General features: G+C 43.4%; 39 protein-coding genes and 1 riboswitch (1 of these 40 running past the window's edge). Of the genes, 14 read left to right on the top strand and 25 right to left on the bottom strand.

Translation table 11 applies throughout. The features are described from left to right. Window positions 1-1,054 carry the 5' portion of a glycosyltransferase family 2 protein gene (locus tag NST58_RS11980; RefSeq protein ID WP_339247920.1) on the bottom strand. Its footprint begins 41 nt before the window's first position, so the window shows 1,054 of its 1,095 coding nt (coding positions 1-1,054); its start codon is at window positions 1,052-1,054; its stop codon lies off the left edge, out of view. 181 nt (window positions 1,055-1,235) lie between these two features. Here NST58_RS11980 and NST58_RS11975 point away from each other — a divergent pair, with 181 nt between their 5' ends. Continuing rightward, entirely contained in the window at window positions 1,236-2,117 is an 882-nt protein-coding gene (locus NST58_RS11975; protein ID WP_339247917.1) for a DUF4850 domain-containing protein, read from the top strand. Between the two features lie 131 nt (window positions 2,118-2,248). Next, window positions 2,249-3,061, top strand: coding sequence for a bifunctional hydroxymethylpyrimidine kinase/phosphomethylpyrimidine kinase (gene thiD, locus NST58_RS11970; RefSeq protein ID WP_038570000.1), 813 nt, complete (start codon window positions 2,249-2,251; stop codon window positions 3,059-3,061). A gap of 199 nt (window positions 3,062-3,260) precedes the next feature. On the opposite strand, the gene NST58_RS11965 is transcribed toward thiD, so the two are convergent. The 6 genes from NST58_RS11965 to NST58_RS11940 form a co-directional block, all read right to left on the bottom strand. Further along, window positions 3,261-4,604, bottom strand: a complete 1,344-nt coding sequence (locus NST58_RS11965) for a glycoside hydrolase family 30 beta sandwich domain-containing protein (RefSeq protein WP_076193812.1) — start codon at window positions 4,602-4,604, stop codon at window positions 3,261-3,263. A 63-nt stretch (window positions 4,605-4,667) separates the two neighbouring features. Then, on the bottom strand, window positions 4,668-6,305 hold the full coding sequence (locus NST58_RS11960; RefSeq protein WP_038569996.1) for a sugar ABC transporter substrate-binding protein: 1,638 nt from the start codon (window positions 6,303-6,305) through the stop codon (window positions 4,668-4,670). Window positions 6,306-6,360: 55 nt separating this feature from the next. Continuing rightward, window positions 6,361-7,248, bottom strand: coding sequence for a carbohydrate ABC transporter permease (locus NST58_RS11955; RefSeq protein WP_036689738.1), 888 nt, complete (start codon window positions 7,246-7,248; stop codon window positions 6,361-6,363). 14 nt (window positions 7,249-7,262) lie between these two features. Further along, a complete protein-coding gene (locus tag NST58_RS11950; protein ID WP_036689816.1) occupies window positions 7,263-8,204 on the bottom strand; it encodes an ABC transporter permease subunit in 942 nt (313 codons plus the stop codon). Window positions 8,205-8,383: 179 nt separating this feature from the next. Continuing rightward, window positions 8,384-9,391, bottom strand: coding sequence for a LacI family DNA-binding transcriptional regulator (locus NST58_RS11945; RefSeq protein WP_036689737.1), 1,008 nt, complete (start codon window positions 9,389-9,391; stop codon window positions 8,384-8,386). Between the two features lie 171 nt (window positions 9,392-9,562). Next, on the bottom strand, window positions 9,563-10,465 hold the full coding sequence (locus tag NST58_RS11940; RefSeq protein WP_076130581.1) for an ArsR family transcriptional regulator: 903 nt from the start codon (window positions 10,463-10,465) through the stop codon (window positions 9,563-9,565). 150 nt (window positions 10,466-10,615) lie between these two features. On the opposite strand from NST58_RS11940, the gene NST58_RS11935 reads away from it, so the two are divergent. Next, window positions 10,616-12,121: an alpha-N-arabinofuranosidase gene (locus NST58_RS11935; RefSeq protein ID WP_076187265.1), complete on the top strand. Its 1,506-nt coding sequence runs from the start codon at window positions 10,616-10,618 to the stop codon at window positions 12,119-12,121. 72 nt (window positions 12,122-12,193) lie between these two features. On the opposite strand, the gene NST58_RS11930 is transcribed toward NST58_RS11935, so the two are convergent. Further along, a complete protein-coding gene (locus NST58_RS11930; protein ID WP_076193808.1) occupies window positions 12,194-14,575 on the bottom strand; it encodes an alpha-L-arabinofuranosidase C-terminal domain-containing protein in 2,382 nt (793 codons plus the stop codon). A gap of 172 nt (window positions 14,576-14,747) precedes the next feature. Further along, window positions 14,748-17,414 (bottom strand): family 78 glycoside hydrolase catalytic domain, encoded by a 2,667-nt coding sequence (locus tag NST58_RS11925; protein WP_339247915.1) that lies wholly within the window; start codon window positions 17,412-17,414, stop codon window positions 14,748-14,750. 137 nt (window positions 17,415-17,551) lie between these two features. On the opposite strand from NST58_RS11925, the gene NST58_RS11920 reads away from it, so the two are divergent. Then, entirely contained in the window at window positions 17,552-18,421 is an 870-nt protein-coding gene (locus NST58_RS11920) for an AraC family transcriptional regulator (protein ID WP_076130584.1), read from the top strand. 47 nt (window positions 18,422-18,468) lie between these two features. On the opposite strand, the gene NST58_RS11915 is transcribed toward NST58_RS11920, so the two are convergent. Both NST58_RS11915 and NST58_RS11910 read right to left on the bottom strand, forming a co-directional pair. Next, window positions 18,469-19,374: a hypothetical protein gene (locus NST58_RS11915; RefSeq protein WP_076130585.1), complete on the bottom strand. Its 906-nt coding sequence runs from the start codon at window positions 19,372-19,374 to the stop codon at window positions 18,469-18,471. 167 nt (window positions 19,375-19,541) lie between these two features. Next, window positions 19,542-20,366, bottom strand: a complete 825-nt coding sequence (locus NST58_RS11910; protein ID WP_076143215.1) for an AraC family transcriptional regulator — start codon at window positions 20,364-20,366, stop codon at window positions 19,542-19,544. 120 nt (window positions 20,367-20,486) lie between these two features. On the opposite strand from NST58_RS11910, the gene NST58_RS11905 reads away from it, so the two are divergent. After that, window positions 20,487-23,597, top strand: coding sequence for a glycoside hydrolase family 2 TIM barrel-domain containing protein (locus NST58_RS11905; protein WP_076193804.1), 3,111 nt, complete (start codon window positions 20,487-20,489; stop codon window positions 23,595-23,597). A gap of 66 nt (window positions 23,598-23,663) precedes the next feature. Here the strand turns inward: NST58_RS11905 and NST58_RS11900 are convergent, their stop codons facing one another. Continuing rightward, on the bottom strand, window positions 23,664-24,494 hold the full coding sequence (locus NST58_RS11900) for an AraC family transcriptional regulator (protein WP_076193801.1): 831 nt from the start codon (window positions 24,492-24,494) through the stop codon (window positions 23,664-23,666). A 120-nt stretch (window positions 24,495-24,614) separates the two neighbouring features. Between NST58_RS11900 and NST58_RS11895 the strand changes: the two genes are divergently transcribed. Next, on the top strand, window positions 24,615-26,075 hold the full coding sequence (locus tag NST58_RS11895) for an alpha-L-fucosidase (protein ID WP_339247910.1): 1,461 nt from the start codon (window positions 24,615-24,617) through the stop codon (window positions 26,073-26,075). A gap of 93 nt (window positions 26,076-26,168) precedes the next feature. Here the strand turns inward: NST58_RS11895 and NST58_RS11890 are convergent, their stop codons facing one another. Together NST58_RS11890 and NST58_RS11885 are read right to left on the bottom strand one after the other, a co-directional pair. Next, window positions 26,169-27,374, bottom strand: a complete 1,206-nt coding sequence (locus NST58_RS11890) for a mannitol-1-phosphate 5-dehydrogenase (RefSeq protein WP_076193797.1) — start codon at window positions 27,372-27,374, stop codon at window positions 26,169-26,171. 42 nt (window positions 27,375-27,416) lie between these two features. Next, entirely contained in the window at window positions 27,417-28,079 is a 663-nt protein-coding gene (locus NST58_RS11885) for an HAD family hydrolase (protein ID WP_076130591.1), read from the bottom strand. 526 nt (window positions 28,080-28,605) lie between these two features. Between NST58_RS11885 and NST58_RS11880 the strand changes: the two genes are divergently transcribed. The 6 genes from NST58_RS11880 (at window position 28,606) to NST58_RS11855 (ending at window position 35,217) form a co-directional block, all read left to right on the top strand. Next, window positions 28,606-29,631: an ABC transporter substrate-binding protein gene (locus NST58_RS11880; RefSeq protein WP_076193795.1), complete on the top strand. Its 1,026-nt coding sequence runs from the start codon at window positions 28,606-28,608 to the stop codon at window positions 29,629-29,631. Between the two features lie 139 nt (window positions 29,632-29,770). Further along, window positions 29,771-31,438 carry an AraC family transcriptional regulator gene (locus tag NST58_RS11875; protein ID WP_076193792.1) on the top strand — a complete coding sequence of 556 codons (1,668 nt, stop codon included), beginning with the start codon at window positions 29,771-29,773 and terminating at the stop codon, window positions 31,436-31,438. 48 nt (window positions 31,439-31,486) lie between these two features. Continuing rightward, a riboswitch (cyclic di-AMP (ydaO/yuaA leader) is annotated at window positions 31,487-31,628 on the top strand. 139 nt (window positions 31,629-31,767) lie between these two features. After that, a complete protein-coding gene (locus NST58_RS11870) occupies window positions 31,768-32,937 on the top strand; it encodes a KamA family radical SAM protein (RefSeq protein WP_076130594.1) in 1,170 nt (389 codons plus the stop codon). Between the two features lie 142 nt (window positions 32,938-33,079). Continuing rightward, complete coding sequence (locus NST58_RS11865; RefSeq protein WP_076187290.1) at window positions 33,080-33,991, top strand: YafY family protein; 912 nt, start codon at window positions 33,080-33,082, stop codon at window positions 33,989-33,991. Window positions 33,992-34,075: 84 nt separating this feature from the next. After that, the gene (locus tag NST58_RS11860; protein ID WP_339247904.1) at window positions 34,076-34,591 is read left to right on the top strand and encodes a DinB family protein; all 516 of its coding nucleotides are present in this window, start codon (window positions 34,076-34,078) and stop codon (window positions 34,589-34,591) included. Window positions 34,592-34,647: 56 nt separating this feature from the next. Then, window positions 34,648-35,217 carry a YdeI/OmpD-associated family protein gene (locus NST58_RS11855; protein ID WP_339247902.1) on the top strand — a complete coding sequence of 190 codons (570 nt, stop codon included), beginning with the start codon at window positions 34,648-34,650 and terminating at the stop codon, window positions 35,215-35,217. Between the two features lie 150 nt (window positions 35,218-35,367). Here the strand turns inward: NST58_RS11855 and NST58_RS11850 are convergent, their stop codons facing one another. The 3 genes from NST58_RS11850 to uvrA form a co-directional block, all read right to left on the bottom strand. Beyond that, a complete protein-coding gene (locus NST58_RS11850) occupies window positions 35,368-35,598 on the bottom strand; it encodes a hypothetical protein (protein WP_339247900.1) in 231 nt (76 codons plus the stop codon). 105 nt (window positions 35,599-35,703) lie between these two features. Beyond that, the gene (locus NST58_RS11845; RefSeq protein ID WP_339247896.1) at window positions 35,704-35,895 is read right to left on the bottom strand and encodes a hypothetical protein; all 192 of its coding nucleotides are present in this window, start codon (window positions 35,893-35,895) and stop codon (window positions 35,704-35,706) included. A 553-nt stretch (window positions 35,896-36,448) separates the two neighbouring features. Beyond that, the gene (uvrA, locus tag NST58_RS11840; RefSeq protein ID WP_339247893.1) at window positions 36,449-38,953 is read right to left on the bottom strand and encodes an excinuclease ABC subunit UvrA; all 2,505 of its coding nucleotides are present in this window, start codon (window positions 38,951-38,953) and stop codon (window positions 36,449-36,451) included. 257 nt (window positions 38,954-39,210) lie between these two features. Between uvrA and NST58_RS11835 the strand changes: the two genes are divergently transcribed. Next, entirely contained in the window at window positions 39,211-39,648 is a 438-nt protein-coding gene (locus NST58_RS11835; RefSeq protein ID WP_076130010.1) for a MarR family transcriptional regulator, read from the top strand. A gap of 70 nt (window positions 39,649-39,718) precedes the next feature. Here the strand turns inward: NST58_RS11835 and NST58_RS11830 are convergent, their stop codons facing one another. The 8 genes from NST58_RS11830 to NST58_RS11795 all read right to left on the bottom strand — a co-directional run bounded on the left by NST58_RS11830 (window position 39,719) and on the right by NST58_RS11795 (window position 54,251). Next, the gene (locus NST58_RS11830; RefSeq protein WP_339247890.1) at window positions 39,719-42,472 is read right to left on the bottom strand and encodes an alpha-mannosidase; all 2,754 of its coding nucleotides are present in this window, start codon (window positions 42,470-42,472) and stop codon (window positions 39,719-39,721) included. Between the two features lie 45 nt (window positions 42,473-42,517). After that, on the bottom strand, window positions 42,518-45,670 hold the full coding sequence (locus tag NST58_RS11825; protein WP_076130001.1) for a beta-galactosidase: 3,153 nt from the start codon (window positions 45,668-45,670) through the stop codon (window positions 42,518-42,520). Beyond that, window positions 45,667-46,986: a glycoside hydrolase family 125 protein gene (locus NST58_RS11820; RefSeq protein WP_076130000.1), complete on the bottom strand. Its 1,320-nt coding sequence runs from the start codon at window positions 46,984-46,986 to the stop codon at window positions 45,667-45,669. Before NST58_RS11820 ends, NST58_RS11825 begins: the two co-directional genes overlap by 4 nt. 122 nt (window positions 46,987-47,108) lie before the next feature. Continuing rightward, the gene (locus NST58_RS11815) at window positions 47,109-48,626 is read right to left on the bottom strand and encodes an ABC transporter substrate-binding protein (RefSeq protein ID WP_076129999.1); all 1,518 of its coding nucleotides are present in this window, start codon (window positions 48,624-48,626) and stop codon (window positions 47,109-47,111) included. A gap of 85 nt (window positions 48,627-48,711) precedes the next feature. Beyond that, window positions 48,712-49,635 (bottom strand): carbohydrate ABC transporter permease, encoded by a 924-nt coding sequence (locus NST58_RS11810; protein ID WP_038569957.1) that lies wholly within the window; start codon window positions 49,633-49,635, stop codon window positions 48,712-48,714. An 18-nt stretch (window positions 49,636-49,653) separates the two neighbouring features. After that, on the bottom strand, window positions 49,654-50,583 hold the full coding sequence (locus NST58_RS11805; RefSeq protein WP_076129998.1) for an ABC transporter permease subunit: 930 nt from the start codon (window positions 50,581-50,583) through the stop codon (window positions 49,654-49,656). A gap of 280 nt (window positions 50,584-50,863) precedes the next feature. After that, the gene (locus NST58_RS11800; RefSeq protein ID WP_076195203.1) at window positions 50,864-52,438 is read right to left on the bottom strand and encodes a response regulator transcription factor; all 1,575 of its coding nucleotides are present in this window, start codon (window positions 52,436-52,438) and stop codon (window positions 50,864-50,866) included. After that, complete coding sequence (locus NST58_RS11795) at window positions 52,413-54,251, bottom strand: sensor histidine kinase (RefSeq protein ID WP_175617386.1); 1,839 nt, start codon at window positions 54,249-54,251, stop codon at window positions 52,413-52,415. Before NST58_RS11795 ends, NST58_RS11800 begins: the two co-directional genes overlap by 26 nt. Window positions 54,252-54,500: 249 nt before the next feature. On the opposite strand from NST58_RS11795, the gene NST58_RS11790 reads away from it, so the two are divergent. Continuing rightward, window positions 54,501-57,647, top strand: a complete 3,147-nt coding sequence (locus tag NST58_RS11790) for an alpha-mannosidase (protein ID WP_339247886.1) — start codon at window positions 54,501-54,503, stop codon at window positions 57,645-57,647. Window positions 57,648-57,671 lie beyond the last annotated feature (24 nt).

Raw genomic sequence — 57,671 nt, 5'->3', positions numbered from 1 at the left:
TAAAATAGGTGCGATTGTATAACATACTAGGATGGGATGGATAAAAACTCAACGCCATTTCATTGTGATGATTCGCCTTCTCGTGTTGGCCGAGACGATCATAACAAAGTGCCAATTGAAGATGCGGCAGCCAGGTATAAAAGATCCCATTCTTCATCCCCATCGAATCGTTATCCCGCGGTAGCTGAATCGCTAGCTCATACCAGTATGCGGCTGGATGCAACTGGCCTTTTTCCAGCAGAAGTGCCCCCAGTCGGCAACAGAACTCTGAACGTGGTTTATCATACTGCAAGGTTTTACATAACGCTTCAAATGCACCTTCTTTATCCCCCAACCGTTCCCGGCATTCGGCAAGCTTTAGGCAAGCCTGGAAATTATCTTCAATCCAGCCCTGCCCACCCGCTAAGAAAATCTCATAGTATTTGCAAGCCTCTTCATTTATAGCATGATCCCTTAATTCATTCGCATAATAATACTGGTCTCTCGGCGAAAATACTTCACCCTGTGCAACTCGTTTTTGATAAATCCGCAAATTACGATCTGTGTATTCCTTATCTTTCTCATGTGTGATGCAGACATCACTACTAAAAGAAGGACCACTTACCTCTAAATACTCATGAACAGGCCCAATCCATTGAAAGTTGCAGCTGCGCCGAACCAGCCTGTTGCGGCGTAAACTAGCTGTGACATTTCCCGCTTCGTCAAAAGCCAGATTATATTGCATGTTCACACTGTGAATATGTCCGGGCAGGATTTCTTTTAGTTTTTTAAAAAGAATCTGATCCTCTTCCTTTATATAATCATCCGCATCAAGCCACAAAATGTACTCCTGAGTAGCTTTGCTAAAGGCAAAATTACGTGCGGCACTAAAATTATCAATCCATTCAAAATCATAAATTACAGCTCCGAAGGACAACGCAATCTCTTTTGTTTTATCCGTCGAGCCTGTATCCACGATAACAATTTCATCTACGAGACTTGTAATGGTAGACAAACATCGGTGCAAGCTTTTTTCTTCATTTCGCACTATCATACATAAACTAATCGTAACCATACTCGCCCTCCTACACGCTTTGTTTGAAATTCTTTCTATATTGATATGCAGGGTTTAAGAAACGGACTCCCTCTCTATCCCGCCCGATCATGAAGAACTTCAGAAATATAAAGGTTATGTAAGAAACTTTCCACTCCATTCTTAGGTCTATATAAGTAAGATCAAAGGAGGTACAACATATATGAAATCCAAACGAAGAGGTGTTAGAAACGGCTGGATCTTAACTTCAATATTATGCGTCGTAATTGTACTAGTGCTGCTGGTTGGATATAAAGGGCTCGACTGGGGTACACCTACCACACCACCTACATCCACCAACGCACAAACTAATAATGAAGCAGATAACAAACCCAGCTCCACTCAAGAAATAATCGAATTTCCTAGCAGTGATCCCGATAATGGGCAGGTCATCATTCCACTGCACACTACGCTCGCGCAGCTAAATATTGATAGTGGCAGCGAATATGTAAATACAGAAATCCCCCCCATACCTGAAATGACCTTTGCTTTATCTCAAGACATGAAAAGCCAAGTAGAAGCAACGCTGGTCTACCGCCCTGATATCGGTGGAGGTTATCTTCTACTCGCTCCTGCCGGATGGCAGGCTACCGCGGTTGTCGGCGCTAACGGTTCTTATGGAGTTACCTTTCAGGATCCGAACCATCCGGAACAAAACATGAACTATTCAGATACGGCTTGGACTTGTATAGGCTGTGCCATCACTGCAATCGGAGCTTATTTCCCGGAAAAAGCCGAATGGGCTGACGCGCTGGGATTTACCATTAATAATCCGCTTAAGTTTAGCGAACAGCATATTTTAGGTACTGCTGGGGCTGAAGCAAGGACGGTCAGATATACGCTTCAAGCAGACGCGAATGGTTATCAGGATGAGGGTGCTGCCTATTACGATAAGGGAGAATGGGGTTATTTATTCCGCAGTATCGGAATACATCAAGCTCAAACATCCCCACAGCAGGAAGTAGTGGAGACCCTCATGAAGTTCTTTACAGATAATCATGGACCGCTCTTCATTGCTGACCCAAACGCAGAGAAGCTGGACTAAGGGTGGGAATTTTTAGAGGAAGGTATTTTCAACCTTACTCTTGCTTTTAGAAAGACGTAGGTGCTATTTTTTGTTATAATCAATGCAATGCGTTGTTTATGAATTCAGACATATATAAAGGGGACGTAACCATGACTCAAATTATTAAAACTCTAACTATTGCAGGCAGCGACTCCAGTGGTGGCGCAGGCATCCAAGCGGATCTAAAAACATTTGAAGAGTATGGTACCTACGGCTTTAGTGCCTTGACCACTATCGTTACTATGGACCCGGACAACGGCTGGCACCATAATGTTTATCCAATTGATGCCTCCATTGTTGCTGAGCAGTTAAAAACTATTTTCGCTGGTGGCCCGGTTAATGCCATGAAGACAGGTATGCTTGGAAGTGTTGAAATTGTGCGCGTTGCAGAGCAAGCGATCAAAGAAAATCTTCAGACTAATGTAGTTATTGATCCAGTTATGGTGTGCAAGGGTGAAGATGAAGTCTTGAACCCTGACAGCGCTGAGGCTATTCGTGACTTATTGCTACCACTAGCAACTGTGGTCACCCCAAACTTGTTTGAAGCAGGTGTTCTTTCAGGTCTTGGCAAACTTACTACCCTTGAGGAAATGAAAGAAGCTGCCCGTCTGATTCATAAGCTCGGTGCACGTAATGTCGTGGTTAAAGGCGGCAAAGCACTCGGCGGCGATCAAGCGATTGATATCTTCTTCGACGGTTCTGAGTACACTGTATTCCAAACAGCCAAAATCGAACCCGCTCACAATCATGGAGCTGGATGTACTTTTGCCGCAGCAATTACAGGCGGTCTAGCTAATGGCTTAACGGTTCATGAAGCTGTTGCAAAAGCTAAAGATTTTGTCTCCGCAGCCATTCGTAATGGATTTGCGTTTAATGAATATGTGGGTCCTGTATTTCACGGTGGTTACCGTTTAGAACGTTAGAACTCGCAATCCAATTACACAAAAAATAAATGGCAGTCCAGACGCTGAACTTCAGCTCTGGACTGCCATTTTTATTTACTATTATAGAAAATCCGTAAATTCAAAACTAAGCTTACCGAACATAGATTTTTTATACGATTATTTTCATAAAAAAAGCACCCGAATCAAGATTCGAGTGCTTCTGAGCTACGTCCTCTAATTATTTTATCAGAATGGATAAAGCACTTTTTGATGCCAAACGGAAAGATAATTCATCCGCTCCCGGCAAGTTCAAAGCCACATTCTCAGCCTTTTCACTATCGTTAAACAGAACAACTGCAATAGAGTTATCTGTATTCTTAAAAGCTACGGAACGAATCACTTCTTGATCGGTTGAAGCGTCAATGCGCACAGCCTTCGGACGAATAATTTTACTGAAATGGGCAAGCGCATAATAGTCGAGCGTATACGTAAGCTCCTTGGTCTCTTGGTTAACTGTCACAACACCACGACAAGTACTTTTGCCAAAACCCGGTACGGTTGGGCCGTTCTTTTCATCTAAGGCCATATTCCATAACACAAAGGATTTACTATGATTTCTAAGAATATCAATCCCTGTTCTCATTACATTGGAGAAGGCTTGTTCAAACGGAGGAATCCATTCTCCACCAGAACCTTCTGTAAAATGCACTTCTTTATCAGCAAAAGCTTTCAGAACCTCTGATTGCGCTGACGCATTGCCACCATACCAGTGCCAAGCTACACCATCCACTTCATCTTTTGCATAATCGAGCACGGTTAACGGATAATCTGGACGATCCCAGTTGTGGTCGTAGCAGAGAATTTTTGTAGCGATGTTATGCTTAACAAAGCTCGGCTTCAGGTAGTTTTTAATGAAATCTTTTTGCGCCTCAGGCAACATTAACATACTAGGGTAGTGTTTGGGTTCAAATAAAGGCTCGTTCTGTGGTGTTACAGCATAAGTTGGCAATCCGTGCCCTTCAAAAGCTTGAATATATCGAACAAAATAATCGGCATAAGCCTGATAATATTCTTGTTTAAGTTCTCCAGCAATCATCGATCCGCTAGTCTTCATCCAACCTGGTGCACTCCATGGAGAAGCCATCAGTTTGATCTCAGGGTTAATTTCCAGAGCTTGTTGCAACAAAGGGATAATGTCTGCTTCATCATGTGCGATAGAGAAGTGGGTTAATTCCGTATCCGTTTCCTGTGCAGGTCTATCATCATAGCTATAAATATCTCTAGCATAATCCGATGCCCCCATTGGATTTCTTAATACGGACAAACCAATTCCATCTTGTGCGTCAAAAAGCTTGCTCATGACTTCCTTTTTCTGTTCGTTGTCCAGGACTTGATTAATCAAATAAGCGGATGAATCCGTAAAGGATGCTCCAAAGCCATCCATTTCCTGAAAGGTTTGATTCTCGTCAATAGTTACAGTAGTGGTCGCCTCTGCGTCAGCAATTGGAGTTAATTGTTGCAGACTTTGCTCTACAAACAATGTATTCTCCCCGGTGGATTGATAAATTTTAAGCTCTGGCATGTTGTTTCCCTCCATCTTTCTATGAAGAGGCCCCAGTGAAGGGGCCACATTCTATTATCTAACTTATTTAAGGCCTAATTTTTCTTTGTTGTTTTTCATTTTTTCAGAACGAACTTCTACAATCTTATCCCAGTTGTTATCATTCAAAAATGTTTTGTAAGCAGCCAAGGTGCTGTCGAATGTAGCATCGTCTTTAGCGCGGATCATACTTACAAGCGTAGTGTTCCAAGTAGTATCAATTGCAGTAAGACTGCGAGCTTCAGGCGTTCCTTGAGCCGGGTTAATATTTTCAAGAATAAAGTGTGGTTTTAGCTTTCCTTTGCCCCACTCTTGCATTTGTTTAATGGAATCTGCGAATGCGTCATTACTCAGCGCTTTATCACGGTCATGTCCAAAGAACATAAATTCGCCCATCCGGTAATCTTTTTTGAATTTATCGGCATTATTTAATTGCAGGTCTTTGATTTCAGGCAAGAATTCAATTTTACCGCTGTCATTAACTTTATAGGTCTCTCCTTCAATACCGTAGTTCATGAGCTTTTGTCCTTCGTCGCTGAGCAAATAAGTGTAAATTTGAATCGCTTTTGCAGGATCCTTAGCCTTTTTAGTAACATAGCTAATCATCCAACCTGTAATTCCGGATTGATTCAACGTTGGTTCATGTCCAACAGTACTTTGTGGGCCATCAATAGCGATATATTCCTTGCCTGGATTTTCTGTCATGAAGATTTGCAGGTTACCACTTTGTTGAGGGGTTCCATCCAAAAGTATTGTTGCATATTTACCAGATTTCACTTTTTCTTCAAAGGCAGTACCGTCATCAGCAAAACTGTCATCACTGATATCACCATTTCTGTAGACTTCATTTAACGTTTTCAACCAAGTCAAGTAATCCTCATCCAGGTTACGGTTGTAGAATTCGCCATTTTCAGTTTCCATCGGCACTCCGATGAAGTCCTCCAATACATCTCCCAAAGAACCAGTGCCTGAACCAATGGAGTTAAAACCAAAAGGAATCATGTCCGGGAATTGTTTTTTGATTTGTTGCATAACGCTCTTGAATTCCTCAGGAGTTCCAAAGCTTGGTTTTCCAATGGCTTCGTAAACATCCTTGCGGATGACAAAGGCTGTTTTAGCAGGGATGTTACCGCTATCATAATCGTTTTGCGTATTGGAATAGTTAGGGTATCCATAGGTCTTGCCATCTGCTAACTGGAACCAGTTCATCGTATCTTTTTCTGCAACTTTATTGAAATACGGATCATATTTATCTGCCAGATCATTTAAAGGCAATGCCCATGTAGCAGCTTTTTGTACGACTGGAGAGTTGGAATCAAAAATAGTCAACAGATCTGGCATTTCACCGCCGGCAAAAATCGTATTCAGCTTAGTGTCATCGCCTGTAATGAATTTAATGTTGATGTTTAAATCCTCTTTAATTTTCTTGGTGACAAGGTCTTTTCCGAAATCAGTATTCCACCAGTCTGCATTCACGTACCAAGTCAGATCTGTTGTCTCTTTTTTTGTATCCAGCTTCCATGCCGGTGTTTCCGGATCTATAGTATAACGGCCTTCAATGGAGCTTAACTCTTTACTGGAGCTGTCAGAATTACCTTTCGATCCACAACCTGTAAATACTAATACAACAGCCATAAGTGCCGTACAAAGTTTGAGTCCTTTTTTCCCAAATGCTTTGTTCATCTTTTATTTCCCCCTAAAATGTTTTGTAAGCATTCACTACTTGGAGATTTACTTACTATTCCTTCACCGCCCCCATCATCATGCCTGAGATAAAGTACCTCTGTAATATTGGATACATCACAACAATCGGCAAAGTTGTAATGACAATTGTTGCTAGTTGAACCCCTTTAGTCGTAGTTTCGATAATCGCAGATCCACCAACATTTTGCATGGATTGTGTTTGCGACTGAACAATGATTTCATAGAGCTTCATCTGCAGCGGGTAGAGCGATTGATCGGTAATATATAACTTGGTAGTCATAAAGTCGTTCCACTGCCCAACCCCGTTAAATAACGCAATGGTGGCCATAGCCGGCATGGAAAGAGGGATAAAGATTTTTAGGAAAATGCGCCAGTCACCTGCACCATCAATTTTGGCTGACTCTTCAAGTGAATCCGGTACATTTCTGAAGAAGTTCATTAGAATAACTACATCATAATAACTGAACAAGGCCGGGATAATATAAACCCAGAAGCTGTTTAAGAGGCCTAATGATTTAATCAATAAATACGTAGGGATCATTCCACCAGAGAAAAACATAGTGATTACACCCATGGCAACATACAGCTTACGTCCACGTATGTATTTCTTACTCAAGCCATAACCGATCATGGCACAAAAGAATACGTGGGTAATGACACCAATGAATGTTTTGGCAAGCGATACTACGAATGCTAAACCAATGGTCTCATCTTGAAATACAGCACGATAATTTTCCAAAGAGAACTCTGGAGACCAAAATATGAATCCGCCTTCCGCAAGCGCCTTGCCCGAACTTAAAGAGGATATGACTACATTCCATAAAGGAACGACAATAATGATTGTACAAATACAGAGCAGGATAATATTTAAGGTATTAAAGATTCGACTATCGAGATCTTCTTTAGCCACCGTACGATTCACAGAAATGCCTCCTTCTACAGAACTGATTGATTATCATTTAATTTACTGGATACTTTGTTGGCGCTAATCAGTAGGATGACTGAAACGATGGAGACACCTAAACCAACAGCAGTAGCATAAGAGAAGTCACCTTGCGTCATACCCATACGATACACATAAGAATTAATGACCTCCGCCTTAACGCGGTTCTGAGAATTCATCAATACCAGGGTTTGGTCCAGATTTGATCCTAATAAACCGCTTACAGTGAGAATCAGATTTAAACTGATAATCGGTTTCATGTTAGGAAGCGTGATATTCCAAATTTGTCTCATACGGCTTGCGCCATCTATTTTGGCAGCCTCATAATAAGTAGGATCAATTTTCGACATAATGGCTAAGTAGAGAATCGTTCCCCAACCAGCCTCTTTCCAAATATCGGATAACGTTGCAATCCACCAGTATTTATTCGCATCAAGCAAAATATTTACCGGTTTCGAAATCAGTCCCAAACTGAGCATAATCTCATTAAACATACCGGATGAGGAAAACCAGGCAATCAGCATCCCGCCGAGAACGATCCAGGACAAAAAGTGTGGTAAATAAGAGATGGTTTGCACTATCTTTTTAAAACGTCCACCACTTAATTCGTAAATCATAACGGATAAAATAATAGGAATAACAAACCCTATGGCTAATTTCAGAAAGCTGATCCCTAATGTATTGACTACAGCGTCCCAAAAATATTTATCAGATAAAATAATTCTGAAATTATCGAGCCCTACCCAAGGTGCAGAATCGAGCGTATCAATTACGGTGTAGCTTTTAAAAGCAATCGTCAATCCGTAAATCGGAATAAAACAAAAGATAATCATAAAAATAATTCCCGGGATGACCATGGATTGAATTTCCCATTGTCTCTTATAATCAATTACAAATTCTTTGACCCTCTGCCCCATAGGCTTTTTCCCGCTCATTGGATTCTTTCCGTTTGTTGGCACTACGGCTAATTTATCCACTTTTTCTTCTCCCCTCCGAATCATGATCCCCAAACAATAAAAACGTTTTTATTTTTTCGAAAAAAAAACCCTCCCAAAACAACAAAATTTTAAAAAATGATCGGGTGAAACCTTGAACCCATTACATATATGTGTTCTTACCGACCAATCTTTACTTGACTAGAACCTCTTACAACTAATTCACCCGCCAATTTCATCATCTCGCCCTGTTCCTTCTTCTGAATCATACGAACGAGGTGATTAATGGCCAAAATACCTTGTCTAGCAATTTGATTTCTTACAGTAGTTAAAGGCGGTGAGAAATATTGCGCAATATCAATATCATCAAACCCCATAACACTAACATCTAGCGGAACTTCGTATCCATGCGATTTCAAAGCTTGAATACATCCAATTGCACTCAAGTCGTTCCCTGCTAAGAAGGCATCAGGTATTTTATCAGGACTATAGTGAAGAAAAGATTTTATAGCGTTGTAAGTGCTTTCTTCTTCAAAATATCCTTGTATAATATACTCTTCATGCGTGGGTAGCTGATACTGACGCAAAGCAGCTAAGTATCCTTCTCTCCGCTGAACACTGTCGTACATCTCATCCACACCAGATATGTAAGCAATCTTTTTATGCCCTAGACTGATTAAATATTTGGTCGCTTCAAACCCCGCTTCAAAGGAATCAAATATCACGCTTCCCATCGTGTCGTTCTTAAGCGGCCGATCCAGAAATACAGCCTTGATCTTGTCTTTCACCATTGCAGCAATTTCTTCTTCGTCTATTCTCAGCTCTTCGTAGATAATGACACCATCCACTCGCCGGCCTAGAATATTGCTCATAATCACTTGTTTATCCTTGGTAACAAATACATTCAGCCCGTAACCTAGCCGATCACATTCACGCGACATGGACTCAACCAGCTTATAGAAGTATGGACCCGACACACTTGTTGTGAAAAAACCCAGCATTTTGGTTTTCCCATTCCTAAGGAGCTTACCGTTCAGGTTAGGAACATAATTTAATCGCTTCGCAACCTTAAGAACATGTGATTTCGTCTCCGGGTTCAATACATCTACGTCATTTAGCGCGTTGGAAACCGTAGAAATGGAGACTCCAGCCTCTCTGGCAACATCTTTGATCGTTACCTTTTCCATAATGATTCAATCTTCCTTTACGAATAAAAACGTTTTTATAGATTTAAATTAACATAAAAACGTTTTCATTACAATATATTTTTTATTTTTATTTTATCAGAGGTAATAATTGGTACACAAGCTTAAATTTTCTACAGAATCTTATAAAACACCTCTTCTGCAAACTCGAAATCATTCATAATACACTCTAAACATAATGTCTTGCTCGTAATTCCCAAACCCACGGCCATATATGGTTAGTCCCCCTCTTCTCCGTCCGCTATTCTCTGCCGTTAAACGAAAGGTCCACTGATCCTGCTCTACTCGTACATCCTCCAAGGTAATATCTGAGATTTGCTGGCCATCTACAAAGGTTCCACCTGTATTAATCCGCAGAACCTTCAGCAAACCATATTGGTTAACATCCGAACGCCACCAAATGGGATTTAATCGTCCTCTAGTGAGGCCAAAGTCGCCCGGACTGGTCCATTTTCCTAAATCCTGACCATTCATCATAAAGCCAATATCCGACGGCCACTTCTCATTTACATGTGGAGCTTCGGAACCTATTTCTAGCGAAATCTCAATTTCCTGCACCACTTGATCTTGAAATAGATAATTTGGAATCTTGTACTCGATAGAACCTTTCGCAAACCATACAATGCCGGCATTCACCCGTTCCGGGTCCAGAAAATAACGTGGATCATCATAATAGCCGATCAGCTTCTCAGTAGTAGCAATCCCGCAGGTAGGTAAAGCCTGAATATCGGTATATTGCCCTACAGGGATAGACACCTCAACCACCTTTCTGGCAACTCCACGGGAGCCCGATAATTTAATCTGCAGGTAATTCGCAGACAAAGAACAATATTTATAGGTCCCTCCATTTACTCGTCTCATTTTAGAACTGATCAGGCCTGCTTTTTGCAGCTTTGCTACATGAGTACTGACAATTGCACTACTAAGGTAGAGCTCCGCTGCCAGCTCTTTGATGTGCATCTCTCTGCGGTCCAGAAGTTCAATAATTCGCAGCCTAACTTCACTTGCCAGCGCTTCATACACCTGCAAGGATTCAGAATCTGTGGTTAAGTACATTTCAACGTCTCCAATGCTTATTGAATTAGTATTTTAACGAATCCTAAATTAATTCATTGCTTATTATAAGCTAAAATCAGTATCATGTAATCATAAAACAATTACTTAATTAGTGAAATCATTAATTCAACTAGAGGGAGCTGTACACTCATGCCGATTAAATCGACAATGATTATTGACAAAGATTTCAGACTAGCTGAAGTAGACCCGCGGATTTACGGCTCATTTATCGAACATTTAGGAAGAGCAGTTTACGGTGGCATTTATGACCCGGGTCACCCTACTGCGGATCAGAATGGTTTTCGGAACGATGCCATCGAAGCTATTCGTGCCTTAAACGTTCCTATCATCCGTTATCCTGGAGGCAACTTTGTATCCGGTTACAATTGGGAAGATGGGGTTGGACCCAAGCACGAACGCAAGCAATCTCTTGAATTAGCTTGGTGGACCACGGAAACCAATCAAGTGGGTACCAACGAATTTGCAGATTGGGCTAAGCTCGTAGGCAGCGAAGTCATGATGGCAGTTAACCTTGGAACACGCGGCATCGATGCAGCTAGAAATCTAGTAGAGTACTGCAATCATCCTTCCGGCTCCTACTACAGTGACCTGCGGATCTCTCATGGGTATAAAGAGCCTCACGCTTTTAAGACCTGGTGCCTCGGAAATGAAATGGATGGTCCGTGGCAGATTGGAGCTAAAACCGCGGTCGAATATGGACGGTTAGCGAACGAAACTGCAAAAGCTATGCGCTGGGTCGATCCAACGCTTGAGCTTGTGGCTTGTGGCAGCTCCGGCAGCGGCATGGACACTTTTGCCGAGTGGGAAGCTACCGTGCTTGATCTTTCTTATGATAATGTGGACTATTTATCACTGCATACGTACTACAATAACAACAATGACGACACGCCTAACTTCCTAGCCCGCTCTATGGATTTGGATCATTTCATCAGCAGTGTGGCTGCCACCTGTGATTATGTTCAAGCGAAGAAAAAGAGCAAAAAGAAAATTAATCTGTCGCTCGATGAATGGAATGTATGGAAATCACAAGGCAGCAGCCGTGCCGAACAACATTGGCAGATCGCACCGCCAGAATTCGAAGATGTGTACACTCTTGAAGATGCACTTGTTGTGGGCTGCTGTCTTATTTCATTGTTGAAGCATGCTGATCGTGTGAAAATGGCCTGCTTAGCGCAGCTGATCAATGTAATCGCCCCAATTATGACTGAAAATGGCGGACCGCTTTGGCTGCAGACTACTTATTATCCGTACCTGCATGCTTCCCTTTATGGTCGTGGAACCGTACTTCACCCGCTGATTTCCAGCCCTAAATACGATTCCAAAGATTTCACTGATGTGCCTTACTTGGAAGCCATTAGTGTATACAACGAAGAGCTGAATGAAGTAACCGTCTTCGCTGTAAACCGCCATTTATCCGAAGGACTAGAGCTCGACGTGGATCTGCGCAGCTTCAGTTCCGTAAACATTATTGAACATATTGTACTGGAACATGAAGATATAAAAGCTGTAAATACCAAATCCAATCCTCATAACGTGATGCCTAGCCAAGGCAAAGCCGTTGTTGAGAGTGGACATGTAAAAGCCCTTCTCGCAAAAGCTTCCTGGAATGTGATTCGTCTGCGGGTGAACGGCTAAGCTAACTTGTAATAGTCATAGAAATGCCCCCATGAATCTTTAATAAGCCATCGATTCATGGGGGCGTCTTCGTTATTTTATTCTGAAAATTGTCACGGATTGCTTCGGAAACTCATAACTAAAGCTGCTTCCTTCTGTCTTAAAGCTGGTTTGTTTCGGAGAGACCTGCTGCTTATTCTCGAAGTTATTTTCGTCCTCAAGCGGGTATCCCGACATTTCATAGACTTCGATGGTCAGTGCTTCTTTTGCCAAAGATTCCAGTACAACCTCAGCAGAAACGCTGTTCTCTTGTACGTTTACAGTCTTGAGGATAATATCCCCCGTTAAATCTTCCACACTTGCCGTGTAATACAGCGGTTCGATGACCGGAAGTTTATCTTCTGTCTCATTCACCAGTTCTCCGTTAATAAAAGTACGGATCTGTCTGCCCACTACTTCTAGCTTAAGATCGTATTCTACATCTGTTTCAACCGTAAACATAGCATGCGTCAGAACAGAATTTCTTCCGTTGATAATTGAGGCCACAATCGAATCCTGATTCTGCCAGCCACCCAGCTCCCAGTACAAATGATTCTGATCATCCGCTTTACCAAAATAGAAGATAAACCCTTTATTTCCTGCGGTTCGTCTAGCCTTAAAATGCAAAGTATAGTTTTCCCACTCTGTCTCACCAAGCTCTAGTGTCCGATTAGCCGTTTTGTTCTGAGCAGGGTCAGGCAGATTTGAAACTTCCTCTGATAAGTCAGAATACGTCTTCACTTCTCCCGTAAGATTGTTGACTAAGGTGATCTCGGAGAAACGAGCAGCAGAGGCATCCACACCGAAACTGACGGCTCCAGTGATCGCTTCCTTTCTGCTTTCCTTCGGTGCCGTGAAGCCATCTGCTTCCATCTTCAGCAAATGATCTCCCTGATGGTTCATAAATAGCTTTTGCACATAATAGTTTGCCGTTCCGTACACTTCATGATTATTGAACCAGATCATATCCGGCTTCCAGTTAATATAATCCACATTGCAGAGCATTGGAGCATAACAAGCTAAGCCAACGGCATGCGCATTATTTTGCAGACCTGTCATAAATGCTGCTTCCACCAATGCATTGTAATAGGTATTGCCCCATGAAGCATATTCACCGAGGAATACCTTTGGCTCATCGGCTTTGAAGTCATCATAACGATGATGATTAGCCAGGAACCATTCAGGTGTACAGTAATAATGCTCGTCTACGAGGTCAGACTTGTTCTCTTTTGCCGACGTCCAGCCCCGTTCATATTCCTGGCCGGCAGAGAACGGACCGCTAGAGTTAATGACCTTGATTTCCGGATATTTTGCTTTGATGGCTTGATGAAAGTAAGGATATCTCTCGAAAAAGGGTGCACCTACCTCTTCATTCCCAATGCCGACATACTCCAGCCCAAAAGGCTCAGGGTGACCCAGTTCTGCACGAATGCCTCCCCACTTCGTGGAAGAATCCCCCTTGGCGAATTCAATTAAATCCAAAGCATCCTCAATCCAAGGCGTTAATTCATCCAGCGGTACCATCCGTTTATGATGCGGGTCGTAGCCGCCCGGAAGAACGGGGATCGGCTTAGCTCCAATATCCTCACAGAACTGAAAATATTCATAATAACCTAACCCAAGCGTCTGATTATATGACCAGTTATTGCGTCTTGCCGGTCTTTGTGCAACATCCCCAATCGTATTCTTCCATCTGTACATGGAGTCTCTGTCATCTGGATCCAAGGAACCGTCATGCACCAGACATCCTCCTGGGAACCGCATAAATTTAGGTTTTAAATCAGCGAGCAGCAGCGAAATATCTTCACGCATGCCTCCGGGTCTATTCTTAAAGGTCTTCTCAGGAAACAGGGAAACCATATCCAGATATACCTTCCCGTTACCTTTGGTAACGATTACAAGACGACTGCTTGTGTCCGTGCTATTAGCTGTAATAACGGCTTCATATCGGGTCCATTCAGAGCTGCTTACGGCTATTTTCGCTTCACCAAGAATGGTGCCGTCTGTGCTTTCGATGTTTACGGTAAGCGGCACATCAAAGCTTGTCTCCCGGCGGGCATACACTGAGAAGTTATAATTCTCGCCTTCTTTTACCGGAATACCACTGTTAAAGCCTAGATTCATCAGGCCAACGCCGTCACCTTCAGCCACAATATCGATGGCAACATAATGTTGGTTACGATCATTTAAGGGCTTGCTGTCTTCTACAGAGATATTTACCTTTCCATCTCCACGTTCTACAGGCTCCCAAGCCATCAGCGCATGATAATCTGCCCGGTCAATCGGGTCGAATTCAAAAGATCGGTTCTGAACTAGTTCAGCGTAAAGCCCACCATCGGCCGCATGATTCAAATCCTCGAAAAAGATACCGAATAGATCGCCTAACTCCGCCCCCCGCTGCTGCGTATGTATCGTCAATTTTCCTTCTGTCTTCATTCTTTTGTCTTCCTCCTTGTGAATCCAAATTTAATTTATATTTATATTACTTAGTTCATATCAATATAAATCATTATAATAACTCCTCTCTACATTCGTCAATTCGAAAACGAAAAACTGACACCGAATACCCCTCGATGTCAGTTCACACTAGGAAGCCCCCTAGTAAAGGTTATAAAGAATACGTAAATTGATAGCTGCCCGAACCTAATTGAAGTCTCACTCCGTTATCGACCAAGCTGATGCTGTGCACGCCTCTGGACTGCTCCACAGGAACTTCATTTTCTAATAACCCTAGTTGATTGGCTCCAGGCAGAACGACAATACCGTTGGTATTGGCAGGAATCGTAACGTGAATCATCATTCCATCATCCTCTGATCGCCGCCACGCTGACTCTACTTTTCCGTACATGGTTTCAAGACTAGCTTCTGCGTAATCCAGACCGGGGCCAGGCTGTGGCTTGATATGAACGATTTTGAAACCAGGCTCCAACTCATCAGTTCCGATTCCTGCAACGTAACGATACAACCATTCACCTATTGCGCCATAGGCATAATGATTGAAGGAATTCATATCTGCACTCCAGAAGCTGCCGTCCTCCTTGATCCCATCCCAATGCTCCCAAATCGTAGTCGCACCTTTCGTCACCTGATACAGCCAGGATGGATAATCCTTTTGAAAAAGAAGCTTATACGCGAGTTCATTATTTCCAATCTCGCTGAGCACAGGATTCAGATATGGTGTGCCCACGAATCCAGTAGTCAGATGATCCTTAGCTTCAGCAATCAGCTCAGTTAGCTTCTGAATTGCACGTTCTTTGGCGACCCCTTCTATAAGATCGAAACGTAGGGCTAATATCTGTGCAGTCTGGGTAGAGACGGACAACCTTCCCGCAGGTGTTATGAACTCATTACTGAATGCTTTTATAATTTTGGCGTGCAGCTCACTATAATAGTCCACGTCCTCCGATTTTTCTAAGGCTATTGCCGCTTTTAAAGTAAGAGAAACGGAATAGGCATAAAAAGCGGTGGCGACATAATCCCGATCTGTAGCTCCCACATAGCTGTCTGGCTTGGAATCAAGCGCTAGCCAATCGCCGAAATGAAAGCCAGTATTCCACAGATAAGGGTTACTTCCCTGTGCATAGATATATGAAATCCATTGCTTCATGCTCTCGTATTGCTCTGCAAGCAGCCTTTTGTCGCCGTACATTTCATAGATTGTCCATGGACAGATCGTAGCTGCATCCCCCCAGGCTGCAGAAGAATGGTTAGTATCTCCGTCGCCAGGAGGCGCTGCTCTCAGCTCTGGAATAAAAAACGGAATGCCGCCCTCAGGGGTTTGGTCTGCCTTCAAATCCCGTAACCATTTCGTAAAGAAAGGTGCCGTATTCATCAAATAGGAGGCTGTTCGGACAAACATCTGAGCATCCCCCGTCCAGCCGAGCCGCTCATCACGCTGTGGACAATCAGTGGGCACATCGAGGAAATTCCCTTTTTGCCCCCACAGGATATTGTGATGCAGTTGATTCACAAGTGGATCTGAGCACTGAAAATCACCCGTACGTTCCATATTAGAGTGCATCACAATTCCTGTGAAATCCTCTAGTTGAAGATCTGCTGAGAACCCACTAAGCTTCACATACCGAAAGCCTTGGAAGGTGAAATGCGGTTCATACGCCTCTTGCTCTCCACCTTTCAGAGTATAGCGGATGCACTGTTTCGCTTTACGCATATTCTCCGTGTAGAAATTTCCGTCCCGGTCTAATATTTCAGCATGCTGAAGTTCTACCGCCTGACCAGATTGACCTTTTACATTAAATTTTAACCACCCTACCATGTTCTGGCCCATGTCCAGCACTCTATCTCCCTGCGGGGTAGTCAGCAGTGCAATCGGCTTCAAGGTTTCAACTTGTGTCACTGGCACATTTTCCTGGGCAACGATGATCGCTTTGGAATAATTAATAATCTCCACTGGATGCCAACCTTCTGATGAAGGATCGGTGATATCCAGCTCCAGCCGAGCATCATAGGTTTCACCATTATAAATTTCAGACATCATAATTGCGCTTTTTGCAGCCTGCCAATTCTGATCTGAGCTAATAAGCTCATTTGAACCGTCTGCGTACCGGATATGAAGCTCCAGCAGAAGTGAAGTCTTTGATCCATAAATCTCCTTTTGATTATCCCAGCCCAAATACCCTCTGTACCAGCCATTGCCCAACAGTGCGCCTAACGCATTCGCACCTTCATGCAGAAGCTTTGTGACATCATAAGTTTGATATTGCAGCCGCTTACTGTAACTGGTCCAGCCTGGAGTAAAATAATGATCTCCCACCCGACTTCCGTTCAGCTGCAGTTCATACAAGCCCAAAGCAGTAGCATAAATCCTTGCACTTTCCACTGGACCTTTTACATCCACGAATGTACGAAGCTGTGGGCAAATCTCAGAATCTTGTGAAAAAGAGGCTGTAGGAGCGCTGATCCACTCCGCCTGCCAATTCCCTGCATCTAATAGTCCGGTTTCAAAAAATGCAACCTCAGACCAACCCGAGTCTATTGCATTCTGATTCCATGCCCGAACCCGATAATAATAACGCGTGCGAGCTTCCAGCAGCAGACCTTCAAGCTCAACATGGATCGATTGAGAAGACTTTACTTCCTCTGTATCCCATAGCTTGCCTTGAAAAAGCATATTCTCCGCCACTTGAATTTGATAAGCAGACTGCATGCAGTCCCTGTCATCTGAAACTAACTGCCAACTGATTCTGGGTCTGATCACATCAATTCCTAGCGGATTTTCTTTGTACTCACAACGAAGCTTAGTCATTGCGAACATATAGATAAAAACCTCCTTCTATAGCGACAAATTAGTCTTTGCCCTATAATTATAGCTGGGTTACCGCTTTCATCACCCGGTAAAAAGGACATCATATCCCTGCAATCATGCCATGAATCTGGAAGGGGGAATTCAATATGCAACGAACCACCGAGTTGTTCAAAAATGAAATTTTTTTTCAAAACGATCTGCATCTGCTCGTTAACCGCTATTCAGAGAACTTCCATGCCCCTTTTCATGCTCATGAATTTATTGAGTATTGCTATGTAGCTGAAGGAAGAGGTTTTCATCACCTTGAAAATGAGATCTTTCCCGTTAGAAAAGGAATGCTGTTCGTGATTCCTGTAGGTGCCCCCCATGTGTTCCGTCCAGCATCTTCTGATACTTTAGGGAATCGCCTGATCGTCTATAACTGCCTTTTTGATATGCAAATGGTGGAGCAATTAAATATCGTCCTTCAAGAGCCATCTATCCGGGAGCACCTAGCCACTCTTGGGAGTAGCAGCTCATCTTACTTTTCCGTCTCAGATCGAGATGGCTCTATTGAGCGCTTAATGCTGAATTTATATCATGAAATGTCGGTATCCGGTATGGGCTCCAAAACAATGCTTTACACCCTCTTAAGTCAATTAATCATAGCAGTGTACAGGCAAAAATACGGAGAAGATGACAAATCTACGATGGATATGGCAGACTTCACGCAAGTCATTCAATACCTAGAGCATAATCTGTCGGAAAAGATTACACTTGCCGAATTAGCCCGTATTTCACAGTGGAGCAGCAGGCATCTTCAGCGCATGTTCCACAAGCATACTGGCCAGTCCTTTGGGACCTACTTGAAGAATCTGCGAATGCATAAAAGCTGTGAATTGCTGCGTACTTCTGGACATAAAATTAATATGATTGCCGAGCTAGTGGGTTACCGTGACATCGACTCCTTTAACGCTGTATTCAAAAAAATAGTCGGCCAGACACCCATCGCGTACCGCAAGCTCTACAGATCATAAAAAGGCCGATGTCGTATGAACATCCATACAACATCGGCCCTATTAATTTATTGATTAGTGATCTGTTTAAGTAAAAACTCAACAAAATCAGTTGATTTAGTCTTACTGTCATCTTGTCCTAACGTTCCGACGATCATCTGATTTGAATGGATAGGGAGTTCTGTAGCAAAATCCGTATCTGTGATATCTATGCCAGTAATCAGCTCTTGACCACTCTCCGGGTTAGTCATACGTTTCAGACGGTTATCATCAAGAGGAAGTCCTGCGGATTTAATAAACGACTCCAGATTTTGCAGTCCCGACTGCTGGCCAATCCATTCAAAAGTAGCATCATCCATAATCAGGATATCCGGATGATCGGCTGCCAGCATCGCCATAGCCCGCTGCATATAGCTCATATCCAAGGCTCCACCGTCCGTCCCACCTGTTGAGGGTAGATAAACGATTTCTGCCTCCACTCTCTTCCAAGCCGGGTAACGTTTGATGATTTCTTGTTTTAGCTCTTCATTCTTACCTGACGAGTCCTGAGATTCATAGTTGCCTAGGAACATGATTCGAACATCTACCGGTGGGAGCGTAGCTTCATATTTTCTTTCCTGCCATTGATCATAGAGCGCTTTCCCTCCAAAGATAACTACCAGCAGCACGATAATAGAAATAATAGTGTGCGTTTTGTAGAGGCGAAAGAAATTCTCCGATTTACGTGCTACGCCGGACATGGCTCCCCACTTCTCCAGCCGCTTGTCCTCTGCTTCCTGAATCTCCTTCTGATCCAAGCCATCTAGGATGGTTTTGTAAGCGCGGAATTCCTCTTCATAAGCTGCAACCTCATCTTCAGTCGAATTCGATCGACGGCGTTTCAAATGCATATCTAACCTTTTGTTCAATTCCTCCCGGGTAACGTCTTCAGGCAAGTTCAAACGCTCATAGGCTTGCTTTAGCTTCTCATTCAAAATGATGTCTCCTTCCTGATGCTTTTCGTCATTTCAGATCGTTAATTTGGTTCTATGTATTGAATTCTTGTGGCAGTAAAAGTATGGGCTAAGCCGCAAAAAAAACATCGCAGGAACTCAAGTAAACTATATCATGTTGTGCTAGACGGTAACAAGTAAGCGTTTATCTAATCCAAACCATGCAGCTGCTTAAATTGCTCAGGACTCATCCCTGTCAATCTTTTAAACACCAAACAAAAGTAACTAGCATTATCAAAACCCACTAGCTGGGCAATTTCATACATTTTTTTATCGCGTCCATTAAACATAAGCTGTTTACTCAAATTGATACGTTGCTTATTGATATAGGTTACAGGTCGATCATGAATTGTTTTTTGAAAAAGCCTGCATAAATACTGTGGCGATACAGAAATAATCTCCGCCAGCTCCTTTAAAGGAAGCGTCCTATGCAGATTGCTCTCAATATAACGCAGCACCGGCTTAATTCGCTCCAATTCATGTGCCTCATTCAGAGGCGATACTAGCTTTCTTTTTAAATCCAGAAGCAATGCATAAAGATGTTTAGATCGTGCCAAATTAGTCTCCAGCTCATTGCTATCTGGCAGCATAAGGATTTGCTTTAGAGGATTGAGCCATTGATCTTCTTTTAATCTAGCAGGACCAGACTCGCGGATGCCCGCATAGAGCAGCATTTGACCAACCTCTCTGCCATTGAACGAGACCCATGATACCTTCCATTCCTTCCCACTGATAGGGGCATACGAATGAGGAATATCCGGGAACAAAAAGAACACATCCCCTGGACCCACGAGATATCGGTTCTCATGAATGATAAGCTCACCCTTGCCTTCGTGAATCTGATGTATTTGATAGTCTGGAAAGCCTGCAGGACGTATAGTTTCTGGCTGATGCTCCCAAAATCCAAGGGTTGTAGCATAAAGCGGCAGCATGATTACATCTTCTGTTTGGCAAAAAATAATTTTGCTCTCCATAAAAAGTCCTCGTTTCATATTTTGTTATCTGGGACTAAAATTCTTTTATTTATCCTAACATTACTTCAACTTATAATATGAATATAATAACATTACAATGATTATAAAGGAGATCAACTCATGCGAGCAAAGTTTGTCTACCAGCCACCTGCTAACGGTTATCCGGAATGGAATAACAACCCAGAGACTTTTGAATTGAATCGATTGGATGCACATGCCTCCATGATCCCTTACCGTAGCTTATCCCAAGCGCTAACTAACGATAAAGAAACCTCACCTTTCTACCAAACCCTCAATGGGCTTTGGAAATTCGCTTTTTCCGAAACACCGGATCAACGAATTGTGGATTTCTATAAAACCGATTTTGATTGCAGTACTTGGGATACAATTCCTGTACCGTCCCACTGGCAGTTCCAAGATTATGACTACCCACAATATACAAATCTCCGGTATCCTTGGGCGGAATCCGAGCCAGAGCTTAAAGCCCCCTTTGCCCCAACAAAATATAATCCAGTAGGCTCTTATCTACGAACCTTTACTGTACCTGAGTCTTGGAACGGTCAACCGGTGTACCTAAGCTTTCAGGGTGTTGAATCCGCTTTCTACGTATGGGTAAACGGTGAACTTGTCGGGTACTGTGAAGATACATTTACTCCATCAGAATTCGATATCACCCCATATTTAGTGGCAGGGGACAACAAACTAGCTGTCGAGGTTTATCGTTGGTGTGATGCCAGCTGGCTAGAGGATCAGGATTTCTGGCGCCTGAGCGGTATTTTTCGGGAAGTCTATCTTTATTCGGCTCCTTCCGTTCATATTGCTGATTATTTCGTCCACACAGATCTGGATGAAAACTTCGTACATGCGGATTTAAATGTAGATATCAAGGTGGAAAATTACTTTAACGAGCAAAGCCCATATACACTGCAAATGCAGCTTTACAATAAAGAGGGCCAGCCTGTTTGGGAGACTCCTATCTCCGCTACTGGTTCCTTTGAGCAAGAAGGCGTTCAACAACTCAAGCTTGCTGCCCCGGTTGAGCAGCCTTTTAAATGGAGTGCTGAAACCCCTTATCTTTATACCTTAGTTCTGTCTATAAATGACGGCAACGGGCATACACAAGAAACGGTCAGCTGTAAGGTTGGATTCCGCAAGTTTGAGATTAAAGACGGACTTATGAAGATCAATGGCAAAAGAATCGTACTCAAAGGTGTCAATCGCCACGAATTCTCTTGCGACACAGGTCGTGCTTTAGCCAAAGAAGATATGCTGCGCGACATCCAATTAATGAAAACACATAATATTAATGCTGTTCGAACCTCCCATTACCCGAATCAGTCTATCTGGTACGAGTTATGTGATGAATACGGATTATATGTGATTGACGAAACTAATCTGGAAACTCACGGCACCTGGGCATACAGCCAAGAAGGGTTGAATGACGGGAATGTCCCTGGAAGCAAACCGGAATGGCGGGCCAATGTCATTGACCGCTGCAACTCCATGATGCAAAGGGATAAAAACCACCCTTCAGTCATCATATGGTCTCTCGGCAATGAATCTTTCGGAGGCGACAATTTTATCGCTATGCACGACTACCTGAGAGAAATCGATCCTTCGCGGCCGGTTCATTATGAGGGAATCTTTCACTGTAGAGAATCGGAAGCAGCAAGTGACATAGAATCTACTATGTACATTAAACCGCAGGATGTTGAAAAATATGCGCTTAATAATCCTAAGAAGCCTTATATCCTCTGTGAATACAGTCATGCCATGGGCAATTCATGCGGTGGGCTGCACTTATACTGTGACTTGTTCGACAAATATGACATTGTTCAAGGTGCATTCATTTGGGATTGGGTAGATCAAGCCATTCGGACCCACACCTCCGAAGGAATTGAATATCTCGCTTATGGCGGGGACTTTGGTGAATCGCCTCATGACGGCAATTTTAGTGGCAACGGATTACTTTTTGCTGATCGTACGGTTACTCCTAAGCTCTTTGAGGTCAAAAAATGTTATCAGAATATTAAAGTAACGGCTGAAAATATCCTAGAAGGACTCTTCCAGATTCGAAATTCCTTCTTATTTACCAACTTAAAGGAATACGATCTCAAATGGGAAGTTCGTTTAGACGGAGTAACTGCGCAAGAAGGCTTGCTGAAGATCTCATGTGCACCAGGTGAGAGCATTTCATGCAAAGTTCCTTACGAGTTGGATTCACTGCGTGGCAATCATGAAGCAGTTCTGAATCTTTCCTTTATTCAGCCTTCAGCAACTATATGGGCAGAAGCCAATCACGAAATCGCTTGGGAACAGTTCATTCTGTCACCTCGTTTCGTAACCAGTACCTCAAAGACAACCGCAGAAACACTGCGTGTCAGCGAGCTTGAGAATGTTTTGAACGTACAAGGTGATAATTTCGAACTGAGCTTTAGTACCACTATGGGTGCTCTGAACTCTTATCGTTCCTCAGGCAAAGAACGTCTGCTTGAGCCTGTAAGACCTAACTTCTGGAGAGCAGTCACAGATAATGATTGTGGCAATAAATTGCCACAGCGGTGTGCAGTATGGAAGCAGGCATCGCATAAACAACACTTAATCAGCTTTACATTTAGAACCGAAGGCTCTCTCTGTTTCGTCTATGCCAGCTACCTTCTGGCTACAAGTCCGGATTCCACGCTTCGGGTCCAGTATGTGATTCGCGCTGACGGGACTTTAGAGATCACGCAAGAGCTGAGTCCAGGCAGCAGCGAACTGCCGGAAATCCCTGAGTTCGGAATGATGTTCGTTCTAGATGGAAGTCTTGATACCCTGTCTTGGTACGGCCGCGGACCTCATGAGAATTATTGGGATCGGCAAACCGGAGCCCCACTTGGACGTTACACAGGTAAGGTCAGTGATCAATTCACGCCTTATCTCAAACCTCAAGAGTGCGGCAACAAGACTGATGTCAGATTCGCTTCAATTACAGAGGGCAACGATGGATCAGGGTTCTATTTTGAAAGTGCAAACCCTATCGAAATTAATGCCCTGCCTTGGAAGCCTGAGGAACTGGAAGCCCATGACCACGTCTATAAATTGCCAGTCTCAAACAAAAGCGTACTGAGAGTCAACTACAAGCAAATGGGTGTTGGCGGGGACGACAGCTGGGGCGCACCAACCCACGAAGAGTTCACTCTGCCGGCTAATCGCCCGTACATCTTCCGTTTCACTGTCTCACTGCTCTAATCTCTTCCACTTATAAAAAAGGCCGTCTCTGGTTGGTTTCTACCACACAGGACGGCCTTCTTCTATTTATTTCACAGCTACTGTTCCTTGTCTGAATTCCGAAGGGCTTAAACCTACATTTTTTTTGAACTGTTTGGAGAAATAATAGAGATCGCTAAAACCAAGATCATGGGCAATCTCACCGACAGAACTTTGCGTCCCCCTCAATAGCTCCTTGGCCTTAGTTATCTTTTTTCTGGTGATATACTGAATGGGTGGAACTCCGATTTGCTGTTTAAATAGCCGGATAAAATAGTTGGGATGCATGTACGCAATCTCGGCAAGCTCGTGTATGGTGATATTTCGCTCGATATGAGCGTCTATGTACGTTAATACTTTCGTTAATTTTTCGATCGAGCTCAGATTCTTAAAGGTGATTTCGTCTACTTCTATGTTCATAATAAAATAAGAAAATAACTCCATTAACTTACTTTTGGCTAATAAATGAGCATACACCGCATCAGATTTCATATGACTCGTTAGGCTGCTGAAAATCTTTTGGATTACATGAGGATCTACTTCTCTGCATACATGACTTAACTCTAACATTTTGAATAGATTAATGTCTCCGACTTTTGCGCTGAAATGGCACCAATACTTCTCAAAGGGTTGATCACTTATGCAAGAATAAGATTGCTTAACTCCCTCAGGCATCAAAAAAAGCTGACCAGGCTTCGGATAATATTCTCGATCCCCAATCTTTAACCAACCCTCCCCATCGCAAATAAAATAAAATTTACTATAGTCAGGTGTGTAGTCAAGATCTCTCCAGTCACGGCCACAAAGATTGTAATCAGCCATAAATAAATCAACCTTTAAATTGGATAAATAATTTGTAAGCAAAACATGGTTATCCATCCCTTACTCCGCCTTATCAGGTTAGTTTTGTACATCTAAAAGTTAATGTCCTACATTTTGATTTCCACCTCCAATCACTACAATGAAGTAGAAATAAACGTTTGAAAGGATGATTGCAAAATGGTGGATAAAAACAAATATTTAAAAGTAATCGAAGATACGATCGCAACTGGAAGATTCAAAGCCGATTGGGATTCACTAAGTCAATTTCAAGTGCCTATGTGGTATGAGAACGCTAAGTTTGGTATTTTCATTCATTGGGGCCTTTATTCTATTCCGGCTTTCGCCAATGAGTGGTATCCCCGAAATATGTATATCCAGGGTTCACGGGAATATGAACATCATCTTGCTACCTATGGCGAGCATAAAACCTTTGGTTATAAAGATTTCATCCCCTTGTTCAAGGCTGAGCATTTCAATGCTGAGGAATGGGCCAATCTCTTCAAATTATCTGGTGCCAAATACGTGATGCCTGTTGCAGAGCACCATGACGGCTTTCAAATGTATAAGAGCACTTACTCTCACTATAACACATATGAGATGGGTCCTAAGCGGGATTTAGTCGGGGAAATGAAAGACGCTTTTGAGCAGCAGGGATTAGAGTTTTGTGTATCTTCCCATAGGGCTGAGCACTGGTTCTTCCTGTCTCATGGCAAGGAATTTGATTCCGATATCCATGAACCGCTTGTATGTGGAGATTTCTATTGGCCATCTATGCCCGAACCCGATCATCACGATTTATTCGGCTCCCCACCTAATCAAGAATTTCTGGAGGATTGGTTGATTCGCTGCTGCGAGCTGGTAGACAATTATCAGCCGAAAATCTTTTACTTTGACTGGTGGATTCATACAGCTGCCTTCAAACCCTATCTCAAAAAGTTCGCCGCTTACTATTACAATAAGGGAGAGGAATGGGGAACTCCGGTTGCAATCAATTATAAGCATGATGCCTTCATGTTTGGCTCAGCAATCCCAGATATTGAGAGAGGTCATTTCTCCGGGCTTAAACCTTATTTCTGGCAAACGGATACAGCAGTTGCTAAAAATTCATGGTGTTATACTCCGGAAAATGATTATAAATCTGCCGTAGAAATTATCAGAGATCTAATAGATATCGTAAGCAAAAACGGCAACTTGCTGCTGAATATAGGTCCTAAAGCGGACGGCAGCATACCAGCTCAGGATCAGGAAATTCTGCTTGGCATCGGAGAATGGCTAAAGGTGAATGGTGAAGCAATCTATGATACGACCTACTGGCGCACCTTCGGGGAAGGCCCTACAGAGATCGTTGAAGGTCAGTTTACAGATGGGATCACGAAAATTTTCACTAATGAAGATATCCGCTTTACGGTAAAAGGCAGTTATCTTTACGCTACTGTTCTTGTCTATCCAAACAACGGTATAGTGCAAATCAAATCCCTTAAAGAAAACGCTGCGCACTTCCATGGGATGATTAAACAGATCAAAATCTTAGGTTTTGAGGAACAACCTGCATGGGAAAGAACCGATGAAGCCTTGGTTATAAAAACGACCTCGGTTCGCAGTGATACTCCGGTTGTTCTGCGGATTGAATTGGATTAGGGACACTTACAGAACTTCGTAACCTATAAAAAGAGTGTTCTTGCCCATCCAGCAGAGAACACTCTTTTATAGTTTTATAACCATCGTTTTATATTAAAAGTAGGGTACCCTGACGTTTACTGTCTTCATTCTAGTCCTATGAGGATATCTCGCGCGTAATTTGTTGGACTCCAAAATAATGCGACCATGAAGCGGATGCTCCGTGGGGATTTTTAGTTGTGCAGCAATGACTTCACTTAGCCCGTGGTTTCGGATGTCCGCTTGAAGCTGTAAGGCTTCTGGATCTTTTTCATGATCAAAATAAAGTGCAGAAGCAATAGCTGAGACTAAATGTGAGGTCTCAAAACCAAGTTCATGAGCAAGCATTGCCGGTTTTACGAGCCGATCATTAGGTGAAAGCTTGCGAAGCGGCGAGCGGGCGACACGTGTAATTTTATCGTTAAAGTTGGGGTTAGTGAATCTCTCCATCATCTTTTCTATATACCGGTCATGTTCTATGGGCTTGAAGCCATATAAATGCACCAATAAGGCCCCTGTTTCCTTAAGCACCCCGTGAACACGAACTCTGATTTCGGGATCAGACATCGCTTCTTGAATGCTAGTATAACCTTCCAGGTATCCAAAATAGGCTGCACTGCAATGACCTGTATTCACAGTATATAGCTTCCGTTCGAGGTATGGCGCCAGCGAATCCACATAATGGACGCCTTTAATTTCATTGTAATTACCAATCATTCCACTGCGGGGAATAACCCACTCACTGAAGGGTTCAACGAGGATTTCAAGTGAATCTGTATTTTTCTGCATAGGTACAATCCGGTCCACCATCGCATTGGGAAAAGCGACATTGCGGTCGGCAAGTTCCTTGAAGGATTGCTTCATATGCCGATAAACTGATTTTTTCAACTTCTGACTGCTTCCAATCCCATTCTCACAGGCAATGATATGAAGAGGGTTGAGATTTCTGCTATTTTCAAGCCTTCGTTCGATGCCCTGCGCAATGGTCTCAGCAATATCTTTTAAAGCGGATATTCCGACGGCAGTTGTCACAATTTCAGCTTCTGCTATAGCTCTAGTAACGTCCTCAGTATCATTCAGATTGATTGCAGTAACATTATCAACAATAAAGCTGTCCCGGTTCTTGTTAGCTAGGGTGACAGGATATTGCCCACGTTTTTGCAATTGGGCAATTTTACTCTTATTTCTTCCGACGAAACAAACATTGTAACCGGAGTCCGACAACATAGGCCCAATAAAACCTCTGCCAATATTACCTGCTCCAAAATGTACGGCTCTCAATTTGGTATCCCCCTTTAATTTGAACTTAGTTTCTCGGTTTCTCTATACGAAGCAACGTTGAGTAACTACATGATCAAATTCAAGAAGACTTAGATTATCAATTTTATGGTGCTGCTTATCGAATTCAAGAAAATTAGTAATTTCGTTAGGCGTCACAATGCAACGGATGCCAGCTGCTGCCGCTGCCTTAGATCCATTCGGTGAATCCTCGATAGCAACCGCCTCATCAGCTGTGATTCCAAGACAAGCTAACGTTTGGTTATATAGCTCGGGATCTGGTTTCACTTTTGCCACATGGTCGGCAGTCCGAACACATTCGAAATACTCGCGAATACCCAATTGATTCAGATATTTTTCCACCCATTCCAGTGAAGAACTTGAGGCCAGCCCTACGCGCAGTCCAGCTGCTTTGGCGGAATCAAGATAATGCTGAATGCCTGGTCGTATTGTTTCAAGCTCCATAAGTTTGCTGTGTCTCTGTTTAACAGCCTTACTGAACTCTTCTTTGTCAATCGCTAGCTTAAGATCAGTCATTAAATATTCATAAGGATTAAAACTGTTCAAGCTCGTGCCGATGCAGGTGGAATATTGTTCAAGCGTCAGATCCACTCCATATTCTGCATAAGCCTCGTTAAATGCGGTGTACCAAGCAGTCTCCGTGTCGATAATCGTTCCGTCAAAATCAAAAATAATTCCTTTGATCACAATCAACCATCTCCCTCGTATTATGTTTGGTTAGAATATCTTACGCAAAACCTTCTGCATATTCTACAAAAAGCTATTTCGGCTTGCGTTTGACTATAAAAACCATAACAAAGCCCTTCTACTGACGTCAAGCACGGTAGATAACATGCCACGTAATGATAACGATTACAATCAATGTGGACAAACCTGGATTTTTTCATCACCTGAACTTCTTAATACATAACAGTAATCAGATTCAAAAAAACACCACAATCCTATGTGCTTCAAGGGATTCCTTTGCCAAGTTTATTATGAAGACAAGCTCCCTCTCTTTCTCTCGATTGCTGTTATTTAGAGTATTTTTCCAAGCAGCTAAAAATAATTCAAAATAATTTTAAACACATCCTTTTTACTTGATTGTACAAATCAAATTACGGGGTTATTTTTTGTCCATTGAGTAAAAAGAGGCTTTAATTTATGATATATTTTAATCGAGAATGATTATCATTATTGGTGGTCGTTACATATAATAGGGAGGCAATAAGATATGAACAAGGTACGACAGTCCTTCGCTGTGGTATGTGTACTATTTTTGCTGAGTACATTGCTACTGGCGTGCGGAAACTCAAAGGAACAATCCTCTGCCAATAGTACGGTGAACAAAACCGGGAACTCTTCCGCTGCAACCGCGGTACCTTCAGCAGAACCCTCAGATAGCAGTACAGATGAAGCAGCAGCGACTACCCGCTCCTATACAGATTACATAGGGCATACTGTAGAGATTCCGGTGAATCCGCAGCGAATTATCTATTCTGGAGAAACTTATGGCGATTTGCTCGCACTTGGTGTGCAGGCGGTAGGTTATCCTCTTTCTATGGGTGAAGGCCAGGTTTTTGAAGATCAATTACAAGGTGTGGAGGATGTAGGCTTCCCTATCAATCTGGAAAAAACATTGGAGCTTCAGCCTGACCTGATCATCTATGCGGGCACAGATGAAGCTGATTTCGAACAGCTCTCCAAAATTGCACCCACTATAATATTTGATACCTTTGCCCCACTCCAGGAACGTATGCTGGACATTGGTGGAATTGTTGGGAAAACGACTGAAGCAGAAGCATGGCTTGCGCAGTATAAAACCGCTGAAGAGAACATGTGGAAGCAATTGAAATCCGCAGGCATGAAAGAGGGCGAAACGGCTGCGGTCTTCACTTATTATCCAGGAGACAGACTGTTTATAATGGCTGCAACCGGACTTTCCCAGGTACTCTATGGGGAGAATGGCTTCAAGGCAACTCCAGCTATTCAAACGATCCTTGATGAAGGTAAAGGGTTCCAGGAAGTATCCATGGAAGTCCTGAAAGAATATGCCGGAGACCGGATATTCCTCTTGACTCCAGTGGCAGAAGAAGCAAAACAATCCACAGAGAATCTATTAAAGAGCCCTATCTGGAAGAGCCTTCCTGCCGTCAAGAACGGATATGTCTATACACAAGACATCATGAAGACTTCAAGTGATGCGACAACAAGAGAATGGCTGCTTGGCGAAATTCCACAGCTATTGAATATGAATTAACCTTCTGTGATGAAGAGTTTAACACAAGGCTGATAAAAAACTGCAAGAAGCATGTCAACAGCTGTTGATATGCTTCTTTTTTTTATATACAATGAATTCATTGATAATCATTCTCACCAAATGAACGGAGGCTGAACCCATGCTGCATACATCATCGTCCTGCCCCCCACTCCACTCTCTGCTATTTCAGCTAAACGAGGCCGAACTGATGATTCAAGCTGCCGATTCAAGCTCTATAACGCGTACAACCCAGGACTATACCCTTCTCATATTTACTGGAGGGAACGGACAATTGAACCTCGATGATCAAAGCGTGATACTAAGTACGGATAAATGTTATCTACTATCTCCTGGAATCTCCTATAGTACGGACAACCAGGAGCTGACGTTGTATTATTACCTCATCACCTTTACAGCAATTTATACAACCGAGGATCCTAAACGATATTCTGGAGAGCTGCTTTCCGGCAGACGGGAGTTAATTGTGCACCCGTTCACCAAGGTAATCCGACTAGTCGAAGACCTGCTCATGAACAGGAATAACACCGATGATGTACAACAATTCAAGCGACAATTAAAATTCCAAGAATTGCTGCTGCTACTTTTTGAGCATAATTACCCTTCCAAACACCTGCCAAGTCCTACGGAATCCGTAGAAAAGACCATAACATTCATTCAGGAGCATTATACAGAGAGTATCACCGTGAAGCAGTTAGCTGAACTGGCGGGAATATCAATCTGGCAATATACACCGATCTTTCAGCAGCTTACGGGTAAAAAGCCGCTTGAATACCTGACGGATCTGCGCATTAATCATTCCAAACGATTCCTGCAGGAATCGACTGAACCACTGCGGGAAATCGCCAGACTGGTCGGCTTCTCGGACGAATACTATTTTAGCCGCCGCTTTCGGCAAAAAACCGGAGTTACACCCGGACAATATGCACATCAGAAAGGTCGTAAGCTTACCGTCAAGGATTGGACGGGTCATGAGGTGGAGATTCCAGAGCGAGCGAAACGTATTGTCTATCATGGCGAAACACTTGGCGACCTTCTCGCGTTAGGCGTAAAGCCTATCGGTGGAGATGAAGCGTTCGCCCGGAACAGCGTCTATAAACATCGGCTTAAGAAGCTCGCCAACGTCGGGTTTCCACTGGACCCGCAGTTGACCGCTTCCCTAAACCCAGATTTGATCATTTTGGCAAATAGTGATGAAAGAGCCTACAGAGCAGTTTCTGGTATCGCTCCGACACTCACCTTTGATTCATTTGCATCTCTCGACAAACGAATGCGGACACTAGGCAGTTGGCTAGGTAAACAGCGCGAAGCCGAAGCATGGCTGGAGTCATTCACAATCAAAAACGCTGCCATGTGGCAGCAGCTTTACACGACAACCCTCCAAGTTGGAGAAACCGCCTCTGCTTTGGTCTATGATCATGGAGATCATCTGTATGCTATGGGAATGTCCGGATTCTCCACTGCGCTTTATGCCCCATGTGGTTTACAACCGACCGAAGAGATCCAGGCCATATTGGACGAAGAGTTAGGGTTCGCCGAAGTTGATCCAACACGACTGCCTGCCTACGCCGGAGATCATATCTTCATGCTCATTCCGGAACGCAAAGACTCGCGAGCTGCGATGGAACGATTACTAGACAGTTCACTTTGGAACAATCTCCCGGCAGTACGTCAGGGACATGTTTATCTGCTCGACGGAAGCAAATGGAACTCTAGTGATGCGTTAACCCGGGAGAAGCTGCTAACGCTGTTGCCTAAACTACTCGGCGGAAGTAGCGCTAACAATTGAAAGTGAATCTAGGATTCTCTTTTGACTTATCAAAACTTGATAGGGTATACTTTATCTACGCTTAATTTCCAACTTTTACAGTTGAAAAGCGGGGGAACCAGTTAATTGGGGCGAATCATTGAGCATTAGAATGTAGGGTACCATCTTACCCGAGTCCGTCAGCTAACCTCGTCAGCAGTGGATGGGTCTGCTTTCCATGTTATTTACATAACCAGAGACCCTTGCTAAGGGTCTCTTTTCGTGCTTTTTTGGACCCTGCTGGCAGTAGATTGGCCTTTGACACTAAGGCTCCCTCATTTCTCACACTACGAGACAAAGGAGAGATGTACGTGCAAAAGGTAAAGTACTTCACGGATATTAACAAAATAGCTATGTTGTCTGAGCTGGAAAAAGAGAATCTGAAAGAAATTACGGACAAATTTGTTTTTCGTGTAAATGACTACTATCTGTCTTTAATTAACTGGGATGATCCAAATGATCCCATCCGTAAGCTGGTTATTCCTAACGAAGGTGAACTGCTGGAGTATGGGCGCTGGGACGCCTCCGATGAGGACACGAATTATGTGGTACCTGGTTGTCAGCACAAGTATAGAACCACTGCACTACTGATTGTATCCGAGGTCTGCGGGGCTTATTGCCGCTACTGTTTCCGTAAGCGTCTTTTCCGAAATGACGTGAAAGAGGCGATGGCTGATGTCTCTCCGGGCTTGGAGTATATCGCAAATAATCCGGAGATTAACAACGTACTTCTTACGGGCGGGGACAGTTTAATTCTCTCCACACCGAAGCTAAGATCCATTATTGAAAATCTAAGAAGCATTGAGCATGTTAAGATCATTAGACTGGGTTCCAAAATTCCCGTATTTAATCCGATGCGGATCTCTGAAGACGAAGAACTGCTGGAGCTGATTCGTACTTACTCTACCGAAGACAAACGAATCTATGTTATGGCGCACATCAATCATCCTCGTGAAATCACACCTGAAGCCAAAAAAGCATTTAAAGCTCTCCACAACGCAGGGGCAATTGTCGTAAATCAGACCCCCATCCTCAAAGGCATCAACGATGATCCCGTTATTTTAGGGGAACTACTGGACCGGCTTTCATGGGCTGGCGTTACACCCTACTACTTCTTTGTGAACCGGCCCGTAGCCGGAAACCGGGATTTCGTATTACCGCTCGAGCAAGTCTATCAAATTGTAGAAGAAGCCAAAGCCAGAACCTCAGGACTTGGCAAAAGAGTACGCTTATCCATGAGCCACACCTCAGGAAAAATAGAAATTCTCGCCATTGATAACGGAAAAGCCTATCTCAAATACCATCAATCCAGAGATCAGGAATACGGAAAGTTTATGATTCTAGATTGTCCAAAGGACGCCGAATGGTTCGATGACCTGCCTGGGAATGAGCAATATTGGACCCCACCTGTGAAAAAAAACGATGCTATTATTTCTGTTAATGATTTATCAGGCGAGCCTGCGGATTTAATCTGTAAATAGATTAATCAACTCTGTCAGACTCTGTCATAGGATATTTCTTCATCACCAACAACAAAACTCCTCCCGCCCAAAATTAGCCCGAAAAAATCTATGATATAATCACGCTGTAACACGAAATGGACTAATGGGTGGGAATGCACACATGAAATTGGAACGATTGATTTCTATGATCTATAAACTATTGAACCACGAAGTTTTATCTGCCTCCAAGCTGGCTGAAGAGTTTCAGGTTTCCCAGCGAACAATCTATAGGGATATCGATGTGATTTGTGCCGCTGGCATCCCGGTCGTATCGTATCAGGGTACTAAAGGTGGATATGGCATCATGGACGGATATAAAATGGATAAAAGCCTGCTCCGTTCGTATGATGTCACTTCTCTGATTACTGTACTTAACAGTCTTTCTTCCGTGTTTGAAGATGAGCATACGCAAGGAACCATTGAACGGCTGCAAACGATTGGAACGGAGCCACAGACCTCTAGTCTCGCGGTGGATCTTGAAACCCGGCGTACGGATCCTGACGCACTTCCTCTTTTACGTGCGGCTATTGCGGAACGAAATGTTGTCCGTTTTGATTACATCAGTGTAAAAAATGAACGTACAACCCGTGAAATGGAACCAGTAAAGCTTCATTTTAAATATAGCAACTGGTACATCTATGGTTATTGCCGGGCTCGGCAGGACTATCGGGAGTTCCGACTTTCCCGGATGCTGAATTTGTTCCTGACGCAGGATACCTTTCATTCGCAACATGAGGTACCCAAAGAGGCCGGCTGTTCAAACAGGGCAGATCAGGTGGAGGAAATAGTGATCCGGGTAGGCACTGAGGCTTTGGCAGAAGCTTTGGATCAGTTTCATCAAGTCGACAAGGAATTTCATTCCGATAAAAGCATGACGATGCGAATTCCTGTGTATAAGCCATTGGAAGCACGTTGGCTTTGGTCCATTCTGCTGAGTTTTGGCAGCGGCGCCGAAGTCCTCGAACCCCCTGCATTGCGAGGTATTTTAAAAGAGCAGCTTCAAAACACACTCAAACTTTATGAAGAAGTATGACAGTCTGATGTCATACTTCTTCTTTTATATTAACTACAGTAACAAAAAAACAAATCCATGACCATTCAAAAGGAGAATGTACTAATGACAAATTATCCAGTAGAAATGTTTAAATACCACACATGGGCAAACCAAACTATCCTGGGGAGAATCAAGGAACTCCCGCCTTCTGTGCTAAGTCAAGAAGTGAACAGCTCATTTCCCACCATCGCTCATGCCCTTAGCCATATCTATGCGGTTGATACGATGTGGTATCTTGTATTAACAGGCACTGCCATGCCAGAGGCTTTTCAACAAAGTATCCCGCTAAATTTGAGCATTCTAGATTCTGTGGATGAATACGTAAATATCTTTGCCCAGCTATCAGAACAATACAAAGCATGGTTACACAACCAATCCGATTTGGAGCAAACCATTCTGCTTGACAATCCATTCGCCGGAATCCGCCAAACACGCCTATCAGAAATTGTGTTGCAAGTCGCCAATCACGGGACTTATCATAGAGGCAATGTATCTACTATGTTACGGCAGTTAGGCCATGCTTCCACCATGAATGACTATGCTCTTTTTTGGTATCAGGTTCCTGCGGAAGCTATTTAATCTCGGATGGGCAAGACGCTCCACTCCATACCTAGAAAGGAAATTGTATTTTAATTATGGAGATTAAAAATCTAATTACAGTAAAAACGAGAGAAGATTTAAGAGTTTGGCTGCAGGAGAATTCTAAGACTGAAAAATCTTGTTGGGTACTCGTTAGTATGACGCCAAACCCAGAAACGTTGCTATATTTGGACGTAGTTGAGGAATGTTTGTGTTTTGGATGGATCGATGGAGTGAAAAAGAAAATTTCGGAAACGGAGCTGGCGCAAAGACTCTCTCCCCGAAGCAAAAGAAGCTCTTGGACTGAATTGAATAAAGAGCGTGTCCGCCGCCTCGAAAAGCTGGGGTTAATGAGTGCTGAAGGAAAACGGGTACTTCCTGATATGAACCCTGATTCTTTTATAGTAGATAAGATTATAGAGCAACGGCTAAAAGAGGACAGGCAAGTATATGAGAATTTCACGGCCTTTCCAGCCCTTTATAAGAGAGTTCGGATCGACACGATCCAAAGCAATAAACATCAGCCAGATTTATTTAAGAGTAAATTAGACAAATTCATAGCAAACACTAAAGAAAATAAAATGTACGGGCAATGGCATGATAATGGACGTCTGCTAGATTATTAAGCTGCGCTAGATGCACGATCTCCTGCTGAGGCTTTCGGACCCCAATGACGCTATTTACTAATTTATCGCCTTTTCAGCAACTCATCGGACTCCAGCGCAGCTATTCCTTAGAAAGGGGCTCTTATACGGTGATTTTTCCGCCATTAGGAGCTATGCGGTCCGATAATACTCCAAATGGCGGATTTTCCTGCTTATAAGGTCCGCTGAGTCCGATACCGCTGAAGTATGATCATTTGCTCGGTCTATTACTACTGTTACTACTACTGCTACTGCTACTGCTACTGCTACTGCTACTGCTACTGCTACTGCTACTGCTACTGCTACTGCTACTGCTACTGCTATTGCTACTGCTACTGCTACTGCTACTGCTACTGCTACCATGATCTCCTGCTGAGGCTTTCGGACTCCAATGACGCTATTTACTAATTTGTCGCCTTTTCAGCAACTTATCGGACCCCAGTGCAGCTATTCCTTAGAAATGGGCTCTTATACAGTGATTTTTCCGCCATTAGGAGCTATGCGGTCCGATAATACTCCAAATGGCGGATTTTCCTGCTTATAAGGTCTGCTGAGTCCGATACGCCGAAGAATGATCATTCGCTGGACTCCTGAGTCCGACACCGCCGAAGTATGATCATTCGCCGGGTCTACTGCTACCACTACTGCTACTGATACCATGATCTCCTGCTGAGGCTTTCGGACTCCAATGACGCTATTTACTAATTTATCGCCTTTTCAGCAACTTATCGGACCCCAGTGCAGCTATTCCTTAGAAACTGGCTCTTATACGGTGATTTTCCCTCCAATAGGAGCTATGCGGTCCGATAATACTCCAAATGGCGGATTTTCCTGCTTATAACGTCTGCTGAGTCCGATACGCCTAAGAATGATCATTCGCTGGACTCCTGAGTCCGATACCGCCGAAGCATAGTCTTTCGCTGTCATTCGCTGTCTGATGCTACCGTATCCTAATCATCTGCGGATCAAACACCATCGACTCTTGATCATCTGCTAATCCTACAGTGCTACGTACGTGTAAATTCATCTGTTAATCCTAATGTGCTACGTACGTATAATTCATCTCTTATTCCGAAAGTGCTAAGTACGCGCGAATGGGATTGGTTCAGACGTTCAGGCAAAGTTTAGAGTTGAGAGCAGAGGTTTGGTTTAAGTTCAAAAAAAGAGAGGTGCCCCAGCCATTTTCATGGCTTTGGGCACCTCTTTTATTAAGTTACAGCCCTTCAGCCAGAATCCGTTTCAGGAACATCCCTGTGTAGGATTCCCGCACTTCAGCAACCTGCTCCGGTGTACCTTCAGCTACAAGCTTACCGCCCACAACGCCACCTTCAGGGCCAATGTCAATCACCCAGTCGGACTCTCGAATCAACTCTAAGCTGTGCTCCACAACTACGACGGTATTTCCCGTATCAACCAATTTGCTCAATAAGGTATGGAGCTGCTTGATGTCTGACGGATGAAGGCCTGTTGTTGGTTCATCGAGCAGATAGAGCGTATGGTTTTTGGAAGGTTTGCTCAGCTCTTTAGCCAGTCTAATCCGTTGCCCTTCACCACCGGATAAGGTTTTGACAGATTGTCCCCATTTAAGGTAACCGAGACCCACCTCACACAATGTCTCGATAATCCCCGCCATTTTGGCTTCCGACTTAAGAATCGGCAAGCTTTCCTGCACGGACATGTCCAGCAGATCCGAGATGGAATATCCATCATATTTCACCTGGAGAACCTCATCCGTAAATCTTCTCCCCTTGCATGCGTGGCATTTAACCTCCAGATCGGGTAAGAAATTCATGTCTACAGTCAGCACCCCAAGACCCTGACAGGTTTCGCAGCGTCCACCCGGTGTGTTGAAGGAAAAATGCTTGGAAGTCAGTTTTCTTTTTTTCGCCTCCGGCAATGCAGCAAACAGCTGGCGCAGATGTGTGAATACATCTGTATATGTCGCTACATTAGAACGCAACATTCTACCCATGGGCGATTGGTCAAAGATCACTATATTTCCAACCGGATCTAAGCCCGCAATCTCCGCACAGCCTATTTGCTCATGTCCTTTCGCACTGCCTTGCGCAAGAATATCAAAGACCAGCGTTGACTTGCCTGAACCCGAAACCCCAGTTACAGAAACTAGACAACCTAGAGGAAATGAAACCTCCGGGATATCAATATTCCGGTACTGTGCCTGTCGGATGGTGATTTGTTTTCCGTCACCTTTCCGGCGAACGTATGCAGCAGTCTTATTACGCTCTTCTCTAAGATAGGCTCCCGTAACAGAAGTCTCGCTTACCATCAAATCCTCAATGCTGCCCTCGCCAACAACTTGCCCGCCGTCCAGACCAGCACCCGGACCCATATCAATAATATGATCGGCAGCGCGCATCATCTCAATATCATGCTCGATAACGAGCACCGTATTACCCAAATCGCGCAGCTCCTGAAGCACACGAATGAGGCCAACAGTATCCCGCGGATGAAGCCCGGTCGTCGGTTCATCTAGAATGTATAACACTCCAGTCAGACCTGACCCCAGCAATGAGGCAAGGCGCAGCCGCTGTGCCTCTCCACCAGAGAGGGAGACCGTCTGACGGTTCATGGAAAGATAACCAAGACCAACATCGATAATCCGTTTTAGTCGGGTAGGCATATCGTGAAGGATGGGTTCAAGCAGATGAAGTCCCTCGGCGGGCAAAGCCGCCTGCAAGCCTTTCGTCCACTCGTAAACATCGCTTAATGACCAATCCGATAGCTCCGTAATCGATGCGCCAGCTACCCGAACGAGACGAACTTCTTTTTTTAGGCGAGCGCCAAGGCATTCTGGGCATTGCTGCTCATGAAAAAATCCGCCGTCTTTTTCCTGTGTACCAGCTTCTCCTTCCTTCTCCTTGTATCGCCGCCACAAACCAGGAATGACGCCTTCAAATTTGGTGCCTTGAATCGGCTTAACATTGGAAAAATGGCGCTTAAACGCCTCACTTTCCACTCCGTAATATAACAAGTCGCGCTGAATTTCGCCGTAATCTTTTAAGGGCTGATCCGGGTCAAACTCAAAGCCAAAATGCTTGCCAGCAGCCACTAATATACGCATCTGTATATCACGATGAACACCATTCAGCGAGGCCACCCCACCCTCACGCATACTAAGCTCTGGATTAAACACCGCCGCTTCATTTATAGTTGCCACAGATCCAACACCACCGCAGGCTTCACAAGCTCCCTCCGGTTTATTAAAAGAAAAGTGGGACATGCCCAGCTTCTCAAGCTCAGCTCCGCAATGCGGACAACCCATAGTTTGACCATCCATTTCCTCGTCTTCCTCGATCAGCAATCCCCTCGCTTCAAAAGAAGGTGGAATGCTGCCACTACAGGAAGGGCAAACCCGCTCGCCTAATCTGGAAAAGATAAACCGGACAAACGTATAGATGTCGGTAACTGTCCCAACTGTCGAACGGGGATTACGATTGGTGACATGTTGTCCAACACTAATGGACGGAGACAGTCCAATAATAGATTCCACCTTTGGTTTGCTGATCGTATCTGACGTCATGCCCATGGAATCCAAATACTGTCTTTGGCATTCCCGCTGAAGTGTATCCATAGCTAACGTCGATTTTCCTGATCCCGAAGGTCCTGTCAGGACAACTAGCTTATACTTAGGAATCGTGAGCGAGACATTTTTCAGATTATTCTCTCTTGCACCTTTAATAACAATAGTCTCTTTCACATCTATTCCCCTCTCAATTCAACCCACTGGTTCGTAGTTATATCTTCTATCCATATGGTTGCCCAAAGTTGTTGGATTGCAATTATTTTGCAAAACATTTCTAATTTCGATAGAATGTATTTGATAAATCACAAAATTTTCGAATAACTTTATAATCTAATATCTTGACTATCAAGATATAATTATTTTAAAAGGAGCGTTATCTTTTGTCAAGCCACGAACAACCTACACCAGAGCAGGAACAATTCACCTTGCTTATGCGCAGTTTGGGAAACCGAACGGTATTGTACCAACAAAATGTAGCCGCCTCACTTGGGTTATACAATAATGATTTCTTATCTATAGATATTCTACGGGAGAAAGGTCCGATCACTGCCGGAGAACTGTCCAAATTAACGGGTCTGACCACAGGCAGTGTTACAGCATTAATAGACCGGCTCGAAAAAAATGGCTATGTCCGCAGACAAAATGATCCGAATGACCGCCGTAAAGTGATTATCGTGCCATTATATGAGAATAAAGATGATGTCATTAATACGTACCAACCGCTCCATACCGCCATGGTTAAGCTCGCAGCTTCTTATACGGATGAAGAGCTCGCCCTTATTTCGCAGTTTTTAGGCCAAGCAAGTGCAGTTCTGGAAGAGCAGATTGATCAGCTTGGATCCACTGCGCGCGGCAAATCTTCTTCCTAAGATACGTATTTATACAAAAAAGGACGATATCCAAAAGTCATACGACTCTCTGGACACCGTCCTTTTTCATTTATTTTCTAATACCTATCGTTACAATTTCGCATGGACCGATCAGTAAGTCAAAGCTACCTTTCTCATCCCTAGAAACTGGGTGGCTCTCCTCTTCTAGAATCGTCGTTTTATAGAAATATTGCTGTGGAATAGACGAATGGAAGGCCAGGTTGGTGTTCTGCTGACTCATGTTGTACCAACGCATCAGTATATCTCCAGTCTGCTCGTTCATTTTTAGTGAAGAAAATGCGAGTTCCTTACTCTCCCAATCGAATGGAGTATACACCGGCGCAACCACACCTGCATGTACATCTGTCTGACATACAATCCACGGAACCTGGAATTGGTAAGCTTCAGCATAAGCACCAGAAGTTATACCCTCACCTGTGTGCGGGATAAGCTCCATACGAACAACTTGCTCTCCCAGACACTGCGCTTCTGGAGTTGGGAATAGCCCCCAGTCACCAAGTTCGCCAACAGAACGTAGCAGCGTAATCGCAATAGTGTTACGCCCATCTCGCAGCACTTCATATTCATTTAATCCAAAATTAGCGACGGTTAGACCCGCTTTCCCATCACTAATATCAACAAAGGCTTGCTGATGTTGCGTGTTACTCGGATTCTTCCATTCTGTGGCTGGTTCAATATTCCGCTCAGCAACCTCGAACATCGAATCTACACGATGCGTGGCAGCGTTCAAATCTGTTGGAAACAGTATACGAATCCGGTGATCTTTGGCCTGGTTATCTATTGTCGTTTCGATATGCAATCCCTTTCCGCCCCGCTCCAAGGTGATTACAGTACGAAGTTTTAGAATGACTGTGTCACTACTGCGCTGAGCTTTGCGCTCCGGATAGTAAACCAGTGCACGCTGCTCCTCATCCAGCTTATCATCTGCCGAGGCTGGAATCTCCCAGTTATGGTTAATTTCTATAGCGGCGCGAAACGATGTATTTTCCAGTACACAAATGTTAGCCTTCAGTCCTTTAGTCGTCAAAGCTTGTTCGGCCTCTGGCTGTTTGTACATATATTCATTGCCGATATCCCCGGTGTTTTCATATACACCAAGATCTTGATAGGTCACTCCACTAGTTTTGTCACTTAGCATAAACGAACCATCATCATTAATGACTACCTTGATAACGTCATTTTCCAGCACCCGATCTCCATATAGCAAAGATTCAGCGGCTATTGCCAGTTTTGCATCTGCTCGGCGAACCCAAGCATATGATCGAAGACCTAGCGCAGGAACTTCTACGGCTTCAAAGGTAAGTCTTACCCGGCGGCACATATACGGCTGACGGAACTTATCATCTGGCAAATCATAACCAAACTGAAGCCCCAAGTCCTTCAGCTGGGAGGCAATGTTATTCCCTTGATCGTCTACTAACACACGACCGTGCAAGTCAATTCCAGTCATACGGCTAGCCGTTTCTTCCAGAGAGAATCCTTCTCGCAAATATAGACGCGCCACATCAAGTTCTACGCTCACAGTACCCGTGCGACTCCAACCCGTCATATTCATCGCTACTAATGGAAGCACGTCTTCACCATATGTGGTAAACCCGGACGTATCCACAGCTTCTGCAATCACTCGTTTACTATCCTCAACAATGGTCTCTGCCACATGACGGCTTTTGTCAAAACGGGTGACCATCTCACGGTGTACCTCATCCACGCTGCATCCACAAATACTATCATGCGGATGATTTTGCATTAATGTCTTCCATGCATAGGTGAACAGATGATGGGGGTACTCTTTGCCCAGTAAATGTGCGAACGAAGCAAGTGGCTCGGCCAACTTTTCAAGCAAGATTTGCCCTTCCTGATTCATCTGTTTCAAATAGACACGAGCAGACGCGGTATTCACTAACGTACCCCATCCATCGGTATGCTGGCTCCGCAGTTCGCCCTTTACAGTCGACAGATTGCTGCGATCCATTACACCCTCTACGGCCTTAAGGTAATCAGGAAAGTTCGAATGAATGAACTCCATATCTGGATACAACCGCTTCGCAGTTTCGATAGCCTCTGGCAAATCCAGTTGAGCCGGCTGATGATCACAACCATTCATGAACAGCAGCTCACCTGTAGAGGCAAACTTCCGCGCATCTGCCAGCTTTTTCTCCCAGAACACTTTGGCTTCTGCTTCATTTACAGGCACTTCGTTTCCGTTAGAATACCAATTGGCAAATAGGATGCCGACCACTTTTGATCCATCAGGACCTTCCCAAATCAGCTCCGAGAATGAGGATTCGTAACCTCCATCCGACACCGTATTATTGAATCCAGTGGGCTTCACACCTCTTCCAAAAAAGGCATTATTGATGCCGGATTGCAGCATTAATTGTGGAGTCTGGCCGACTAGACCAAAGGTGTCCGGAAAATAACCGATTTTGGAGGGTTCCCCGTAACGCTTCGAATCCTGATGGCCAATCTGCATATTACGAACATTGGCCTCCCCACTAGTAAGGAACGCATCCTGCAAAATATACCAAGGTCCTATTAGAAGGCGACCTTCCGTAATATATTTCTGTAGCCGCTCTTGATTTTCTGGACGTACCTGAAGATAATCTTCCAGAATAATCGTCTGTCCATCCAGATAGAAACTCTTAAATTCGTTATCCTCATCCAACCGGTTCAGTAATTCATCAACCAGTTTCACTAAGCGTACATGATGCTTCTCATAGGGAAGATACCATTCCCGGTCCCAGTGTGTATGGGAAATGATATGGGCTGTCTGAGGGCTAATAGATTGTTTTGAACTTTCCAAAGTGAAGACCTCCTTATATGCAATGCGTTCTATCTACCAAGATGCTTAATGTAGAAGATGTGGATAATTGACATGAATCTCGACTTCCTGCGGGCGATAAACACCAAGCAAATCTCCTTTACTATCCGTAGCAAAGAGAACAGAACGTTCCTGTTCCAACACGAACGAATAAGTTCGGCCAGTGGCTGAATCCTTCACCTCGATCTTTGCATCTTGGGCATATTCCGACACGAAGGTAAAAAGTGCACCCGTAGCAAAGCTCAGTTTTCGTCCGTAGATACCCGCTAAGTCCCCACCACTAATCCATTCAAAATCACGTTCCACAAAAGCAGCATTAACCGCGTAGCGGTAAAGTGCAGCCGTAGTATCCCTACGCTCACTCAATTCAACTGGCAGTGGACTCCATAGGAGTCGACCCTTGCCCAGCGGAAGGTTCACGACAGTGTCTATAGTAGAACTTCCACCATTTTTTTGAATGATCGTTTCCTTCGTCACCTCAGCTATCCGGCGGTGGCCGAAAGAGACAGGCAGTACTTGACCTTGAAGCATAAGCACTTCTTCGCGGCGCATATTACGCAATTCACGTTTGCCAAGAATATTACTCAACCGATCCGAAGAACGCCAGTAGGCATCAATGCCTAACGGTCCAGTGGCAAGCAATACCGCTCCTGTCTCTTCAACGATATGTAACAACCGTTCCATCGCTGCATCAGCGAAGTTATGCGCGCTTGGCAGTATAATCAGCTTCGCAGGGTTCTTCTCCAAATCATCTAGGTGGTATTCAGAAGCCCCCCGAAAAGACATCTTGAGCTCATAAGACAGAATGCGGGTAAGCTCTGTTGTAGACGCAAAAGCCAACTTTCGATTAGAGAAATCATTCGAATAAGGGAACACCACCGCAATCTCTTCCAATTTCCGATTACCAAATATATCACGGATACCTTCTATAAACTTCCCGAAATCATAAGATACGTCTGCCTCAGGCTTCTCGGTTCCATCCGCTCTCAGCGCTCCGATATGGGACTCATTCGCATTATCCATATAGAAATTCGTATTCCAGATCCAGTGAATAGCTCCCGCACCTGCCGTTCCAAAAGCGTAAGCATACTTGCGTTCCAGCAAATTCCGCAGCTCTTGTTCTGAACGTTTGGCTCGGCCATCTGGAGTTTCTACATACATGACGCCAGTCTCCTGAATTAGGTTTGGCTTATTGGGGGTTTTGGCAAAAATGCCATCCCATATCAAATAGTCGTTAAACCACCAGGAGTGCACAGTAGTGTAATCTACCGCTTCCTCATAGAAAAACGGCGAAGGACGCTGCGCTCCTAGTCCCTCATCCTGGCCAACCGTAACCATCTGAGCTGGACATTGCTCCTTAATGGTATCGTATAATTGCTTCACCCAACGGTTATGCATTTCCATAGAGAACAAACAATAATCCAACCAGCGTGTCCCCCTCTTAGCACTGTGCATATCTTGTACGTCGAAGTTCATCTCTTTTGCTTCAGGCAGCCCTGCCGAAGCAAAGTCCGGAAGCTGTGCGGGCGTCATATTCCAGCGTTCCTGCAGCACTTCGATTACACCATGTCTTTCTTGTAGCCATTCCCTAAAAGCTTGTCGCTCAAAGCGATCATGGCATGAACTCGGGCCGTCCGAGAAAATACGGTCCGGATCAAACATCGACGGTTCATTAATAAGATCCCAGTCTACATTCGAAGAATCTTTATGACGAGATACAATAGACCGAATGAACCGCTTCTGAGCTTCCACACTTTGTGGGTCCAGATAAGGGTTCACCCCTCCCCACGTTTCCGGTGTGAAGGAGAAAAACGTGAACGTCACCTGAAGATCATGCTTTTTCGCCGTCATGATGAAGGCGTCGATCGCCCGCAATACTTCTTCCGAGACATGTCCATCGTCTTGCATCACATTGCGATAAGCTGTCCAGATCCCTGTACGGATCCAGTTAATCCCGGCCTTCCGCATCTGGCCCATATCACGATCCCAAACTCCGACGTTCGGCAGAAAAAGAAATTTTCGCGCCACATCACTCGCCATATAAGTCATGCCGACCACTGGTAGCGGACGCCCATCTTTTATAAAATAATCTCTGCCGCTCGTTACCGGATGGCCTGCTGCCAGCAGCTCAGGAGCATGACCCCAGAACCCTTGGCGCAGAATGCGAACCTCACCATCACTGGCTTCTGCTTCACAGACAATCTGGTAGAGGCCCCTACTTATCTCCAAAGGAATAGGCAGACGCACCATGTTTAGTTCTGCATTCGCCTTCATTTCCAAACTCTGAGACCACTTCAAAGAGGTATCTGATTCATGCTCTACATGAATTGTGAAATTCCATGTATCTTCATTTCGCATAGAAGGTCTCACTCGTTCAAGCTGCTGAATCTGAAGGGTTAGGGAAGCACGTTCTCCTGATTCATAAGACGCGTAATTGGGCTTAACCCACATTTCCGTAACACCCTTGCTGCAAAAACGCGCCCAATTGGATATCGCGGAAGGACCTTTTTGCTCCCAAAAAGAAGCTGTTGCAGGTGTATTTACGAACAGCCAGCGTGAACCTGCATACAAACCGCTCGTATTCTCCCAAAGAACCACTGGGGCAGCGGTTTCTCGACCCTCGGACGTAATTCCCTTTAAGAGCGGGTAAATCCGTGTGCTCATCGGACCTGCCGAGCCCATTTGATGTGGTAAATCACTCGTCTTTGTCGTATGTGGCACGAGGTTCCATGTGTCCGCACTCGTTAGAAAAAGAGATTCTTGACCCTTAAGCAGAGGAATGACATCCAAGGCAAGCAATGAATGGTTGCGTGAGCATTCAACACGAAGTGCCTCATGAATATACAGCTCCTGATGATAGGAAGTCTGCTCCGCTTCGACATGCCATCGGCCATTTTCCCAACGAACAGGTTGTTTGAAGGGTGCGCCTCCAATGCTAATCAACCCGCCACCTCTTTGCAGGTATTCAAGAATGGCTATCCAGGCCGCTTTCGGGAAATAGGGTGCATGCAGATTGATGAAACAGCCGCCTTTCGTTTCGCATAGCGTTTGTGCAAGCTGATTCTCACTTACAATAGATCCGAACTCACTCATGGATGTAATCGCATCGCTAGGAATGGGACTGGAAATTGGAAAATCAGAATCATAAAATATGATTACAGGTCTGCTCAGGCTGCTCATAGTAGTCCTTCCTTCATCATTTTATAGACAAGTTGGGAGAACAGACTATTGGACCAGGCGAACCATTTTCTAGTGAACGTATTCGGATCATTAACATGGAATCCCTCATGCATAAAGCCAGTATCCGCATCCGTAGCTTCTAACATCTCAAGCATCTCCAGCTTTTCTTCCTTAGTTGAAGCCGTCAAACCTTGCATCGATAATGCCATATGCCAGATGTAGTCTTTGGGAGTATGCGGACTACCGATTCCCTTCGCTGCGGTTCCTTCAAAATAAAAAGGATTCTCCTTGCTCAGAGCAAATCGTCTCGTATTCTGATAAATTTCATCCTCTGCGGTAACATAGCCGAGATAAGGAATCGACAGGAGTCCTGGTGTTCCCGCATCATCCATCAAGCAGTAGTTGCCATAACCATCGGTCTCGTAGGCGTAGATTGGACCGAATTTCGGATGACGATAAATACCATACAATTGAATTCCGTGATCAATCTCAGCTTCTAATGCTTTAAGCTGTTCCAGAAATTCAAGATCACGGAATACCCATTCAGCAAATTCCTGCATATGACGTAATGCAACAACAGCGAACATATTCCCCGGGATGTTGTAATGAAAGTCGCATGCATCATCACTCGAGCGGAATCCCGACCAGACCATACCCGTGTAATTAACAGGCATACCTAGACCATTATTACGCAGTGTATCTTCAGGAATCCCATTGTTACGCGTAAAGCGGTATGGAGATAATTCACTATGGCGCTGTTCAGTTTTGAACAGGTTGAATATTTTGAACATTGCTGCCTTAAATCCAGCGTCGAATATATCAGCCTTTCCGGTTTCTTTCCAATAGGCATAAGCCAGACGCATGGAAAAACAAAGAGAATCGATCTCGAATTTACGCTCCCACACCCAGGGGGACATTTCCGTAATATCGCTAGTGCTCCAATGCCAATCATTCGCTGTCTCATTAAACGCATTGGCGTACGGATCGATATGAATATACTCGATATGACGTTTAATTAACCCGCCAATAATCCGCTGAAGATCGGGATCTTTTTTAGCAAAGGGCACGTAGTGCATAACCTGCTCCACAGAGTCTCGCAACCAAGAAGCCGGGATATCTCCTGTAATTACAAACGTTGTCCCATCATCCATAAGCTTAGTCGTTGTCTCAAGCGTATTGGGAAAACAGTTCTTAAAAAGCTGCAACAGCTTTGGCCGATGAGCTAACTTCTCCTCTGCTTCGTTCAATACTTCTTGAACCGCTTGAGGAAGCGGCAGCTTCGGCATAGAGATGGCGGGAAGTCGGAATTGTTCCATATTCTCACTCCTTCATAATAAATGGGGATAGATAGAGAGACGGGCAGCATAGCTGCCCGTCTCCACTAATCCTATTTGTGTTACCTTTAGTGATTAATCTTAGGCGTGTTACGTTCATTAGCTTATTTCTTTGTCTGGTTCCACTCATCAAGTTGCTTTTGAACTTCTGCAATGACTTTATCAAGTCCAGCTTCTTTAAATTTCTTCGCTGCTTTTGGCAGATATGTTTTAGGATCAACAGAACCTGTGTATAGCGCTGGCATAAATTCTTTAGTTACGTTGTTGATAGCCGCTACTTCTGTTTTTACAGGTGTAGGATCAAATGCAAAACCGAAGGTAGGGGCTTCTTTTGAAGAATCATTAAACTTCTTGAAAGCATCCCATTTATCAGCAGGGTCATCAGCATGCAGATAAGTCAGTAACATGTTCCCAAGTGTGAAGCCTGGCATTGCATAGCTATCTTGCATAGCTGGCAGATCTTCAATGACATTGTCAGAGATTTTCTTATAATGTGTTCCTTCAATACCATAGTTGAGCAAATTGCGTAAGTACTTATCTGTATTCAAAAGATTCAAGAACATCATCGCGCGCTCAGGATCACCTGAGGTTACGGAAATCGCGTGCATCGAACCTGCGGCGGACTGTGTATATACATAAGGCTCATGCATAGGCGAAGTTACAATTTCATAACCTGCTGAACGAGACCAACCTTTTTCTGCATAAGGCTGTGTAATTTCGCGATCGGCAAACCATTTACCGGTCTTAATGTTATCAATACCTTCAAGTGTTGCAACGTCTGGGCGTAAGTAACCTGCTGTGTAAAGTCTACGCATCGTATCTAACGATGTTGCAAGTTCAGGTGTCTCCAGAATATTAACAACCTTGCCATCTGTGGAATCCATATAGACCCCGATAGGTAGCTCATCACCTAGTACATAGTCAAATGGCATGAATGGTTTAAAGCCTTTAGGAACAGCTAGAGGTGTAATATCAGCCGGCTCGTTCTCTTTAATCGTTTTAAGAAGTGGCTCTAGATCATCCAATGTACGGATATTGGAAATGTCCATGTTATATTTATCAACATATTTCTTATTGAAGCGCCATACCCATTGCTGTCCAAGCTCCTTATTTACAGGAACACCATAGATCTCACCTTTAATCTTAGTTCCTTCTAAGAAACGAGGGTCCAAAACTTCTTTCGTTTCCTTACCATACTTATCTAGCAGATCATTCAGACCCAAGAACGTCCCATTAGCAGCGTTACGACGGAAGTCATTTGTCCAAGAAGAGGTAAAGGCAATATCATAAGGCTCACCGGAAGCGGTGATGACTTGCATCTTCTTATCGTAATCGCCCCAATCGAACATCGTAATGTTCAACGTCGCGTTAATTTTTTCTTGGGTATATTTATTAACTTCTTTTAAGACAAGATCTAAATCCTTTTGAGGTCCACCAATTAAATACATCTTCAACTCATATGGCTTTAATTCTGATGTGTTCCCTGCTGAATTCCCTGCTGCCGCTGAATTGTTTGTTTCTTTAGCAGCATTTGTATTATTATTCGAACCACATCCAGCTAGAAGGCCAGAAAAAAGCATTGTCCCTGCAAGAGCGAGTGTTAAGCCTTTTTTCATTTTCATTTCTATTTTCCCCCTTTAGATTAATGAACGCTTTATTTATATCGATTCCTGTCCTAGCGATTCGAATAAATACATCTTAGTAGTGTTACTCCTTTAAAGAGCCCACGGTTAAGCCTTGTACAAAATACTTTTGGAAGAACGGATACGCTAGTGCTATAGGTAAGGTCGCCAGTACAACCATCGCCATACGAACGGTTTCTGTTGGCAAGGTTGCAGCAATCTCAAAGCTTGATCCCATCTGCATACTGTTCTGAATGACAAACTCCATATTATTCTGAATTCGCATCAGCATCGCTTGGAGTGGAACAAGACTCGCATCATCTATATACAGCAGGGCATTAAACCAATCATTCCAATAGCCCAGCGTACAGAACAATCCAATCGTTGCAATCCCCGGTAAAGAGATTGGAAGTACAATTTGCAGGAAGGTCCGAAACTCACCAGACCCATCAATTTTGGCAGCCTCAATGAGTGCATCAGGTACGCTAGTCTGGAAGAAGGTCCGCATTACTAGAATAAAGAATGCATTCATCGCTATGGGCAATATTAAAGCCCATATCGTGTTGTACAAATGTAAAAACTGCGTAGCCACGATATAGTTGGGAACCATTCCGCCTGAGAATAACATCGTGAAGAAGGCGAAGAAGCTGAAATAATTACGATAGCGAAATGATCTTCGAGAGAGAACATACGCATAAGTTGTTATTAGAAATAAACTAATGAGCGTACCTAGTACAGTAACCATCAAAGTAACTCCAAAGGAACGAAGCAATTGATCACCTGTGTTAAAAACAAACTGATAAGCTGCTAAACTATATTTTTCGGGTAACAAGCTAAATCCATTTAGAGCAAGTACTTTCTCATCTGTAAAAGAAATGGCTATGACAAACAAGAACGGAAACACACAAGTAAAAGCGAAGATGCCAATTATAATATTGAGTACCACATTCCATAAAGGAGTAATGGCGTTGTTGTCGATTTCTTTTGGCTTACGTTTGAATACTGCCATAACGTCACTAACTCCTTTCTAGAATATCGCATTCTCTTTGCTGATCTTTTTCACAATAGAATTCGTTACAAGCACCATGATAAATCCAACAATCGATTGATATAGACCCGCTGCTGTACTCATCCCTAGATTACCTGTCGTACTCATACTGCGATAAATATAAGTATCGATAACATTCGTTACGGAGTATAGAACACCTGAATCCCGAGGGATTTGATAGAATAAACCGAAGTCCGATCTAAAAATACCACCAATCGCTAAAATCGTTAGCGTTACCATTAAAGGTTTAAGCAAAGGAAGTGTAATAAACTTAATCTGCTGCCATTTGCTGGCCCCATCAATCATAGCTGCTTCATAGTAGGACTTGTCGATACCCGCTATAGCCGCTAAGTAAACAACACTTGAATAACCAATTGATTTCCAAATCCCCATGAAAATTAGGATATATGGCCAAAAGCGAGTATCCCCATACCAGGAAATAGGATCGCCTCCGAAGTAAACAACCACTTGATTCAATATTCCTTTATCTACACTCAGAAAGCTGAAGGTAAAGAAACTAATAATGACCCAAGAAAGGAAGTAAGGCATAAACATCGCCGTTTGATAAACTTTAGCCATCCGTTTGTTCACAAGTTCATTTAAGGTGATCGCAATACCCACCGCAAGAACTAAACCGAGAGAGATCAACGCCAAGTTATAAAGAATCGTATTTCTTGTAATGATATAGGCGTCCTCCGTCGAGAACAAAAAGTTGAAATTTTCAAGGCCAACCCACTTACTGTTTAAAACGCTTGCAAAGAATCCATCCCGATGAATCTTGAAATCCTTGAATGCAATTACTGTTCCAAACATCGGTAAGTAGCAAAAGATCAGGAACCATAATGTCCCTGGTAATACCATAAACCAGAGTACTTTATCCTTAATTAAACTTTTGAAAAATGCAGGCATTATTCCACATCCCCCTTCTCTCTATCCCCAAACAACCCCTATATATCCCTTCGATCTTTTTCCCTCGCCCCTTTAACTACCCTTAATTCTGCGCTATAAAAGCGGTTTCATAAAGTTGAAAAACTCCAGAATCAGATGTAAAAATTAAAGATCCACAGCAGAAGGGACATTTAAAAAGTCTATTTCCCCTTAAATTTGAGCAAAAAAAAGGAAACATTCTCGTTATCAACGTCCATGAAGCCCGTACTTGAACGTGATACTCAGGAACATTTCCTTTATTTTAGGATTTTGCTTTTTTGTACATATTCCGAAGCTCTGTCGGCGAGACACCTACTGATTTTTTAAACTGGCGATAGAAATATGCTGGATCCGGATATCCTACTTCAGCTGCAATTTCGTTGGTTAGTAACGTAGTTTGAAGCAGCAATTGTCTTGCCTTTTCAATTCGAAATTGATTAACATAATCAGAGAAACTACGGCCCATTTCCTTCTGAAATAGCTGGCCCAAATAATTAGGATGCATTTCCATACGCTGACTGAGCGTTTTCAGGGATAGCTCTTCTCTATAGTGTTTGCTTACTTGATCAACCATATATCTCATATTCGGACTGAGCTCATCATTTACTAATGATAATTGGTCCAGTGTTTCTTTCACACTTTCCTGCACATGGTGCACCAATTGCTCAATAGTATGTATGCGCAGCAATGGATTAAACACGGCACTAAAATTAGAGTTTTTCTCCATTTTCTTAGCAATCAACATTAACTCAATCGCTACGTTGTAATTATCAATGCGGGTAATCATGCCACAGCCAAACAGCTTTTCGAACGTTTCTGCGATAAATTGGTTCGTAGCCTCCCGGTCTCCAGATAATAATAATTTGGTGAATTCCTCATAATCAATTTCGAGCTTCTCCTCATGCAGAACCATCTTTGATAGTTGTTCCACATCTATAATCGGGTAACCCGGTAGCATAAGATGATCAACATATAAACTCTTCGCCTTTTTATAACTATTTGGGACTTCCTGAAAAGCATGCTCCTTACTTCCTATCGTTATCCAGACAGACTTTTCTAACTCATGCATAATCTCACATTGCACTTGCTCCAGTACACAATAAAGCTCTTCTTTGTTCTCAGCTTCAGCCCGCTCAGCAATAATAAGAACAAGATCACCTTCCATATCTATAAATACAATAACGGTTCCAAGTTGCTCTAATGATTTCACAGCGATACGATAACATTCATCCATAAGCTGATTCCTATGGAGTTTATCCTGGCCCTCATCGTCATCCTGTTCGGTGATAAGCCGAATCGCAGCCACCGTAAAAAATGAACAGTCCAGTGAGATATTTAAGACTTTTGAACGGTGCTGTAGCTCCTGCCGGCCTATATTGCCAGTTACCCAGCGGTTTAGAATATTATTGCGTAGAACTTGCCAATCCTCTTTAGCATGAAATTGTTCAACATCCTCTTGATTCAGCACTTCAACAATTTGTTCAATGGTTGATTCCAACTCATGTATATTAATGGGTTTGAGAATATAATTTTCAATGCCTAGACTCATTCCAGCTTTTAAATACTCAAATTGCTCATACCCGCTCAAGATTATAAACCTCATTTTTGAATCAAAAACCTTTATTTGCTGAATCAGTTCAAGTCCCGTAAGTTTTGGCATCGTAATGTCAGTAATTAATATGTCGATCCCTTCATTATGATTGCGTAGAAATTCTAAAGCTTCTTCCCCATTAGACGCTTGTCCCGCGATTCTCAATCCATATTTTTCCCATTCAATCACTGAACGTAATCCTTCAAGAATAAGAGGTTCATCATCCACGATAAGTATATTGTGCATTATTAGTACTCTCCCTTACTACTGGTATATTCATGATGACTATTGTTCCTTTATTTACTTCACTAGCGATCGTTAATCCATATTCAGTCCCATAATAAAGTTTAATTCGTTCATTCACATTACATAGGCCTACCGAAGAAGGAGGTTCATCCATTCTCATACTGACTTGAAGCATTTGCTGTAGCTCTGTCAGCTTGCTGGCAGTAATTCCATTCCCGTTATCACTTATAGCAATTTGAATTTCCCCGCCAGATTCAGTAACTTCAATACGGATGAGATTGCCAAAACGGTCAGGTCTAAATCCGTGAACAATATAATTTTCAATGACCGGTTGGATGAGCAATTTAACGATAGAACAATTCATGGCAACTGGACTTATTTGTGATATGATTTGGAGCCTATCTTTATGTCTAATCTGAAACAGCTCCAGATACAAATTGCAGTATTCAATCTCATCAGATATTGTAACGACCATGCTTTTCTTAATCATCGTTCGAAATAATGTCGATAAAATGTAAATCATCTGACCTACATCCTTCGCTCCTTGCGTAATTGCCCGCATCCTAATCGCCTCAAGTGTGTTATATAAAAAGTGTGGATTAATCTGCGATTGAAGTGCAACTAGCTCTGCATTTTTCTGCGTAAGCTCCGAAATGTACACTTTATTAATATAGAGTTCTAACCTTTCACACATATAGTTAAAGTTGTTGGCAATTAGCTGCAATTCATCTTCTCGATTTAGGTGAATACGTGTGCTTAAATCACCTTCCTGTAAGCGCTTCATAGATTTGATAATGATCTTCACTTTTTTAGAGAAACGTAAAATAATTCCGTATGTAAAAGACATTGCAGTAATAATAAGCGCTGTGGTAATCCCGATAATCCAAGTTCGAACCGTTTTCATTTCGTTGTTGACCTGTGACTTCTGAATGATCCCTGCCATAATAAGACCTGAGCTATTCGTTGTATTTAAGTTAACCTTGGAGATCCCATCCAGTGTTGTCCAGCCATCCGCATGAAGCGCATCGAGATGTGGATATCGCTGTCCCATATACCTTCCCAATGAATCATATATAACGTCACCGCTTGGGGTTAAGACCAACAATTGACCATTATTTTCTGCAACTTTTGTGCCAAGCCATTTTGAAATAAGTTCTGCGTCAAAATCTACTATGAGCATCCCGATCGTTTTCAGTGTAATCGGATCTTTAATTTCCCTAGTCATTGTATACAAATTGTTATTGTCTTCTCTTATTTCCTTAAGCACTAATTTGGTTTCATGCGAGACCCAGCCATTCTTCGGTAAGGATAACTTTTGCTTAGAACCGTCCATGTCGCTCAAATAGAATTGTCGGGTATTATTTTTATATAAATAATAAAATTCTTTCTCTGTGCTGTATAAAATAACGTCATAAATCCCGTTTTTCTGATTCAAATAGGTTTTGAAATAAGTATCGAACGTATGAGGAACGGAGCTCCCTATGTCTGCATATTGATCTAAACGGTATTTAAGATAATCCCCATAATCATTTTGCAAAAAGTAGGACAAATCCTCACTTACAGAGGCATCGCTATAAATTTGCTGGATGGCTACTTGGATACTTTCGTACTGCTGATTCATATACAAACTCACATAATCCAGCACCTCCCGATTGGCATCTACATGTTGGCGAGTGATCGTCTGTTCATAGTATTTATATACGGTAATGGATGAGGCAATTAACGTAATTATAATGATCGAAGAGTATATAGCTAAAATTTTATTGAACAGTTTTTTCTGCAAATGGTTTTGATAAAATTTCTTTACATTCAACAAAGCCACCTTCTTTCTGAATATCACCTTTAGGATTAGAAGCTTAACATCACACTTCTTTTTCTGCAATGGAAGCGTATGCATTTTTTATTTATAAATTCTAGCGCTCCAACTTTTCTCTCCACCGAGAGTTTACAACTCACACAAAATCGTCTATAGTTGATTTCTACCCCCCAAACAAACCTATAATAACCCAAATAGATCTTAATTTCCTCGTCCCCCATCAACATATTGGAGGGGCTATTACTCATGTTTCTAACCAAACGCAAACTCAACTCCCAACTAAACGAAATTTCCGAATATCGTTACCGGGATCGTATACACATTCCTTTTTTCAACTCAATGATTGACGAACAAGGTGAAATTGCAGCCGAACCGCCCGTGGATGGAGAATGGTCTAAGCTACGAGTTGGCGATACTTGGAAAGGCCGCGATTTGTATTTATGGCTAACGACAAATATAGACGTACCCGCTACTTGGGCAGGCCGTAAAGTACTGGGTCGATTTGATTTTGGCGAGACGGGTGCTGGAAACAACTCCGGATTTGAATCTTTATTCTTTTTCAACGGCAAACCCTATCAAGGTGTGGATTCCAATCATACCGAAGTGTTCTTGCCAAATGAAACGACAGGCACTCAGCTTCCACTGACCTTCCGGTTATGGTCGGGACTCGAAGGTGGCGGCCCTAAAAAAGATCAGACACATGGCATTCGCATGGCTGAAATTTGTTGGCTGGATGAAGCAACGGATGATTTCTATTTTACCGCGCTTGCTGTAGTTGAGACGCTGAACGTACTCGATGCCAAAACTCCAGAATATACACAACTTATGAGTACAGTAGACCGCTCCTTTCTTCTGATCGACTGGTCTCGTCCAGGTTCAGACAACTTCTACGCTTCGATCGAGGAAGCCCGCAATTATTTGCGTGATGAAATTAACAAAATGGAGAAATCCTCACCCGTCACAGTTACCTGTATTGGCCATACCCATATTGATGTGGCTTGGTTGTGGCAATTGAAACACACCCGTGAGAAATGTGCGCGTTCCTTCTCAACCGTACTACGTCTGATGGAAATGTTCCCGGACTATACCTTTTTACAGACTCAGCCGCAACTCTATGAATATATCAAAAATGACTATCCAGAAATCTATGAAAATATTCGTGAACGTGTAGCTGAAGGACGCTGGGAAGCTGGCGGCGGCATGTGGCTTGAGGCAGATTGCAACTTGACCTCAGGGGAGTCTCTAGTCCGTCAATTACTCTATGGAACTCGCTTCTTACGTAATGAATTTGGGGTTGAATGTGACTATTTATGGCTGCCGGACGTATTTGGCTACAGCTGGTCCTTGCCACAAATTCTAAAAAAATCAGGAATTAATACCTTCATGACCACAAAAATTAGCTGGAATCAATATAACCGGATGCCACATGATACCTTTCAATGGCGTGGGATTGATGGCACAGAGGTGTTAACACACTTTATTACAACGCCTGAGCCTTGGTCCGAAGAAGATTCTTGGTTCTACACTTATAATGGCCGGATTATTCCTAAGACTGTGAAAGGAATTTGGGATACTTACCGGGATAAAGAAGTGAATCGCAATCTGTTACTTTCTTACGGATATGGCGATGGTGGCGGGGGTGTGAACCGTGAAATGCTAGAGATGCGCCGTCGGCTAAACGATCTTCCCGGTCTGCCGAAGATTGAAACAGGAACAGCGGGAGACTACTTCCGTACCCTGCAAGAAACTGTTGCAAATACAGATCGTTATGTCCATGTATGGGATGGCGAGCTTTACTTAGAATATCACCGCGGCACCTACACAAGCCAAGCCTACAATAAGCGGATGAACCGTAAGCTTGAGCTGCTATACCGTGAGGCGGAATGGCTAAATACACTGCAAAGTGTGATGACAGGTGACTGGTCGAACTATCGTCAGACCGATTTAGACGAGGGCTGGAGAATTATTTTGCGCAACCAATTCCATGATATTATTCCGGGCTCTTCGATTCGTGAAGTATATGAAGACAGTACTATTGAATATGCACAAGCAGAAGCAATAGGTCAGTCTGTCTGGGAGCAATCCAGTAAGGCACTTGTGAGCGGAAATGAAGCCGGTAAATATACGATCTGGAACAATGCTGCTTGGGAGCTGACAGAACTCGTAGAAATTACTGTTGAAGCCGGGATGGAAACAGGACATTGGATAAGCTCAGAAGGAAAACAACTACAAGCTCAGCGTGAAGGTGACCGCTGGATCGTTGAAGTATCTAACATTCCTTCTCTTGGATACACAACGATCTCCTTCGTAGAAGATGTGAATTCTAAGTCACTAAGCGCTCCATTCAAGCTAAATGAATCAGGAATCTCAACGCCTCACTTCGAAATTGAATGGAACGAACAAGGTCAATTAGTATCCATCTATGATATAAATGAACAAAGACAAGTATTAGCAAACGGAAGTCACGGTAACGTGTTCCAAGTGTTTGAAGATAAACCCCTAGCCCATGAAGCTTGGGACATTGACATCTACTATCAGCAAAAGAAACGTGAAGTCACCGACTGCCGCAGCATTGAAGTCATAGAAAAGGGTTCACTGCGATGTGTTGTACAATTCACATGGAGTTATATGGATTCCACGATTAAGCAGCAAATGATCTTACATGCACACCATCGTCGTATCGATTTCGTGACAAAGGTAGACTGGCATGAGCGACAACAGCTAATGAAAGTAGCTTTCCCTGTTGCAATACGAGCTACCGAAGCCACTTATGATATCCAGTTCGGTAATGTTACGCGTCCAACACATTGGAACACTAGCTGGGATTACGCTAGATTCGAGACTGTGGGGCATCAGTGGGCAGATTTATCAGATCGTGGTTATGGCGTTAGCTTGCTGAACGACTGCAAATACGGTTATGACATCAAGGATAATGTGATGCGTCTATCCTTAATCAAATCGGCAACGCACCCTGACCCTGAAGCGGATCAAGGTGAACATACTTTCACCTACTCTATCCTGCCTCATACTGGGGATTGGCTACAGGGTGACACCGTCCGTCAAGCTTGGTCCGTCAACAACCCTCTACGGAGCACCATGGGGCAACCAGAAGTAGCAACCAAGTCGCTTATTCGCCTTTCTACTCAAACGGTTATGGTTTCTGCGATCAAGAAGTCTGAGGATGGTCAAAAATTAATCGTACGTGTGCACGACTATTCCGGAAGCCGCCAGCAAATTGATATGACTAGCGACTTGAATATTATTTCGTGGCAAGAGTGTAATCTAATGGAGCGTCCTGAAGGGGAAGTCCACACTGAACCTGTCATTACTTTTATACTTGAACCTTACGAACTAAAAACATTTGAAATCGAAGCAGCAAAATTAATAAAGTAACATACAAATAAAGTAACATACAAA

The sequence above is a fragment of the Paenibacillus sp. FSL R10-2796 genome (genome assembly GCF_037965315.1).
In the GTDB taxonomy this organism is placed as follows: Bacteria; Bacillota; Bacilli; order Paenibacillales; family Paenibacillaceae; genus Paenibacillus_AQ; species Paenibacillus_AQ odorifer.
This window is presented reverse-complemented; position numbering and strand designations above follow the sequence as displayed.

Coding starts and splice junctions, on each gene's coding strand:
- NST58_RS11975 (WP_339247917.1), top strand. CDS start 1,236: ATGAAATCCAAACGAAGAGGTGTTAGAAACGGCTGGATCTTAACTTCA.
- thiD (WP_038570000.1), top strand. CDS start 2,249: ATGACTCAAATTATTAAAACTCTAACTATTGCAGGCAGCGACTCCAGT.
- NST58_RS11965 (WP_076193812.1), bottom strand. CDS start 4,604: ATGCCAGAGCTTAAAATTTATCAATCCACCGGGGAGAATACATTGTTT.
- NST58_RS11960 (WP_038569996.1), bottom strand. CDS start 6,305: ATGAACAAAGCATTTGGGAAAAAAGGACTCAAACTTTGTACGGCACTT.
- NST58_RS11950 (WP_036689816.1), bottom strand. CDS start 8,204: ATGAGCGGGAAAAAGCCTATGGGGCAGAGGGTCAAAGAATTTGTAATT.
- NST58_RS11945 (WP_036689737.1), bottom strand. CDS start 9,391: ATGGAAAAGGTAACGATCAAAGATGTTGCCAGAGAGGCTGGAGTCTCC.
- NST58_RS11940 (WP_076130581.1), bottom strand. CDS start 10,465: ATGTACTTAACCACAGATTCTGAATCCTTGCAGGTGTATGAAGCGCTG.
- NST58_RS11935 (WP_076187265.1), top strand. CDS start 10,616: ATGCCGATTAAATCGACAATGATTATTGACAAAGATTTCAGACTAGCT.
- NST58_RS11930 (WP_076193808.1), bottom strand. CDS start 14,575: ATGAAGACAGAAGGAAAATTGACGATACATACGCAGCAGCGGGGGGCG.
- NST58_RS11925 (WP_339247915.1), bottom strand. CDS start 17,414: ATGTTCGCAATGACTAAGCTTCGTTGTGAGTACAAAGAAAATCCGCTA.
- NST58_RS11920 (WP_076130584.1), top strand. CDS start 17,552: ATGCAACGAACCACCGAGTTGTTCAAAAATGAAATTTTTTTTCAAAAC.
- NST58_RS11910 (WP_076143215.1), bottom strand. CDS start 20,366: ATGGAGAGCAAAATTATTTTTTGCCAAACAGAAGATGTAATCATGCTG.
- NST58_RS11905 (WP_076193804.1), top strand. CDS start 20,487: ATGCGAGCAAAGTTTGTCTACCAGCCACCTGCTAACGGTTATCCGGAA.
- NST58_RS11900 (WP_076193801.1), bottom strand. CDS start 24,494: ATGGATAACCATGTTTTGCTTACAAATTATTTATCCAATTTAAAGGTT.
- NST58_RS11895 (WP_339247910.1), top strand. CDS start 24,615: ATGGTGGATAAAAACAAATATTTAAAAGTAATCGAAGATACGATCGCA.
- NST58_RS11880 (WP_076193795.1), top strand. CDS start 28,606: ATGAACAAGGTACGACAGTCCTTCGCTGTGGTATGTGTACTATTTTTG.
- NST58_RS11875 (WP_076193792.1), top strand. CDS start 29,771: ATGCTGCATACATCATCGTCCTGCCCCCCACTCCACTCTCTGCTATTT.
- NST58_RS11865 (WP_076187290.1), top strand. CDS start 33,080: ATGAAATTGGAACGATTGATTTCTATGATCTATAAACTATTGAACCAC.
- NST58_RS11860 (WP_339247904.1), top strand. CDS start 34,076: ATGACAAATTATCCAGTAGAAATGTTTAAATACCACACATGGGCAAAC.
- NST58_RS11855 (WP_339247902.1), top strand. CDS start 34,648: ATGGAGATTAAAAATCTAATTACAGTAAAAACGAGAGAAGATTTAAGA.
- NST58_RS11850 (WP_339247900.1), bottom strand. CDS start 35,598: ATGGTAGCAGTAGCAGTAGCAGTAGCAGTAGCAGTAGCAATAGCAGTA.
- NST58_RS11845 (WP_339247896.1), bottom strand. CDS start 35,895: ATGGTATCAGTAGCAGTAGTGGTAGCAGTAGACCCGGCGAATGATCAT.
- NST58_RS11835 (WP_076130010.1), top strand. CDS start 39,211: ATGCGCAGTTTGGGAAACCGAACGGTATTGTACCAACAAAATGTAGCC.
- NST58_RS11825 (WP_076130001.1), bottom strand. CDS start 45,670: ATGAGCAGCCTGAGCAGACCTGTAATCATATTTTATGATTCTGATTTT.
- NST58_RS11820 (WP_076130000.1), bottom strand. CDS start 46,986: ATGGAACAATTCCGACTTCCCGCCATCTCTATGCCGAAGCTGCCGCTT.
- NST58_RS11815 (WP_076129999.1), bottom strand. CDS start 48,626: ATGAAAATGAAAAAAGGCTTAACACTCGCTCTTGCAGGGACAATGCTT.
- NST58_RS11810 (WP_038569957.1), bottom strand. CDS start 49,635: ATGGCAGTATTCAAACGTAAGCCAAAAGAAATCGACAACAACGCCATT.
- NST58_RS11805 (WP_076129998.1), bottom strand. CDS start 50,583: ATGCCTGCATTTTTCAAAAGTTTAATTAAGGATAAAGTACTCTGGTTT.
- NST58_RS11800 (WP_076195203.1), bottom strand. CDS start 52,438: ATGCACAATATACTTATCGTGGATGATGAACCTCTTATTCTTGAAGGA.
- NST58_RS11790 (WP_339247886.1), top strand. CDS start 54,501: ATGTTTCTAACCAAACGCAAACTCAACTCCCAACTAAACGAAATTTCC.